This is a genomic window from Streptomyces sp. NPDC088817 (assembly GCF_044750345.1).
GTDB lineage: Bacteria > Actinomycetota > Actinomycetes > Streptomycetales > Streptomycetaceae > Streptomyces.
The window spans coordinates 341060-396849 of record NZ_JBIVJN010000002.1 but is presented as its reverse complement, the minus strand read 5'-3'; the positions used below and the strand labels follow the sequence as shown (position 1 = coordinate 396849).

The window sequence follows — 55790 nt, the reverse complement described above, 5'->3', positions numbered from 1 at the left end:
GGCCGGCACGCTCGATCACCACCGAGTCCTGGTAGGTCTGCATGTACTGCTGCAACGGAAGCGTCAGACCCTTGACCAGACCGGAGTCCGCGACCGCCTTCGGCCACTTCGACGTGTCGATGCCGGCGGCCGCGGACGTGGTGCCGGCCGTCGAGGCGCTCGTGTCGCCGGAAGGGGAGGACGCGGACGAGCAGGAGGACAGGAGGGCGGCCGCCGCACCGGCCGCGGCCAGGGCCGCGAGCCGGTGCGTCCGCGTGGAGCTACGCGAAGTGGGATGACGCATTGTTGTTCTTCAGGGTGGCGTCGAAGTTCGTGCTGGAAGCACAGCCGTAGTAGTGAGGGATCGACTGGGAGTGGCCGGCATAGCCGGAGTTGTAGTAGACGCGGTACCCGTCCACTGTCGAACAGTTGTTGGCCGACGCCCCGTTGTTCTTCACCAGCTGGCCGGACCCGTCACCCTGACCTGAGGCGAACACGTAGATGTAGTGGGTGACGGTGGCGCCGTTGTACGAGACGTAGGCACCCGCGTAGTCCGGGATGTTCCCGTAGAAGGCCGCGAAGCTGCCCGAGGGGTTCCCGTTGCCGGAGCTGGCCACCGAGTGGTAGTTGACGTACAGGTCACCCTCGGAGCAGTTCATGAAGTCGCAGTTGTCGCTCACGTACTTCGTGGTGTCCGCGGCTGCCGGGCCGGCGCCGTACAGGGCAGCCGAGCCGAATGCCGCCATGGCGGCAGCGGCGGTACCGAGCCTTCTGAGATTCATTGAGCCCCCTCGTGTCGACGTGTGCAGGCAGGGGGCAGTACGGCACGGCGACCGCCGCGCAAACCTTCCCCCGTTGCGAATCGGCGAGAGACCGACCGAAAAGGTCTAGTCCAGCCGCCGAGTGCCCGGACACTGTACGCGGATCATGGACACGTCATGCAAGGGTTCCGCCGGTGTATGGCGAGAACTGTCTCCAGTGGTCGAAGCGGAGAGGTTTCGTCATGGGCGATCAAGGTGGGCCTGTTGCTGGGGAGTCGCTCTGTGGAGAGGGCGGGATACGTGTCCAGTGCTTCTCGGGCAGTGGTGGCGAGATTTGTCACTTGCGCTCTGTCTCGGGAGCGCTTATGGCCTCGCCGGGGCGGGGAGTGGGGGAGGCCGGAAATCTCCGGTGACCGGTTCCCGGCCGTGGGTCTCCCGGTCGGCGTACCCTGATATTGGACTAGACCTGTTCCTTCAGGGGAAGCCGAGGAGAGAGAAAGGAGCCCTATGAGCATGCGGGCAGTCCTGGAGGTGATCGCGCTCGATGCCGGGGACGCGGTCGCCGCTCAGGCCGGAGGCGCGGACCGCCTCGAGCTGGTCACCGACATGGCGTCCGACGGGCTCACCCCGCCGGTCCGTACCGTCGCCGGGATCCGCGCCGCCGTGGACATTCCGCTGCGCGTGATGCTGCGGCTCGCGGACGGGTTCGGCGCGGGGGGTGCCGGAGGACTGGACCGGCTGGCGGGGGTCGCGGGCGAGATGCGGGCGGCCGGCGCCGAGGAGTTCGTGCTGGGGTTCCTGGACGAGGAGAGCGGGGTGGACCTGGAGGCCGTCGAGCGGGTGGTCGCCGCGCTGGACGGCTGTCCGTGGACCTTCCACCGGGCGATCGACCGCGCCGCCGACCGGGACGTGCTGCGCAAGCGGCTGGACGGGCTGCCCGGGCTCGACACGTATCTGACGGCGGGCGCCGCCGCGGGCGTGGACGAGGGGCTGCCCACGCTGATCGCGGAGGCCGCGCGCGGCGGGGAACCCGGCTACCAGCCGCAGATCATGGTCGGCGGCGGCCTGCGCCTCGACCATGTGCCCGCGCTGCTCGCCGCCGGGATCGGCGCCTTCCACATCGGCGGTGCGGCCCGCCCCGGCGGTTGGGGCGGACCGGTCTCCGTCGAGGCGGTCGCGGAGTGGCGCGCGGTGCTGGACGGGGTGGCGGTCTCTCAGCCCGCGGGCTGAGAGGCGGGTGCCTGGCCGGGGTGGGAGTGGGTCCGGGGCCGAGTCCGGGTAATTCGTACGCCTGGCCCATTCCGGCCAGGCACGATGTCGTTCATGACAGCAACGTCCCCTGACCCCACCGGGCTGCCCTATCACCGCATGGCCCGGTACTCACCTCACCACCGCTGGTGGCGGCCGCTCGTCGGCACGGTGGTGCTGGTCTTCGTATCGCTCCTGGCCACCGGGATCCTCTATCTCATCACCGATGAGATCGGCTGGGCCGTCGGCTACCCGGAGCTGCCCGACGGCGGCGCCGACTTCGGTCCGATCACGAACACGGGCCTCGACCTGGCGTTCATAGCCCTGAATCTGCCGCTCGTCCTGCTGGTCGTGCTCTGGCTGGGCCGGCGCCCGGCCGGCACGGTGGCCTCCGTCGCCGGGCGGCCGCGCTGGCGCTGGCTGGGCTGGTGCCTTCTGGCCGCCGTGCCGCCCATGGTGCTGCTGCCGGTGGTCGCGGGCTTCCTGCCGGGCGACGAGGGCGACGGTGGCGGGTCGGACGTGTGGGTGGGGTGGCAGACGTTCCTCGTCTCCCTGGCCATGCTGGTGGTTCTCGTGCCGTTGCAGTCGGCGGCGGAGGAGTACGTCTTCCGCGGCTGGCTGCTCCAGGCGACCGGGGCGTACCTCCGGTCCCCGTGGCTCGCGGTGCTGCCGCAGGCGGCGCTCTTCGCCGCCGCGCACGGCTGGGGCACGCCGTGGGGCTTCGCCGACCTCCTGGTCTTCGGCGCGGTGGCGGGGCTGCTGACGATCCGCACGGGCGGTCTTGAGGCGTCCATCGCGCTGCACGCGCTGAACAACCTGCTGGCCTTCGGCGTGTCCGCCGCGTACGTGGACGGGCTGGCCTCCGACGAGACGGCGGCGGACGCCCCCTGGCAACTGGCCCTCATCGACATGGTCTCGGTACTGCTCTTCGCCGCGATCGTGCTGTGGCTCGCCCGACGGCGCCACCCCCAGCACCTGTCCGCCCCGCCCCCCGAGCCGACCGGCGCGTACTGGTCGTACGGGCAGGTGCCGGGTGCGTACGGGCCGTATGGGCAGGTGCTGGGCGGGTACGGCCCGTACGGGCCGTACCCGCAGCAGCCCGGAGCGCCTTGGCCGTACCCGCAGCAGCCGGGCGCGCAGGCGCCGGTTGCGCCTTGGCCGTACGCGCCGCCGCAGGGCAACCACGGTCCGTACCCGCCGCCGCAGGGCAACCACGGCCCGTACCCGCCGCCGCCCCCGAACGCGACCGTCCCCGGCCCGACCGCCGCACCGTCCGGCCCTGGCGGGCCCAGCCCCGCGGGGCCCGGCGCCGCACCGACCGGCGCCGAGGGGCCCGGCCCCGCCACGCCCGAGGGCGCCGCGTCCAGTCCCGCCGCGCCCGGCGACGCTTCCGGTCCTGGTGGGCCCAGTAGCGCCGTGCCCGGCGATGGGCCCGGCTCCGAAGGGGGGCCCAGCCCTGCCACGCTCGGCGCCGCGTCCGACGCCGCTGCGTCCCGCCTTGCCGCGCCCGGCGACGCACCTGGCCCCGATGCGCCCGGCTCTGCCGAGCTTGGCGCCGTGTCCGGCCGTCCTGCAGCGTCCGGCCCCGCCGTCCCCGGCCCCGCCGACCCGATTCCCCAGCAGTCCCGCCGGTCTCAGGACAGCTGATCCGGCAGTGGGGCCGTGTGGGTGACGATCAGGCCTGAGACCGCTCGGGTCAGGGCCACGTACAGGCGGCGCAGGCCTGTGCGTTCGTCGGGTTCGGCGGTGACGACGGACCGGGGTTCGTCCAGGACCACGTAGTCGTACTCCAGGCCCTTGGCGAGGGAGGCCGGGACCAGGGTGAGGCGGGTCTCGGCCGTGGTCTCCGCGCCGGGGGCGAGGTACGGCAGGCCGGCCGCCGCCAGGGCCTCGGTCAGGGCCGGGACGCGCGCGTCGGCGGCGATCAGGCCGACCGAGCCCTCGTTGCGCAGCAACTCCTCGCAGGCGGCGACCACTTCGGCGTCCCCGGCGGCGGGCCGGATCTCGAAGAAGCCGGGGTTCTCACGCACCGACGCGACGGGCGCGAGGCCGGGCGCGATGTGCGGCAGCAGCCGGGAGGCGTACGTGATGACGTCCGTCGGCACGCGGAAGCCCGCCGTCAGCTCCTCGATCAGGCCCTCGGACTTGCCGAGGTGCGCCAGCGCCTCCTCCCACGTGCGGGTGGCCCACGGCGTGGTGCCCTGGGCCAGGTCGCCGAGCACGGTCGCGGAGCCGGTGGTGCAGCGCCGGCCGACCGCCCGGTACTGCATGGGGGAGAGGTCCTGCGCCTCGTCCAGGACGACATGTCCGAGGGAGTGGGTGCGCTCCACCAGGTCGGCGGCCTCGTCGACCAGCACGGCGTCGGCGGCGGACCACTTGGCCGACTTCACCGACCGTACGGGCCTGGCCCACAAGAGCGTCTTTCGCTCCTCCTCGGTGAGGATCCCGTCCGCGTGCGCCGCGAGGAAGTCCGCGTCCGTCAGCAGCCGCAGCACCAGTTTCGCCGGGTCGACCGGGGGCCAGACCGCCTTCACGGCCGCCTTGACCGCCGCGTTGCGGGCCACCGCGTCCTGTACGCGGTCGTCGGGGGCCTCGCCCGCCCGTTCCATCTGCACCAGCACGGCGTGCGCGATCCGCTGCGGCAGGGCCTCGCGGGCGGCGCCGTAGCGGATGCCGCGGTCCAGCAACTCGCGGACGATGTCCTCCAGTTCGTAGGCGGGGAAACGCCAGCGACGGGAGCCGCGCACCACCACGACCGGTTCGGTGGGCATCGTGACGTGGGAGTACAGGGCCCTGCGGAGCACCTCGGCCATCCGGGCGTCGCCCTTGACGATCGCGGTCGCCGCCTCGTCCGCGCCCCGCACCTCCACATGCGCCACGAGATCGTCGACGGTGGCCTGCTGGACGGTCAACTCGCCCAGCGCGGGCAGCACTTGCTCGATGTAGTGCAGGAAGGACCGGTTCGGTCCGATCACGAGGGTGCCGGTGCGGGCCAGCCGCTCGCGGTGGGCGTAGAGGAGGTAGGCGACCCGGTGCAGGCCCACGGCGGTCTTTCCGGTGCCGGGGCCGCCCTGGACACAGACGGTGCCGGACAGCCCGGACCGCACGATCTCGTCCTGCTCGGGCTGGATGGTCGCCACGATGTCGCGCATCGGACCCACACGCGGGCGTTCGATCTCCTGCTGGAGCAGCCTGCTGGTGGTGGCGGCCTCCGACGGCTCGGCCGGGTCGGACAGGTGCTCGTCCTCGTACGCCGTGAGGTCGCCGCCGGTGTAGCCGAAACGGCGGCGCAGCCCGACGTCCATCGGGTCCTTCTTGGAGGCCCGGTAGAACGGCTGCGAGACCGGAGCGCGCCAGTCGATGACCATGGGGTCGCCCTCGGCGTCGTGCACGTGCCGCCGCCCGATGTAGAAGCGCTCGCCCTCCGCGCCCTCCGCCCGGTCCGCGCCCGGACTGTGCAGGTAGTCGAGCCGCCCGAAGAACAGCGGGGTGTCGCTGAGGTCGGCCAGCGCCTTGATCCGCTCGTCGATCTGGCGGGCGAGCACCTCGGCGTTGACCCAGTTCGCGGTGACGTCCCGGATGTCGAGCGACTCCACGTCCTCGCGCATGGCGCGCAGCGCGGCGCGGGAGCCGGACAGATGGGCGCGCTCGCGGGCGAGGGGGTCGTCGGCGGGACGGCCGGGGGCGGTTCCCGCGGGCGCGGACGAGGACGACGGCGACGAGGACGGTGAGGACGACGGCGACGACGGCGACGAGGTCGGTGAGGACGACAGGGACGACAAGGGGGTGCCTCCGGAAGGCCTTCGGGGCAGGCGGGTGCCGTGGGGTGGTGCCGTGTGGCTGCGCCGCGCGGCGGCGGGATCTGCCGTCCGGTTTCCGTCCGGACGGCGGCACTCCGGGAGAGGAGGCGGGCAAGAGGGTGGATTCTAGGACGCGGGGCCGGGCGGGGGCCAGCCGGTTTTCCCCCCGGGTTCGCCTGCCGTGCCCGCCCGGGTGCCGTGATCGCCTTCCCCTAGGGGAAGGCGTCCGCCCGGCGCAGGGGTCGCGGTCCCCCCGGAGGGGTACGCGGGGGAGGGAAGAGCCGGTCCGCAGGCCGATGCCGGACCGGTGTCCGCGGATCCACCATGGAGACATGAGCGCAGCAACCATCCACCCCGCTCCCGCCGCCCGCCCGGCCGGCGCCACGGCTGTCCAGGACGGCCCCCGTCAGCACGTCCTGGGTGACGCCCTGCACGCCGTCAAGGTGTTCGCGGGTGCCCTGTTCGACGTGGTCGTCCTCGGCGAATACGGCGAGGAGGCGGGCGTACGCCGCAAGTGAGCAACTAGGGTCGGTTCGTGACAGCACGGAAGGTGACTATCCGCTCACCCGCAGCACCCGCCCTGGCCCTTCTCGTCGTCTCCTTCGCCGCCCTCGCGGCCCTGTTCGCGGTGCAGCGGGTGCAGATGGCCGACGCGGTGGTCTACCAGGCCGAGGGCGCGGCGGTCGTCCACGGCCGTGACCTCTACGGCTTCACGGTCACGCAGGGCCGGCTGCCCGCCACCTATCCGCCGTTCGCGGCCCTGCTGTTCGTGCCGACGGTGTGGCTTCCCGCCGCGGCCCTGAGAGCGGCGTTCTTCGCGGGCAACGCGCTCCTGCTCGCCTGGCTCGTCCACCTCTCCGCGCGGCTCGCCGGCCGCCGGGCCGGACTCCCGCTGCTGTGCGCCGCGACGGCGCTCGCCGTCTGGCTCGAACCGGTCTTCCAGACCTTCGTGTACGGGCAGATCAACCTCGCGATCGCCTGCCTGGTCCTGTGGGACCTGACCCGACCGCCAGGAGCCCGCGGCAAGGGCCTGCTGATCGGCGTCGCGACCGGCATCAAGCTCACCCCGGGCCTGTTCATCGTGTACCTGCTGCTGCGGGGGCGGCGCCGCGAGGCGGCCGCGGCGCTGGCCGCGTTCGCCGGGACGGTCGCCGTCGGGGTGCTCGTCCTGCCCGCGGCCGGCGTCGACTACTGGACGCGCCGGCTGTTCGAGACCGGCCGGGTGGGCAAGCCGTGGATCATCGCCAACCAGTCGCTCCAGGGCCTGGTCGCGCGGCTGCTGGGCGAGCCGTCGCCCGGCCTCGCCTGGATCCTGCCCGCCGTCGCGGTGGCCGTCGCCGGGCTGTGGCTCGCGTGCCGGGTGCGGCGGGAGCGCTGGGGCGTGCTGCTGACCGCCCTGACCGCGCTGCTGGTCTCACCGATCAGCTGGTCCCACCACTGGGTGTGGTGCGTCCCGCTGATCGCCGTGCTCCTGGCCGAGGGCCGCCGCGGCTGGGCGGCGCTCACTGTGGCCGTGTTCACGGCCCGCACCCTGTGGACGGTCCCCAACAAGGGCGTGGAGCTGCGCCTGTCCTGGTGGCAGCAGCCCCTGGCCTCGCCCTATCCCCTGCTGGGTCTCGTGCTGCTCGGGGCGGTGGCGCTGGCGTACCGCAGACAGTGGTCCGGCCGGACGCGGACGGGTCAGCCCTCCTCCGCCAGCAGTTCGTCGGCGTCCATGATCCGGTAGGCGTAGCCCTGTTCGGCCAGGAACCGCTGGCGGTGGGCGGCGAAGTCCTGGTCGATGGTGTCGCGGGCGACCACCGAGTAGAAGTGGGCCTGGTGGCCGTCGGCCTTCGGGCGCAGCACCCGCCCGAGGCGCTGGGCCTCCTCCTGGCGGGAGCCGAACGTGCCCGAGACCTGGATGGCGACCGTGGCCTCCGGCAGGTCGATGGAGAAGTTCGCCACCTTGGAGACCACCAGCACGCTGATCTCGCCCTCGCGGAAGGCGTCGAAGAGCTTCTCGCGCTGCGCGTTGGACGTCTCGCCCTTGATCACCGGCGCGTCCAGGTGCTCGCCCAGTTCGTCGAGCTGGTCGATGTACTGGCCGATGACCAGGATCTGCTGGCCCGCGAAGCGGCGGACGATCGCCTCCGTGACCTTCCGCTTGGTCGCGGTGGTCGCGCAGAAGCGGTACTTCTCCTCCGTCTCGGCCGTCGCGTACGCCAGCCGTTCGGAGTCGGTCAGGTTGACCCGGACCTCGACGCAGTCCGCGGGCGCGATGTGGCCCTGCGCCTCGATCTCCTTCCACGGCGCGTCGAACCGCTTCGGGCCGATCAGGGAGAACACGTCCGACTCGCGGCCGTCCTCGCGCACCAGGGTCGCGGTCAGTCCCAGCCGCCGCCGGGCCTGGAGGTCCGCGGTGAACTTGAAGACCGGCGCGGGCAGCAGGTGCACCTCGTCGTAGACGATCAGCCCCCAGTCGCGGGAGTCGAACAGCTCCAGGTGGGGGTAGATGCCCTTCCGCCGGGTCGTCAGCACCTGGTAGGTGGCGATGGTGACCGGGCGGACCTCCTTCCTGGTGCCGCTGTACTCCCCGATCTCGTCCTCGGTCAGCGAGGTCCGCTTCACCAGCTCGTGCTTCCACTGCCGGGCCGAGACGGTGTTCGTGACGAGGATCAGCGTCGTGGACTTCGCCTGCGCCATCGAACCGGCGCCGACCAGGGTCTTGCCGGCCCCGCAGGGCAGGACGACGACGCCGCTGCCGCCGTGCCAGAAGTTCTCCACGGCCTGCTTCTGGTAGGGCCGCAGCGCCCAGCCGTCCTCGCGCAGCTCGATCGGATGCGCCTCGCCGTCGACGTACCCGGCGAGGTCCTCGGCGGGCCAGCCCAGCTTCAGCAGGGTCTGCTTGATCTGCCCGCGCTCGGAGGGGTGCACGGCCACGGTGTCCGGGTCGATGCGGGCGCCGACCAGCGGGGCGATCCGCTTGGACTTCAGCACCTCCTCCAGGACCGGCCGGTCGGTGGTGGTCAGGACCAGTCCGTGCGCCGGGTGCTTGCTGAGGGTCAGGCGCCCGTAGCGGTCCATCGTCTCGGCGATGTCGACGAGCAGCGCGTGCGGCACCGGGTAGCGGCTGTACTGCACGAGGGCGTCGACGACCTGCTCGGCGTCGTGCCCGGCGGCGCGCGCGTTCCACAGGCCGAGCGGGGTGACCCGGTAGGTGTGGATGTGCTCGGGCGCCCGCTCCAGCTCGGCGAACGGCGCGATGGCCCGGCGGCAGTCACCGGCCTGCTCGTGGTCGACTTCGAGAAGCAGGGTCTTGTCCGACTGGACGATCAGGGGACCATTCACGCGCAGCGCCCTTTCCGTTGGTCAAACGTCCAGTGTGCCCTACTCGTGGTGCCTCGCGCCGCTCCCGCGGCCCGCCGGAGCCCGCCACGGGCCACGGCGCCGCGCGGCCCGCCGCCCGGCCCGCTTTTGCCGAGGACCGGGTGGCGCGGGAGGCGCGGGAAATCCGCGGGTACGGCTCCCTCCGTGTGCCCCGGGGGGCGGGGATTCCTCCCGGGGCTCCTGGGAGGAAGTGGGCCGACGCGCGTGCTCTGAGAGGCTGCCGGCGACGACCGGCCGGTCGGAACCGGAACGTGCGCATGGACCGTGGCGGCAAGGGAGAGGGAGGTCCGATGGACGCTGGACTGACGGTGGGCGAGCGGATCGTGCTGCTCGGACTGGACGAGGAGGACGGCACCCCGCGCGAGCAACTCCGCGTCGGTTGCGCCGTCGCGGCGGTGCCCCTGCTGCAACTCGTGCTGTCGGGGCGGGCCGTGGAGCGCGACGGCGGGCTCGTCGTCACGGAGCAGGCCCCGCCCGATGAGCCGCTGGCGGCGGCCACGGCCGAGCAGATGCGGCAGCACCCCGAGGCGAAGCCCCAGGCGTGGCTGCTGGCCGTGCGCGACCAGGCGCTCACCGCCGCCTACGAGGGCCTGCCGGCCAAGGGAGTGGTCCGCCAGGAGGGCCGCAAGGTGCTCGACGTCTTCGGCTCGCACCGGTACCCGGCGACGGACCCCGCGGTGCCGGCGGCGCTGCGCGCCGAACTGTCCGCCGTGCTGCTGGACGGAGCGCGGCCGGCCCAGGCGACGGCGGAGCTGGTCCTCCTGCTGCACCGCGCGGGCCTGGACACCCTCGCCCTGCCGGGCACGGACCCGGCGAAGACCGCCCCGCGCGTCGAGGAGGTGGCCGCCACGCTGGGCTCCGCCGAGAAGGTGGGCGACGCGGTGTCCGCGGCCCTCGCCGCCATGACCGTCTTCCTCGCCTCGCTCCCGGGCCTGGCGGGCTGACCCCGGGCGCGGACGGAGAGGCTCAGGCGGAGTCGTCCGCCAGCTCGGCGACCCCGGTGACCCGGTGCAGGGGGTAGGTGCGGACCTCGTCCGCGGTGTGGTCGTACGCGGTGACGAAGCCGCCCTCGACACGGATCGGCGCGATGACGCGCTGGCTCGCGGTGCCCTCGGCGTTGACGTAGCCGATCCACAGGGACTCGCCGGTCAGGACGGCGGCCTGCATGGTGGCGAGGGTCTCGGCGGAGCCGGTGCGCGGCAGCTCGCCGTCCTCCCGCGTGGCCGCGGTCGGCTTGCGCGGGGCGGTCGAGGCCAGGTCACCGGCCCGGATCGCGCGGACCGCCGCGGACAGCAGCACGGCGTCCGGGGCGGGCGGGCCTTCCGGGACCGGGTCGGGAGCGGCGCGCGGCGGGGTGCGGTGGGAGTGCGCGCGGGTGATCAGCACGTCGCCCGCCGCGGACTCGGCGGCCGGGGCGTAGCCCAACGCGCGCAGGCCCTCCAGGAGCGCGGCCGGGTCGGCCTGCGCGGCCAGCACGGTCGGCGCGAGGCGGCGCAGGCCCAGCCCGGCGGACCGCTTGTCGGCGAGGATCTCGTTCAGCAGCGCGTCGTCGTCGCAGCGCACGTACGCCGAGGCCGCGCCGACCCGCAGATGGCCGTGCCGACGGGCCACGTCGTCGATCAGGTACGCCAGCGGCTGCGGCACCGGCGTACGGGAATGCGCGGCCAGGAAGGCGTGCAGGTCGGAGGCGGTGCGGCCGGCGTCCAGGGCACGGCGTACGGAGGCGGGGGTGAACCGGTAGACGGTCGCCCCGCCCTTGGACTCCACGTCCGCGAGCACGCCCAGCGTCTCGGCGAGCGGCCGCCGCAACGGCCCGGGCGCGACCGCGGTCAGATCCGCCTGGAGCAGCACGTGATCCAGCGGCTCGGGCAGAAGCGGAGCGAGAATCCGAGCCGCCTCGGCGACGGCGGCGGCCTGCTCGGCGGGGGAGCCGGGAGCCGTGGGGCAGACGGGCGGGACGGACACCACGGCGGGCGGGGACTGGGGTCCGGGGACGCCGGGAGCTGCCTCCGGGCGGTGCTGCTTGTGGACGGGCAGCTTGTCACCGGGGCTCGCGGGCGTGGCCCCGCCCGCCTCCGCGGCCGTCCTGGCGCGTGCGGCGGGACCGCGCCCGCCCTCGCCCGCCGGGGTCCCCCCTGGCGCGGGCGCCGACGCGCCCAGCAGCGCGCGGCCGTGGGCGGACAGGGCGCCACGGCCCGTGACACCGAGCAGTTCCGCCTCGGACAGCGTCCACCGGGCGAGGCGGCTGCGCAGGTCGTCCTCCTGCCGCGCCCCGCGCGGCGGGTGCTCCCAGCGCAGCCGGGCCGGCACCGACTCGGCGACCGGCGCGGTGCCCGGCGGCAGTTCCGCGAGCAGCGTGAGCACCCGGTGGCGTACCTCGGGCGCCGCCGAGCGGTCGAGGCCGGGGCCGAGCGCCGACAACGCCCGGTCCTTGGCGTCCCGTCCGCCGGCCAGCCCCGCGGTCCGCGTGGCCGCCAGCCAGGCCGACGCGAGGTGGGCCCAGCGTTCGGCCGCGGGCCGCTCCAGCCACTCGTCGTGCGCCGGGGTCGCCGCGTACCGCTCGTCGACCTCGCTGTCGGAGGCCAGCAGACCGGCCGCGTAGGCGAGTTCGACCCAGAAGGCGGCCACCGGCTCGGGCACGTCCAGGGCGACGGCGGTGCGCTTGAGGTCGCGCACGCTCAGGCCGCCCGCGCGCAGCACGTTCGGGCCGCCCTCGTCCCAGTCCCGCAGCAGCTCCTCCACCGTCGACAGGGCGGTGTACGCCTGCCCCGCCGCCGTCGCGTCCACCATCTGCGGAGAGTGGGTCGCGGCCGCCTCCACGGCCGGCGGCACCGGCTCGGGCGCGCGGTGGGCGCGGCCCCCGCGCAGGTGCAGCGCCGCCTCACGGGGCAGGACGACGGTCCCGGGCGCCGTGGGCAGCAGCAGCCCGCGGTCCAGCAGCAGCCGCAGACGCGGCGCCGGGTCGGGGGTGACCTGGCCGTAGGGCGGCCCCCAGACCAGGCGCTCCAGCACCTCCAGGGAGTCGGGCGGCAGTTCGGCGAGCAGCGCGGACATCCGGTCGCGGTCGGTGAACAGGTCGGTGAGCGAGGCGACGGCGGAGACGGAGTCGTGGGTCGAGGGCAGTCCGGCGGCCGTCACGATCTCCTGGATGCGCCCCGGCGACATGCCCGCCGTGGCCTCCCGCACGGTCGGTCCGAGCCCCGTCGGGGACGGGTGCTGCGGCGACGGCGCGAGCAGCTCGCGTGCGGTGCGCACCAGGCGGAGCTGGTCGTCGCCGCCCCAGACGAGGGCCTGCTCGCGCAGGGTGCCCAGGGCGCGGGGCAGCGCGGCCGCGACGACGGGGTCGCGGGCGTCGGAGGCCATCAGGCCGAGCAGTTCGTCGTACGTGGCCGGATCGCCGGCCACCGCGAGGGCCTGGGCCGTCTGCTGCGCGAACCGGTCGAGCCTCTCCAGGGCGCGGACCACGGAGGCGCGGGTCCCGGCACGGGTGGCGAGCTGGGTGAGGTCGGTCGGGACCGGGGTGATGAGATCGGGGCGGCTGCGCAGGAGCGCGGCCAGGGAGGCGTCGTCGCGCGCGCGGAGCGCTTCCGCGAGCGAACGCGGGGCCGCCGGTTTCTCATCGCTGCTCATCCGATTCACGGTACCGGGTGGGAGTCGCGCCCGGCCCAGTACGGCGGCACCGGGCACCGCGCGGGAGGCGGTAACGTCGTCCAACGGGGTCATCGGCCAGCCACCCCGGAGGGGCTTCGTGGGGATCGAGAGCGATCAGGTCGTCTACGAGTATCTGAGCCGCGTCGGGGACGTCGCTCACCAACGCCAGCTGTCCTCGGCCACCCGGATGCGCCTGGTCGCGGAGTTGCGCGACGAGATCGACCGGCGCCGCGCCAAGGCCGCCGTGGACAGTCCCGCCGCCGTGCGCCGCATCCTCGACGGGCTCGGCAGTCCCGACGACGTCGTCGCGGCCGCGGGCACCGGCCGCGGCGGACCGGGGGCGGCGGCACCGGCCGTGCCCGCGCAGCGTGCGCCGGAGGCGGACCAGGCACGTCCGAAGGGGCTGCGCAAGGTCGTACCCCGGCCGCGTCCGCCGCGGACGGACCCCGTGGCGTCCGACGGCCCCTCCCCGCCGCACCTGGCGACCGCCGACGAGCTCGGCGGCCCGGCGAGCGGCCCCGAGTGGTGGGGCATGGGGCAGGGCACGCCGGCGATGGCCGACGAGGTACCCGGCTTCATGGGCGGGGTGGAGATCCCCGAGCTGCTCAAGCCCCCGCCGGCGAAGGAGGAGTCCGCGCAGGCGGAACCCGCGTCCGGGGCGGCCGGCGCCGCGGAACCGGTGGAGGCGGCCGAGCCGGACGCGCCCGCCGGACGCCGGCGTTTCGCGCTGCCCCCGTTGCTGACGGGCCGGAGCAATCCGCTGCTGCTGCTCGCGGCCGGACTGCTGGTGGTCGGCGCGGTCCTGGGCAACTGGTACGCCCTGCTGCTCGGTTGGATCATCGCCTACGCCTCCCGCAGGCTGACCCCGGCGGAGTCCAAGTGGGCCGTCGCCGGCATGCCCGGCCTGGCGCTCGCCTCCTGGGCGGTCTGGCTGTGGGGCCGTACCGACGACCGCTGGGGCACCCCGATCACCGAGGGCCACATGAACGACGCGGTCGCCCAGACCTGGCCGTGGGTGGTCCGGGCCGCGGCCGTGCTGTCGGCACTGTTCCTGGTGTGGCGCTCGCAGCGCCGGAAGTAGGTGTACGTCACACGGGCCGGAGGTCTCGCGGCCGTGCCCCCTGGGCACAATGGCCCCTATGACCTCCCGCCCGCCGACCGTCGGTTTCGACCTCGACATGACCCTCATCGACTCCCGCCCCGGCATCCGCGCCTGCTACCTGGAGCTCTCCGCGCGGACGGGGACGTACATCGACGCCGATCTGGCGGTCACCCGGCTCGGCCCGCCGCTCGCGGAGGAACTGGTCAACTGGTTCCCGGCCGAGCGGGTGGAGGCAGCCGGGGCCCTGTACCGGGAGCTGTACCCGGCGATCGCCGTCTCCGCCACGCCCGCGCTGACCGGCGCCCGCGAGGCGATCGAGGCCGTGCGCGGCTCCGGCGGGCGGGCGATCGTGGTCACCGCCAAGTACGAGCCGAACGCCAAGCTGCACCTGGAGCACCTGGGTATCGAGCCGGACGCGGTGATCGGCGACCTGTGGGCCGAGCGGAAGGCCGAGGCGCTGCGCGAGTACGGCGCCCGGGTGTACGTCGGCGACCACGTCGGGGACGTGCGGGGTGCCCGGGCGGCCGGCGCCCTGTCGGTGGCGGTGGCCACCGGACCGTGCGACGAGGAGGAACTGCGGGCGGCGGGCGCGGACGTCGTGCTCCCGGATCTGACCGCTTTCCCGGACTGGCTCTCGGCCGGTGGCGCGCTGTTCAGCCGTCAACGGGAGTCGCCGCGCGCCTGACGGCGGCCCGCCGCGATCGACCGGAGCACGCCCGCACCGGCGATCAGGAAGCCGACGCCCATGAGCATGCTCAGCCCGAACATGTAGGTCGGGAAGGGCTTCGCGCCGAGGAACAGCGGCGCCAGCGTCACCGCGGTGGCCACCGCGCCGACGAAGAAGACGATGGCACCCGCACGGACCAGCCGGTCACCGGCCTGGGGTTCGGATGGGGTTCGGTTTCGGTCACGCACCCCACCAGGATAGGTCCTGGTCCCGGTCCCGCCCTTCGCCTCCCGTCCCCGGGATCCGGGAACGGGAGTCCACCGTCCGGTGCGCCCACCGTCCCGGTGTCGTCACTCTCCGCGAATTCGGGTTGCCGCGGCCGCCCCCTCATGTGCTGAGATATCCCCTGCCTCCCTCACCCGGGAGCGGGCGCGCGTACGTCGATCGGCCAGGTTCGGCCGACTGGAGTGGGCGGGCTCGACGGCGGGTAAAGAGCTGGGGAGGCTTCGGGACAACGGCAGGCACGAGCGAGCGCTAGATAGCCTGACCTGCGGCAACTGTGGTTCGGCTGACCGGTGAGATGGGGTGCGTGCTTTGCCTACCGGCAAGGTCAAATGGTTCAACGCTGAGAAGGGCTTCGGCTTCCTCTCCCGCGACGACGGCGGCGACGTGTTCGTCCATTCCTCGGTGCTCCCGGGCGGAGTGGACACGCTCAAGCCGGGGCAGCGGGTGGAGTTCGGGGTGGTCGCCGGTCAGCGTGGTGACCAGGCCCTCTCCGTGACGCTCCTGGATCCGACCCCCTCGGTCGCCGCCGCCCAGCGCAAGAAGCCGGACGAGCTGGCGTCCATCGTGCAGGACCTGACCACCCTCCTGGAGGGGGTCGCGCAGACCCTGGAGCGCGGCCGCTACCCCGACAGGTCGTCCGGCAAGAACGTCGCCGGGCTGCTGCGCGCGGTCGCCGACCAGCTGGACGTATGACCCGTCGGGGCCGGGCAGGGCCAACAGGCCCGCAGCCCTAGGGAAAAGCGAGCGCGTCCGGGCCGAGGGGCGGTACGAGCCCCTCGGCCGCGGCGCGCGTGAGCAGCCCGCGGACCGCCGCGTAGCCGTCCTCGCCGAGGCCGGCGGTGAACTCGTTGACGTACAGCCCGATGTGCTGGTCGGCGACGGCCGGGTCCATCTCCTGGGCGTGCTCCATGACGTACGGCCGGGAGGCCTCCGGGTCGTCCCAGGCGGCGCGCACCGACGCCCGGATCGAGTCGGCGAGCCCCGTCAGCGTCCGCTCGCCCAGCGACCGCCGGGCGATGATCGCGCCGAGCGGGATCGGCAGCCCCGTGGTGCGCTCCCAGTGCTCGCCCATGTCGGCGAGCTTGTGCAGGCCGTAGTCGCCGTAGGTGAAACGCGCCTCGTGGATCACCAGACCGGCGTCGACCTTCCCGTCCCGCACGGCCGGCATGATCTCGTGGAACGGCATGACCACGATCTCGCCCACCCCGGCGGGGACGACCTCCGCGGCCCACAGGCGGAACAGCAGGTACGCCGTCGACTTCTCGCTCGGCACCGCGACCGTGCGGCCCGTCAGGTCGGTGTCCGGCTCGTTGGTGAGCACCAGGGGCCCGCAGCCCCGGCCCAGCGCGCCGCCGCACGGCAGCAGCGCGTACTCGCCGAGGACGTACGGCAGCACCGCGTAGGACACCTTCAGCACGTCCAGCTCGCCGCGCTCGGCCATGCCGTTGGTGACGTCGATGTCCGCGAAGGTGACGTCGAGCGCGGGCGCGCCGGGGACGCGGCCGTGGGCGAGCGCGTCGAAGACGAACGTGTCGTTGGGGCAGGGGGAGTAGGCGATCCGCAGTCGGCTGTTGTCAGGGCTCATGTGGGTTCCAACTCGTGAGGACGGGCGCCAGCTTCCCGAAGCCCTCGGTCAGGGCGGTCAGGGCGTCGCCGATGCGCCAGGCGGCGCGGTCGCGCGGGCCGACGGGGTTGGAGACCGCGCGCACCTCGAGGACCGGGACGCGGTGCGCGGCGGCCGCCTCGGCGACTCCGAACCCCTCCATGGCCTCGGCCAGGGCGCCGGGATGGCGGGCGCGCAGGGCGTCGGCGCGGGCGGCGGTGCCGGTCACCGTGGAGACGGTCAGCACCGTGCCGGTACGGGCCTGGGCGGCGGCCGCGATCGCCCGTACGAGCGCTTCGGGCGGACGGTGGGTGACGGTGCCGAAGCCGAGTTCGGTCACCGGCAGGAATCCCTCGCCGGTCTCGGCGCCCAGGTCGGCGGCGGTGATCTCGTCGGCGACGACGAGCGAGCCGACCGGCGCGTGGGGCGCGAAGCCGCCGGCGATACCGGCCGAGACGACGAGGCCGTAGGGGGCGCCGCCGAGCGCGGCGGCGGTCAGGGCGGAGGCGGTCGTCGCGGCGGCGAGGGCGGGACCGACACCGGCGGCGACCAGGTCGACGGCGGGCGGCCCGGGGAGCCGGTGCAGGGTCGCGCCGGGCAGCGCCGGCAGCGGCTCCTCACGCACGGGCCCGGCGAACGCCCGTGCCACCGCGTCCCGTTCGACGGGGACGGCGGTGGTGACGAGGACGCGCGGCGAGGACGTGGTCAGGAGTCCTTGGTCAGCTTGAAGGACCACAGACCCCGCACGTCCTTCTCGCCCTCCTTGATGGAGACCAGCGTCGTCTTGCCGCTGGCGCCGTACTGGGCGTTGAAGAAGACGCTGCCCGGGATGGTGCGGTAGGTCTTGTTGCTGGAGTCGGTCAGCGGCTGACCGTTCATCAGGATCGTCCAGCCCGTGTCCGCGATCTTCGGATCGACGCCGAAGCGGACGGTCTCGTCCGGGTCGACCTTGATCGTCTCGATGTCCTTGGACTTGAGGCACTTGGCCAGGTCGGCGGTCTTGAGCGCGTTGCCGTCGTTGTAGCAGTTGGCTTCCGAGCTCACCGAGGAGCTGCCGACGGTGAGCGTGGCCAGCGGGGTCGGCTTGGAACAGGCCGACAGCGCGAGCAGTCCGGCGGAAACGGCGCCGGCAGCGGCGACGGCGCGGCGGCGTCGCACGGCGGATTGCAGCGTGGTCATGGCCGAAGGCTATCGGGCGCGCCCGGCCCCCCGCCCACGCGGGGGTACGACGTGCCGTACGCCCTGGTACGGCGCCTCACGCCACCCGGGGCCGCGTGGCGCCCCCGTGCCGCGCCGAGGTCAGCAGACCGCGGACGGTGGGCAGCCAGCCGGCGGCCACGAGCCCGGCGCCCACCGACAGGCCCAGCACGCCGTTGAGCGGCAGCACGATGCCGATCGCGCCGCCGAGCACCCAGGCCACCTGGAGCAGGGTCTCGGAGCGGGCGAACGCCGAGGTCCGCACCGGTTCGGGCACGTCCCGCTGGATCAGCGCGTCCAGGGACAGCTTGGCCAGCGCCTGCCCGAAGCCGGCGATCGCGGCCAGGCAGGCCACCAGGAACGCGCCGAAGAAGACCGCGGCCGTGACCGCCGCGCCCAGGACGATGGCGACGACGGTCACGATGATGATCTCGGGCGCGCGCGATCTCAGCCAGGCCCCGACCGCCGTGCCCAGGGCGTTGCCCGCGCCCGCCGCGACGCCCACGATGCCGAGCGAGACCGCCGCGCTCTCGCCGGTCAGCGGGTGCTCGCGGAGCAGGAAGGCGAGAAAGAAGATCAGGAATCCGGACAGGCAGCGCAGGGCGGCGTTCGCGGCCAGGGCGTGGGTGACGGCCGTGCCGACGGTGCGCAGGCCGGGGCGCTTGAGCGGCTTGCGGCGCGGGCCGCGCAGATGCTGCTCGTCCGCGGCGAGCAGCGCCCGGTCCTCGCCCTTGGCCGAGTCGACCTTCGGGGGCAGGGCGAACGACAGGAACGTTCCCGCGACGAAGATCACGAAGGCGCCGTAGAGCGGCCAGCGCGCGTCGAGGGTCTGGAGGCCCGCGCCGACGGGGGCGGCCAGGCCGGTGGCGAGCAGCCCGCCGAGGGTGACCCGCGAGTTCGCCTTGACCAGCGAGAACCGGGGCGGCAGCAGCCGGGGTACGACGGCGCTCCTGACCACGCCGTACGCCTTCGAGGCGACCAGCACGCCGAGCGCGGCCGGGTACAGCTCCAGGCCGCCGCTGGCGGCGGCGCCCGCGATGATCAGCGCGAGCAGCGCGCGGGCCAGCATCGCGGCGGCCATCGCGGCGCGGCGGCCGTGCGGGAGGCGGTCGAGGAGGGGGCCGATCACGGGCGCGAGGAGCGTGAAGGGCGCCATGGTGATGGCGAGGTACAGCGCGACCCGGCCGCGGGCCTCGTCGGTGGGGACGGAGAAGAAGACGGTGGAGGCGAGCGCCACGGTGATCATGACGTCGCCGGCGCCGTTCACCGCGTGCAGTTCGATCAGCCGGCCGAGCCCGGACTCGCCGGCGCCGTGGGCGTTGGTCGCCCTGCGGATGCCGCGGACCGTTCCGGTCACGGGCAGATACAGGGCACGCCCGACGGCGCGGACGGACCCGCCGAACCGGCCCGAACCGCTGCCCCGGCTGCTCCCCTTGACCCCCTTGTCCCCACCGACGCCGGTGGTTCCCGGGGGCGTCCTCGCGGCTGCCACCCCGTCATACTGCCCCGGAAACGGCACCGGTAGCGCCATGGCGGCGCGGATGCGACCAACGAGACACCCCGAACCCACCCGCCCGGCCCCGACACACCCGGCGGCGCTCGCGGCGGCGGGACCGCCCGGCTCCCGGCGGGTCCGCGTTCGCCGCGGTGGGTTCTCGGCGGGGCCGGGGGCGCCGGCGGCGGTGGGAAAGTTCCGGTGCGGCGCGGTGAAGACAACGTCGGTGTAGGCCGAGCGGCGACGAGAAGGTAGCGTGCGTAGCGCGCCGTGGCGAACGTTCTCGACCGCGCGCCTTACGGGCATACCGCAGAATGGATGACGTAGGTGCGCCCGAGTGCGATCGGGCGCGGACGTCGACGCGGTCCCAGGGTCCGCTCCGTCCGCCCCGCCGCCTTCAGGCCGGCGCACCCGAAAGACGGCGTAGGAGAGAAGCGATACCTGTGAGCGCAGCGACCACGCGAAGCCGCACCCCCGACCGCCTGTGCGCCGAGGCGGTCGACCTCGCCCGGGCCGCAGCCGAGGAGGCGGCCGCGCCCGGTGTCGTCGGCGAGCACGCGGGAGTGCTCTCCGAGGGCGACCGGGTCGTCACGCACTTCTTCGAGTGCAAGGAGTTCGGCTACCGGGGCTGGCGCTGGGCCGTCACCGTGGCCCGCGCCTCACGCGCCAAGATCGTCACCCTGGACGAGGTCGTCCTGCTGCCCGGCCCGGACGCGCTGCTCGCCCCCGAGTGGGTGCCGTGGAGCGAGCGCCTGCGCCCGGGCGACATGGGCCCCGGCGACCTGCTGCCCACCGACGCCGAGGACCTCCGCCTGGAACCCGGCTACTCCGGCGAGGACGAGCCCGCGCCGAGCGCCGCCGTCTCCGTGGAGATGGCCGACCTGGCGGAGGCGGAGGACGCCGACGTCACGGCGGGCCCGCCGAGCAGCCTGCTCACCGTCCCGTCCCGCGGCTCGATCTCCGCGGTCGCCGAGGAACTGGGCATGCGCCGCGCCCGGGTCCTGTCCCGCTACGGCCTGCACGTCGCCGCCGACCGCTGGGAGGAGGGCTTCGGCGCGAAGACCCCGATGGCCCAGGCGGCCCCGGCGGCCTGCGTGAGCTGCGGCTTCCTGGTGCCGATCGGCGGTTCGCTCGGCCAGGCCTTCGGCGTGTGCGCGAACGAGTTCTCCCCGGCCGACGGCCACGTGGTCTCCCTGACGTACGGCTGCGGCGGGCACTCCGAGGCCGCGGTGATGCCGAAGCCCCCGCAGCCGCCCCCGCCGGTGATCGACGAGACGCGCGTGGACCCGTTCCCGCTGCGTCCGGCCCAGGACTCCGGCTCGGTTCCGGTGACCGGGGACGACGAGACCGCCGAGCTGGGGCACTCCTAGGGCCCGGCCCGCGACCGGCCTGGACCGGTCCGTCCGTCCGCCGGGCGAACGGCCTCTCCCGCGCGCGGTACCTTCGTCGTCGCACGCCGATGAGGAGAGTGAACGTGAGCATGTTGGTGCAGCCGTCCGCCGGAGGCGATCCGTTCGGGACCGCGCGCCTGCGCCGCGGCGTGCTGGACGCCTGGGCCACCAGCCCGGCCCGGTTCCGCGAGGACGCCAACGCGGAGGAGGACCTCGTCCTCGGCGGCTACCGTGACCGGCTCGTCGTCGAGCTGGCGCAGAACGCCGCCGACGCCGCCGCCCGCGCGGACGTGCCCGGCCGGCTGCGGCTCACCCTGCGCGACGGCGTGCTGCTCGCCGCCAACACCGGCGCCCCGCTCGACGCGGCCGGTGTGGAGTCGCTGTCCACGCTCCGGGCGTCCGCCAAGCGCGACGACTCCCGCGACCGCGCCGTCGGCCGCTTCGGCGTCGGCTTCGCCGCCGTCCTCGCCGTCACCGACGAGCCCGCCGTCGTCGGCCGGCACGGCGGTGTCCGGTGGTCGCTGGCCGAGGCCCGCGCGCTCGCCGAGGAGACCGCGCGGCACAGCCCCGGCCTCGGCGACGAGATCCGCCGCCGCGAAGGGCACGTACCGCTGCTGCGGCTGCCGTTCGCCGCCGAGGGCACCGCGCCCGACCCCTACGACACGGTCGTCATCCTGCGCCTGCGCGACGCGGCCGCCGCCGACCTCGCCGAACGCCTCCTGCACGCCGTCGACGACGCCCTGCTCCTCGCCCTGCCCGGGCTCGAGGAGGTCGTGGTCGAGATCGGCGACGCCGCACCGCGCACCCTGCGCCGCCGCGCCGAGGGCGCCCTGACCGTCGTGGAGGACACCTCCGAGGGCACGACCCGCTGGCGCACCGCGGGCGCGCACGGCCCGCTCACGCCCGAACTCCTCGCCGACCGGCCGGTGGAGGAGCGCCTGCGCCCGCACTGGTCGGTCACCTGGGCCGTCCCCGTCGACGCCGACGGCACCCCGGCCCGCCCCCGCACCAGCCCCGTCGTCCACGCGCCCACCCCCAGCGACGAACCCCTCGGCGTGCCGGCCCTGCTCATCGCCTCGTTCCCGCTGGACAGCACCCGACGCCACACCGCGCCCGGCCCGCTCACCGACTTCCTCGTGCAGCGCGCGGCCGACGCCTACGCCGAACTCCTCGCCGGCTGGCGGCCGGTGGGCGAGGGCGTCATCAACCTCGTGCCGGGCCCCCTGGGCAAGGGCGAACTGGACGGCGCGCTGCGCCAGGCCGTCCTCGACCGGCTGCCGCGCACCTCCTTCCTGCCGCCCGCGGCCGTGCCCGCCGCCCATCAGGACGACGACTCCGACCTGCCCGAATCCCTCCGTCCCCGGGACGCCGAGGTGGTCGAGGGCGCCGGCGCCGACACCGTGCGCGTCCTCGCCGAGGTGCTGCCCACCCTGCTGCCCGCCGGACTCGAACGGCGCGTGGAACTGCGCACGCTGGGCGTGGCCCGCCTGCCGCTGACCGACGCCGTCGACCGGCTGGCCGGCCTGGAGAAGGAGCCCGGCTGGTGGCGGCGGCTGTACGACAGCCTCGCGGGCGTCGACCCCGACCGGCTCTCCGGGCTGCCCGTGCCGCTGGCCGACAGCCGTACCACCATCGGGCCCCGGCAGGTCCTGCTGCCCGTCGCCGGCGCCGCCCTCACCGACCCGGAGCTGCTGGCCCGGCTCGGTCTGAAGGTCGCCCACCCGGACGCCGTCCACCCCCTCCTGGAGAAGCTCGGCGCCCTGCCCGCGACGCCGCGTGCCGTGCTCACCACCCCGCAGGTGCGGGCCGCCGTCGCCGCCTCCCTCGACGAGGACACCGGCGGATGGGACGAGGACACCCCGGACGCCGAGGAACTCGCCGACACCGTCCTCGCGTTGGTCCGGGACGCCGGACTCGAACCCGGCGACGAGCCCTGGCTGGGCGCGCTCGCGCTGCCCGACGAGGACGGCGAACTCGCCCCGGCCGGCGAACTCGTCCTGCCCGGAAGCCCGTTCGCCCGCCTCATGCGCGAGGGCGAACTCCCGGCCGTGGACGCCGAACTGGCCGGGAAGTGGGGAGAGCAGCCGCTCGCCGCGTGCGGTGTGCTCGCCGACTTCGCCCTGGTGCGGGCCACGGACGTCGTCCTCGACCCGGACGAACTCGACCCGCGCGAAGGTGACTTCCCCGAACCGGACGACCCCGGGCTGCTCGACGCGGTCGACGTGTGGTGCGAGGACCTGCTCGACCGGTTCCCGGACACCCCCGTGCCGCCGGTCGCCACCGAGATCGTCGCCGTGCGCGACCTGGACCTCGTCGACGACGACCAGTGGCCCCTGGCGCTGGCGCTGCTGGCCCGGCCGCCGTTGCGGGACGCGCTCACCCAGCCGGTGCGGATCCTGCTGCCCGACGGCACCCACGAGATCGTCCGGCCGTACACCGCGTGGTGGCTGCGCGGGCACCCGGTGCTCGGCGGGCGCCGCCCGGCCGGTCTGCGCGCCGCCGGCTCCGACCCGCTGCTGCGGGGGCTGTACGAGGAGGCCGACGCCACCGGCTTCGACGACGAGCAGGTGCTGCGGGCGCTCGGCGTGCGTACGAGCGTCGCCGCGCTGCTCGAGGAGCCGGGCGGCGCCGCGGAGCTGCTGGAACGGCTCGCCGACCCCGAGCGTCCCGTGACGTCCGCCCAACTGCACGCCCTGTACGGCGCGCTGGCCGAACTCGACCCGGAACAGGTCACCCTGCCGGACGAGGTGCGGGCCGTGGTCGACGGCCGGGTGGAGGTCGTGGACGCCGCCGACGCCGTGGTGTGCGACTCCCCGGACCTGCTGCCGTTCACCGAGGGTGTCCCGCTGCTGCCCGTACGGCCCGCGCTGGCCGACGAGCTGGCCGAGCTGTTCCAGGTGCGGCGGCTGAGCGAGTCCGTCACCGGCGAGGTCGACTCCGAGGGCACCGAGCACGACGTGCCGGAGCCGGTACGGGTCCTGCTCGGAGCGCGTACCCCCCGCACCTACGTCGAGCACGAGGAACTGGTCGTCGACGGCACCGGGCTGGACTGGCGTCTCACCTCCGACGGCGTCCTGCACGCGGCCACCCTGGAGGGCGTGGCCGCCGGCCTCGCCTGGGCGTCGGGCCAGTGGCCGCGCCGCTTCGAGGTCGCGGCCCTCCTGGAGGACCCGTCCCGGACGGGGGAACTGGCACGGGATCGCTGGTTCGACTGAATCTGCATACCAAATAGCCCCTCTCTCGGGGGGCGTGTCAACGCCACCACCTCGACCTGCACCGGCTCGGTTAAGGTCGACCCGAAGGTCGACCACCTCAGCAACAGGAACGCCGGTCGCCGGTACGTCGACGCCTGGATCGACACCAACGACGGGGACTACGTCTGGAAGGAGAAGGCCGGATCCTTCCTCTTCCAGCGCGCCGCCAGGCCGACCACGAGCGCCACGCCCAAGCCGGTGAAGAAGGGCAAGACCATAACGGCCACGGGCGCGCTCACCCGGGCCAACTGGGAGACGGTCAACTTGACCCGGCCCTCTAGGACCGGGTTTGGAGGTAGCGCCCAACTGGCCGCGGGGTTGGCTCCTCCGTCCAGGCACCCCTATGGGGTGGCAGGGACGCGTGACTCACGCCCCGCATTCCACACGCTCTCGCCACGGGTGGCGATGTTGTGGGAAGCATTCCGGTCGGCGTGGGCAACGACCCGCACCCCCGGCAGATGAGAAGCCCCTGGTCGACACGGTTGCGCTTGTCGACGTAGCCGCACTCGGCGCACGTCTGCGACGCGGCGCTCGGCGGACTTGGTGCGCTTCTTCTGGAGCTTGGCCCGCAGGGCAAGCTGACGCTTGCGGTAGCGGTTGAGACCGCGCCCGGCGGCCTGGTAGCCGGTGGACGTGGTGGCGATGTTGACGATGCCGAGGTCCACGCCGATGAAGCCGTCCGGCTCGTACGTTTCGGCCTCTGGGACCTCGCAGGTGGCGGTCAGGTAGAAGACCCCGTCACGCTCGATCAGGTCTGCCTCGCCCTTGCGGTACTCGCGGAGCGTCTTGAGCGCGTCGGCGGAGCAGACGAAGCGGACGTCCTTGAGGCGCCCGGCAGTTGTCCAGATGGACACGGTCTGTGCGTCGTATTGCCAGCTCAAACACCGGTCGTCGTATGGCTGCGCGGCCTCGGGACGGAACGTGATCGGCTTCGACCCGGCCTTGATCCGGCGCTTCGACTTCGGCTTGCCGAGGTTTCCGGCACGGATGTTGGCGTGCAGCGTCGTGTACGCATCGCGCACCTTCTTGATCACGTGTTGCGCCGCCTGCGCCGCCTGCGCCCCGAGCCCTTCGGCCTTGAGACGTGGGTACGTGTACTTGCGCAGCTCGTACTCACGCGGCACACCATGGGCGAACGCCACCTCGGAGACCCGGCACGCCAGGTCGTTGACCGTGCACAGGGTCGCCGACAGCGCGGCGGCCTGGTCGGCCTCCGGCATCAGCTTCACCTGCGTCACGACCTTCATACCGGGCATCGTACTGAATTGATCTATGTCACCACGCTGGGAGCCAAACCCCAATATTCGTGGGGGACGCACGGTCGCCTATACCCTCCATGCCCACTTGGTCTTCATGCCCAAGTGCCGGCGCGGCCCGTTCACCGACGAGATCCTTACGCGCTGCGAAGAGATCATGCGGGCCGTGTGCGCCGACTTCGAAACCGAGCTGGTGCCTGCGGCGGCGAACCTCTGGCGATCATCAAGGAGTACATCGAGAACCAGAAGCGTCCCGGCTGAGGCCAACAGTGCGGACCCGTGCACCCGTGCGGGTCACCCCAATCTTGAGAAGCGCTTCCTCCCGGGCGTGAACGCCCAGGGTTCCGCGCTAGATCATGCTGAAGCACGGCGGCTACGCCTCCCAGCCGGTGAAGCTCCAGTTCCGCAGGAAGGGCTCCAGCACCTACACGACGCTGAAGACCGTCAAGACGGACTCCAAGGGCAAGCTGAAGACCACGACCAAGGCCACGGCCACCGGCGACTACCGCTACTCGTTCGCGGGGAACTCGACCACCTCGGCGGTCGACGCCAAGGCCGACCTCGTCAACGTCAAGTAGGCGGCACCGGCTCTGCCCCGGCGGCGGCCGGTCGCGGCCGCCGCCCGGGCGGGCACGGAAAATCCAGATTTCCGTGCAACCTTCTTCACGGGTCGGGGATCTGATCATGCGAGTCAGACAGACTCCACCTTCATTGGGCCCCGCGCCGAAGACGGACCGTGAGGAACGACCGGCGCCGGCCCCTTTCTCCACTTGGGGAAACGCATGCGTATACGAGCCACTGTGGCCGCCGTGTCCGGCGCCCTGGCCCTCTCCGCCCTCGCCGTGCCGGCCGCGCACGCCGACGAGGTCGAGGGAGACACCAAGATCTCCAATGTCGTCGTGAACGGCGGCAAGCCGGTCGTGGTCACCGCCACGGGCGCCAAGAACGTCACCGTCACCTTCACCGCCACGGACGACTCCGGCATCGACTTCGCGCAGCCGATCCTGTACCACGGTCCGAGCATCGAGAAGGCCGACAGCGGCGCGGTCGCCAACAGCGCTGACAACACCGCCAAGTGCACCAAGGTCAACGCCACGACGTCGAACTGCACGGCCACCTTCACCCTGAAGCCGCTGGAGAACCTCATCAACTCTGTCGCCGGCACCTGGAAGGTGTGGGCGATCGCCGCCGCCACGGACGGCGACTACGTCCAGAAGGACAACGCCAAGAGCTTCAGCGTCCAGCGCCTGTCCAAGCTGACCACGAGCGCCAAGCCGAAGCCGGTGAAGAAGGGCAAGACCGTCACCGTCACCGGGAAGCTGACGCGGGCCAACTGGGAGAGCGGCAAGTACTCGGGCTACAGCGGCCAGGCGGTGAAGCTGCAGTTCCGTAAGAAGGGCGCCACCACCTACACGACGCTGAAGACCGTCAAGTCGGACTCCACGGGCGCTCTCAAGACGACCGCGAAGGCCACCGTCGACGGCTACTACCGCTTCGTGTTCGCGGGCAACTCCACCACCCCGGCGGTCAACGCCGCGGGTGACCTGGTCAGTGTGAAGAAGTAACCCGCTCGCCGGGTGGCCGGCCCGGAGACTCCTCCGGGCCGGCGTCGGGGAGCGGGCGCCCAGGTGTGGCGGCCGGGCACTCACAGGCCGCTCACAGGAAATTCAGATTTCCGTGCAACCTTCTTCACGGGTCGGGGATCTGATCACGTGAGTCAGACAGACTTCACCTTCATTGGGCCCCGCGCCGAAGACGGACCGTGAGGAACGACCGGCGCCGGCCCCTTTCTCCACCTGGGGAACGCATGCGTATACGAGCCACCGTGGCCGCCGTGACCGGCGCCCTGGCCCTCTCCGCCCTCGCCGTGCCCGCCGCGCACGCCGCCGCTCCCTCCACCCACCGCGCGGACGCCGCGAAGGTCTTCCAGGCCGTCCACGCGCCGTCCACCGCCAAGGCCGGGATCAGGGCCAGCGTCGCCGGCGACGACGAGCTGCCGTACGACCTGGACGTCACCTTCTCCAACCTCAAGGTCGCCAAGGCGCTCAAGGTCGGCACCACCAACCGTGTGTCCACGACGGTCACTTACACCATGAAGTTCGGCGCCGACGTGGACGTGACCGCCGAGGACTTCTTCACCGAACCCCTCCTCTACAAGGGCTCCTTCGACAGGCCGCAGAACGTTCTCTTCGGCGAGGACCCGGCCACTTGCTCCCTCACCTCGGAGACCACGGCCAACTGCAAGAGCAAGATCGACATCTACCCGGCGGACGGCGACCTGGACAACTCCGACGCCGGTACCTGGCGGGCGGGCGCCGGTGCCTTCGCGCTCAACGGCCAGGACCCCATGTCGCGCGACTTCGACCTGAGCCAGGTCGGTTTCGCCGAGAAGGGCGGCCTCGGCACCACGCTGGTGCAGCGCAACTCCAAGCTGACCACGAGCGCCAAGCCCAAGCCGGTGAAGAAGGGCAAGACCGTCACCGTCACCGGGAAGCTGACCCGTGCCAACTGGGAGAGCGGCAAGTACTCGGCGTACAAGGGCCAGGCGGTGAAGCTCCAGTTCCGCAAGAAGGGCACCACCACCTACAAGACGCTGAAGACCGTCAAGACGAGCTCCACGGGCGCCCTCAAGACGACCACGAAGGCCACCGTCGACGGCTACTACCGCTTCGTCTTCGCGGGCAACTCCACCACTCCGGCGGTCAACGCCGCGGGTGACCTGGTCCGCGTGAAGAAGTAACCCACCCGGCTTCCCGGTCACCGCACTAGACGGAAAAGCGGCGGCCCGTCCATTTCCACAGGAACTCCAGGACGGCCGCCGCCACCACCGCGATGCCCACCGCGAGCCACGGCATCGTCGTCCCCTCCAGCCTCAGCGCGAAGAAGTCCTGGAACGCGGGCACCGCCAGGACGACGAGGAACGCCACGCCCATCGAGGCCACCAGCGCGATCCGCCACCAGGTGTACGGGCGGGCGACGATCGCCAGGACCCACATCGAGACCAGGAACAGCGTCAGCGTGGCCGCGCTGGTCTCCGCGTCCAGGGCGCCCGGCCCCGTGTAGTGGGCGCGGGCGACCAGATACGTCACGAAGGTCGCCACGGCGGCCACCGCCCCGCCCGGCACCGCGTAGCGCATGACCCGCCGTACGAAGTGGGGCCGGGCCCGTTCCGTGTTCGGGGCGAGGGCCAGGAAGAAGGCCGGCACGCCGATGGTGAGCGTGGACAGCAGGGTCAGATGCCGGGGCAGGAACGGGTACTCCACCTGCGCGCAGACCACCAGCACCGCCAGCAGCACCGAGTAGACCGTCTTCACCAGGAACAGGGTCGCGACCCGGGTGATGTTCCCGATCACCCGGCGCCCCTCCGCGACCACGGACGGCAGGACGGCGAAGCTGTTGTTCAGCAGCACGATCTGCGCGACCGCCCGGGTGGCCTCCGAGCCCGAGCCCATCGCCACGCCGATGTCCGCGTCCTTCAGCGCCAGTACGTCGTTCACCCCGTCGCCGGTCATCGCGACCGTGTGCCCGCGCGACTGGAGGGCGCCGACCATGTCCCGCTTCTGCTGCGGGGTGACCCGCCCGAACACCGTGCCCCCGGCCACCACCGCGGCCATCTCCTCCCGCCCGGCGGGCAGGGCGCGGGCGTCGACGGCGCTCCCGTCGAGGCCGACCTTCGCGGCGACCGCGCCCACGGACACCGCGTTGTCACCGGAGATGACCTTGGCGCGGACGTCCTGCTCGGCGAAGTAGCGGAGGGTCTCGGCGGCGTCGGGCCGCAGCCGCTGCTCCAGCACGACGAGCGCGGCCGGCCGCACGGTCCGGGCCACCTCCGGGTCGTCCAGGTCGCGGGCGGCGCGGGCGAGCAGCAGCACGCGCAGGCCCTGCTCGTTCAGCCGTCCGGTCTCGGCGAGCGCGGGGGCCTCGGCGGGCAGCAGCACGTCCGGGGCGCCCAGCAGCCACGTACTGGACTCGCCGTCGCCCTCGCTGAAGCTGGCGCCGCTGTACTTGCGCGCGGAGGAGAAGGGCAGCGACTCCACGCAGCGCCACTCCTCGCTGTCCGGGCAGGCGGCGATGATCGCCTGGAGGGAGGCGTTGGGGCGCGGGTCGGACTCGCCGAGCGCGCCGAGGACCTTGCGCACGTACGACTCGTCGTAGCCGTCCAGCGACCTCAGCTCGGTGACGTCCATGCCGCCCTCGGTGAGGGTGCCGGTCTTGTCCAGGCAGACGGTGTCGACGCGGGCGAGGCCCTCGATGGCGGGCAGCTCCTGCACGAGGCACTGCTTGCGGCCCAGCCGGATCACGCCGATGGCGAAGGCGACGGAGGTGAGCAGGACCAGTCCCTCGGGGACCATGGGGACGATGCCGCCGATGGTGCGGGCGACGGACTCCCTCAGGTCGTTGTTCTTCACCACGAGCTGGCTGATGACCAGGCCGATCGCGGTCGGGACCATCATCCAGGTCACGTACTTGAGGATGGTGGAGATGCCGGTGCGCAGCTCGGAGTGGACGAGCGTGAAGCGGGAGGCCTCCTCGGCGAGCTGGGCGGCGTAGGCGCCGCGGCCGACCCTGGTCGCCTGGAAGGCGCCGCCGCCGGCGACGACGAAGCTGCCGGACATCACATGGTCGCCGGGCCGTTTGACGACGGGGTCCGCCTCACCGGTGAGCAGCGACTCGTCGATCTCCAGACCGTCGGCCTCGGCGCAGGTCCCGTCGACGACGACCTTGTCGCCGGGACCGATCTCGATGAGGTCGCCGAGCACGATCTCGGAGGTGGCGATCTCGACCGCGGTGTCGTCGCGGCGCACCGTGGGGCGGGCCTCGCCTATGACCGCGAGCGAGTCGAGGGTCTTCTTCGCCCGCCACTCCTGGATGATGCCGATGCCGGTGTTGGCGATGATCACGAAGCCGAACAGGCTGTCCTGGATCGGGGCGACGAACAGGGTGATCAGCCACAGGACGCCGATGATCGCGTTGAACCGGGTGAAGACGTTGGCGCGGACGATGTCGGGCAGGGAGCGGCTGCTGCGCACCGGCACGTCGTTGATCTCGCCGCGGGCGATGCGCTCCGCGACCTCGGCGGAGGTGAGTCCGGTCGACCGGACCGCCTTCACGGGCACGGGGTGCACGGGGTCGAGTTCCGCGCCCGCGTCGATGTGCGTCATGCATTCGACGGTACGTGCGGTTGTGCGGCTTCACTCGTCGGGGAGGCGGAAGATCCGACCTGGGGAGGAGAGGGGCTCGTCCGGCGGTCGTACGGGCGGGATGCGGCGTCTGTGCGGCATGGCCTGCGGTGTTGCGCAGTGCAGAACAGTGCTGTGCACTGCACGGAGTGTGCCCTATGATGCTCGGCACGCTCGGCGCGAGTCCCGGCACGCCGACGCGACGAGGAGGCTCGTCTTGACCGATCCGCTCGCCCCCACCCCCGGCGCACGCAACAACTCGGCCTCGCTGCGCCGGGCGCTCGGGATCCTCATCGCGCTCGGCGACGACGTCGAGGGCCGCGGCCGCACGCTCACCGAGCTGGCCGCACAGCAGGGCCTGAGCAAGTCCACGGTGCTGCGCCTGCTGCAGCCGCTCGTCGACGCCCGGTTCGTCCAGGTCCTGCCGAGCGGCGCGTACCGGCTCGGCTGGCGCAACGCCCAGCTCGGGCAGGTGTACCTGGCCGGGAACGACCCGCACCGCGACGCCCGCGACGTGCTGAAGGACCTGTCGGAGTCGACGAACGAGACCGTCCACCTGGTCACGGCGGACTTCCCGCACGTGGTCTACGTCGACAAGGTCGACAGCCCGCTTCCCGTGCGGATGGCGTCGCGGGTCGGCAGCACCCAGCCGGCGTACTGCACCAGCGTCGGCAAGGCCATGCTGGCCCACGCCGGCGCCGCCGTCGTCGACGCGGTGATCGCGGCCGGCCTGGCCCCGCGCACCGCGAACACCATCACCGACGGGGACGCGCTGCGCGCCGAGCTCGCGAGGACCCGGGCCCGCGGCTGGGCGATCGACGACGTCGAGAACGAGGCAGGGGTGCGCTGCGTCGCCGCCCCGGTCTTCGACGCCACCGGGGCCGCGACCCACGCGATCAGCGTGTCGGCGCCCGGGGAACGCCTGCCGGCCGAGCGGATCCCGCAAGTGGCGCCCCTCGTGACAGCGGCGGCCCGCGCCGTCTCGCAGCAGTGGGGAGGCCGCGGATGACCACGGCCGCCCCCGGTGCCGGACCCGGCCGGAGCCCGCTCGCGCGGCGCGGCCGGAGCGCCACCAGGTTCAGCTGACCACCCTCGACCCACGGCGTGACCTGAGCCTGCCTCGTCGATGGCGACCAGGACCCGCCCCCACCACCCCGTTGTGAGAAGGAGCTGCTCCGTGGCCCGATCGGCGGCCCCCCTGCCCCTGCCCCCGGCCCTGACCGAGACCCGTGTCGTGGCCGTGCTGCGGCCCGCGACGACCGAGCATCTGACCACCACCGTGGCCGCGCTCATACGCGCCGGCGTCCGAGCGATCGAACTGACCGCCACCACACCGGACTTCCCGGCCGTCCTCGCACGGACCGTCCGGCAGTTCTCGGCCGACGCGGTGATCGGCGCCGGCACCCTCACCGACGAGACCCTCACCCGCGCCGCGATCGACGCCGGAGCCGCGTTCGCCGTGTCGCCCGGCCTGGTCGACGAACTCCCCCGGATCGCCTCGGGACACGGCGTGCCGAGCATCGTCGGCGCCTGGTCGCCGTCGGAGGTCATGCGGGCCCACGCCCTCGGCGCGGACGCCGTCAAGATCTTCCCCGCCGCCACCGGCGGCCCCGGCCATCTGCGCAGCCTGCGCGAACCGTTCCCCGGCATCCCCTTCGTTCCGTCGGGAGGGATCACCGTGGAGACCGCCGGCTCGTACGTGGCCGCCGGGGCGGTCGCGGTCAGCCTGGGCGGCGCGCTCACCGGCAGCGCGCTGCGCGACGGCGACGTGTCGGTGATCGCCCGGCGCGCGGCCACCCTGTTCGCGTCGATCGAGGAAGCGGTGTGAGCGCGATGGGTCCGGAAGTCGTCACCCTCGGCGAGTCCATCGGGCTGCTCACCCAGTCGGCGGACCTGCCGCTGATCCGGCAGCCCACCCTGCGGCTCGGCTTCGGCGGCGCCGAGAGCAACGTGGCCATCGGGCTGGCCCGGTGCGGCCGCGCCGCGCACTGGATCGGCCGGCTGGGCACGGACGAGGTCGGCGCGCTCATCGCCCGGGAGCTGCGCGCCGAGGCCGTCTCGACCTCGATCGTGCGCGATCCCGCGCCGACCGGCCTGATGCTCAAGACCCGTCAGGCCTCGGGCCGGGTGCAGGTCGCCTACTACCGGAGCAACAGCGCCGGTTCCCGCCTCGCGCCCGCCGACCTCGACGAGGACCTGATCGCGGGCGCGAGGATCCTGCACGTCACCGGCATCACACCGGCCCTGAGCGCGTCCGCGTCCGACGCGGTGCGCAGGGCCGTCGGCCTCGCCGAGGAGCACGGCGTCACCGTCTCCTTCGACGCCAACTTCCGCTCCCGGCTGTGGGACGAGGACCGGGCCCGCCCGGTGCTGAGCCATCTGCTCGGCAAGGCCGGCATCTTCTTCGCCACCACCGAGGAAGCCCTGCTGTTCACCGGTGAGAAGGACCCCGAACGGCAGGCGCGGGCCATCGCCGCTCTCGGTCCCGACCAGGTCGTGATCAAGCTCGGCTCCGCCGGAAGCGTGGCGTGCGTCGACGGCGTCGTCCACCGGCAGCGGCCCCGGCCGGTCGCCGTGGTCGACCCGGTGGGCGCCGGGGACGCGTTCGCCGCCGGCTACCTCAGCGGGATGCTCGACGCGGCGGACGCGGCCGAGCGCCTTCGGATCGCCGGTCTGTGCGGAGCCCGTGCCGTCACCGTCGCCGGCGACTGGGAGGGAGCCCCGTTCGCGGCCGAGCTCGACGACACCGGTTGCGACACCGACGTCGTCCGCTGAGGGTGGCCCCTATTCCGCGGACGTCGACTGGTGCGGCAGTCCCGCCCGCTCCGCCGCCGCCCGCTTGATGGCCGCGTCCCGCTTGCGGACGTACCAGATGCCGATCAGGCCCAGGCCGCCGCCGGCCAGGCAGGTCCACACCCACCAGGTGTGGCCGTGGTCGTGGAACCAGCCGTAGAAGGGGAGCTGGACCAGGAAGAGGACGAACCACACGATCGTGCCGCCGGTGATGGTGGCGACCACGGGGCCCTCCAGGGGCTCCGGCGCCTCGTGCTTGGGGGTCCACTTCGCCATGGGGATCAGCTTACGGGGCGTGGGCGAGAAGCGTCCCGCCCCTGGCAGAGCCGCTGTCTACGCGCGGAGATGGTCTTTTGTGCTTCATATGTTCATACTGAAACGGTCCGAGTCTGGCCACTTCTCTTCGTAGGAACGCACAACAGAGTCGCGACAGGGACCTGGGGGAACCTGTTGTTCGTCCGTTCTGCTCCTCGGTCCGGCCCGGAACCCCTGCCCATCCGCACCCTTGAGGTCACCCGCATGTCCACCTCGGCCACCGCCAAGGCTTCCGCCCCCGAGCAGCCGGGAACGCCCCCGTACGGCGCCCTCGACCGCTACTTCAAGATCTCCGAACGGGGCAGCACGCTCTCCCGGGAGATCCGCGGCGGTTTCGCCACCTTCTTCGCGATGGCCTACATCATCGTGCTGAACCCGATCATCCTCGGCAGCGCGAAGGACATGTACGGGCACCAGCTCGACAACGGCCAGCTCGTCACCGCCACCGTCGTGACCGCCGCCTTCACCACGCTGCTCATGGGTGTCATCGGCAACGTGCCGATCGCGCTCGCCGCCGGCCTCGGTGTCAACACGGTCGTCGCGCTCCAGCTCGCGCCGCGCATGTCGTGGCCGGACGCCATGGGCATGGTGGTCCTGGCCGGTTTCGTGGTGATGCTGCTGGTCGCCACCGGCCTGCGCGAGCGCGTGATGAACGCCGTGCCGCTCGGCCTGCGCAAGGGCATCGCCATCGGTATCGGCCTGTTCATCATGCTGATCGGGCTCGTCGACTCCGGCTTCGTCTCCCGCATCCCGGACGCCGCCCACACCACCGTCCCGCTCCAGCTCGGCGCCGACGGTCACCTCAACGGCTGGCCGGTTCTCGTCTTCATCCTGGGCGCGCTGCTCACGCTGGCGCTGATCCTGCGCAAGGTGCCCGGCGCGATCCTGATCTCGATCATCGCGATGACCGTCCTGGCGCTCGTGATCGACTCCGTCGCCAAGGTGCCGTCCTGGGGTCTGACCACCCCGAAGTGGCCGGGCAGCCCCGTGGCCACCCCCGACTTCGGCCTGCTGGGCAAGGTCAGCCTGTTCGGCGGGTTCGGGAAGGTCGGTGTGCTCACCGGCGTCCTGTTCGTCTTCACCGTGCTGCTGTCGACCTTCTTCGACGCCATGGGCACGATCATGGGCATCAGCGACGAGGCGAAGCTGACCGACGCCCAGGGGCAGATGCCCGGCATCAACAAGGTCCTCTTCGTCGACGGCATCGCGGTCGCCGCCGGTGGCGCCAGCTCCTCCTCCGCCACCACCTGCTTCGTGGAGTCGACGGCGGGCGTCGGCGAGGGCGCGAGGACCGGCTTCGCCAACGTCATCACCGGCGCCCTGTTCGCCGTGGCCCTGTTCCTGACGCCGATCGCCACCATGGTGCCGTCCCAGGCGGCCACCCCGGCACTGCTCGCGGTGGGCTTCCTGATCCTGTCCGGTTCGGTCAAGGAGATCGACTGGGCGGACTACACGATCGCCGTCCCGGCCTTCGTGACGATGCTGATGATGCCGTTCACCTACTCGATCACCAACGGCATCGGCATGGGCTTCATCACCTTCGTGGTGCTGCGCCTGGCGGCGGGCCGCGGCAAGCAGGTGCCGGTGGCGATGTACGTGGTGGCGGCGGTCTTCGCCTTCTACTACCTGATGCCGGCCCTCGGCCTGACCTGATCCCCGGGTCAGGTGACCCCGTAGAACCTCTCCGTCTCCTCGACGGCGGCCTGGAACCGTTCGTCGAAGTCATCCCGAATGAGCGTCCTGACGACATAGTCCTGGACGCTCATTCCTCTTTTCGCGGCATGGCACCTGAGCCGTTCGAGCAGCTCGTGGTCCATGCGCAGGCTGAGCACGCTGGTCCCCATGGACACGAGGGTCGCGGGACCCATACGCGCAAGGCGTCATGTTCCGTACTGGGATCACCCGAAAGAGTGACGAGTTCTTCAGTGGCGTGAGTCACGGGCCCAGGGCGTGTTCCCGGTGGTATTTAGCGAGAGTAATGAGTTACGCTAAAGAACATGCCGGACCTCACCCATGGCGACGACGCTGCCGCCGTGAACTCCCTGCGCTCCGCCGTGATGCGGTTGTCCCGTCGGCTCAAGCACCAGCGGGTCGACGAGTCGCTGAGCCCCACCGAGATGTCGGTGCTGGGCACCCTGTCCAACTGCGGAAGCGCCACGCCGGGCGAGCTCGCCCGCAAGGAGCACGTGCAGCCGCCGTCGATGACCCGCATCGTGGCGCTGCTCGAAGCCAAGGGGCTGGTCAGCCTGGAGCCCCACCCCGAGGACCGGCGTCAGAAGGTGGTCACGAGGACCGCCCAGGCCGAAACGATGCTGGAGGAGAGCCGCCGCAGGCGGAACGCCTTCCTGGCCGGCCTGGTCGAGGGTCTGGACGAGGACGAGTGGGCCAGACTGAGCGCCGCCGCCCCCGTACTGGAGAAGCTCGCGCACCTGTAGAACACGTACCGCTCGGCGAGTGAGCAGCCGGCCAAGGAGGCGAACCCTTTTGAGTACGGGATCCGGAGCAGACTCCGCCCCCGCACCGACCACCCACGACTCCCGCACCGCCCCCGACACATCCCGCAAGTCCTCGATGTTCAGCTCGCTGAGGGTCAGGAACTACCGCCTGTTCTTCCTCGGCCAGGTCGTCTCCAACACCGGCACCTGGATGCAGCGCATCGCGCAGGACTGGCTGGTCCTGAGCCTCACCGGCTCCTCGGCCGCCGTCGGCATCACGACGGCCCTGCAGTTCCTGCCGATGCTGCTGTTCGGCCTCTACGGCGGCGTCCTCGTCGACCGCCTGCCCAAGCGGCCCACCCTGCTCGTCACCCAGTCGGCCATGGCCGTCACCGGCCTCGCGCTCGCCGCGCTCACCCTGACCGGCCAGGTCCAGGTGTGGCACGTCTACGTCGCCGCGTTCGCGGTCGGCCTGGCCACGGTCCTGGACAACCCGGCCCGCCAGTCCTTCGTCTCGGAGATGGTCGGCCCGGAGCAGCTCCAGAACGCGGTCAGCCTGAACTCCGCGAACTTCCAGTCCGCGCGGCTGATCGGTCCCGCCGTCGCGGGCCTGATGATCACCGGCGTGGGCACCGGCTGGGCGTTCCTCGCCAACGGCCTGTCCTTCGTGGCGCCCATCGCCGGCCTGCTGCTGATGCGCTCCCGCGAGCTGCACGTCGTCGAGCGCACCCCGCGCGGCAAGGGCCAGCTCCGCGAGGGCCTGCGCTATGTCGCCGGCCGTCCCGAGCTGATCTGGCCGATCGTCCTGGTCGGCTTCATCGGCACCTTCGGCTTCAACTTCCCGGTGTGGCTGTCGGCCTACGCCGACGACGTCTTCCACGCCGGAGCCGGCGCCTACAGTCTCTTCAACACCGTGATGGCGGTCGGCTCCCTGGTCGGCGCCCTGCTCGCGGCCCGCCGCGGCACCGCCCGGCTGCGCGTGCTCATCGCGGCCGCCGCGGCCTTCGGCGCGCTGGAGATCGTCGCCGCGACGGCCCCGTCGTACTGGCTGTTCGCGCTGCTGATGGCGCCCATCGGGATATTCGGCCTGACGGTCAACGTCACGGCGAACACCGCGGTGCAGATGGGCACCGATCCGGCCATGCGCGGCCGGGTGATGGCCCTGTTCATGATGGTGTTCATGGGCGGTACGCCGCTGGGCGCGCCGCTCGTCGGCTGGATCACCGACGCCTACGGCGCCCGCGTCGGCTTCGCCGTGGGCGGTGCCGTCTCCCTCGCCGCGGCCGCCACCGTCGGCCTGGTCCTGACCCGCGTCGGCGGACTGCGCCTCTCCATCGCCTGGCACCGCGGCCACCCCCAGGTCAACCTGGTCCCCCGCGAACAGGGCAAGGAACTGGCGGCGGTGGCGTAGCCCGGGGCGTCCGGTCCGGCGGGAACGGGTCAGTCGCGAGGGAACTCGTCGGTCTTGAGGACGAGGCCGACCGGGGTGTCCTTCAGGTCGATCTCGTCACCGAAGTCGAGGCTGAGGACACCCCGGTACTCGCCGTCCTTCGGCAGCGTGTGCAGGTGCCATGTGCCGGTGTACGGGTCCACGATCAGGTACACCGGCACTCCGGCTGCCGCGAAGGCGTCCTTCTTCGGGCCGTAGTCGTTCCTGGCCGTGCCCTGGGAGATCACCTCGGCGACCAGCTCGACGTCCCCGGAACGCCAGTGACCCATCTCGTCCTTCCGGGCGTCCTCGGCGAGGGCGACGACGTCGGACGCGAAGCCGTTGAGGTGTCCGGGGTAGTCGATGCGGACGTCGGACTTCACGCGCTGGCGCGGGTACTTGGCGCGTAGCCGCTGCTGCCTGGTCGCATGCAGCAGCGCGGTACGACGATACGCACGGTGACCAGGTCGCGGCCGGTTGTGTGGCGGACACTGGTCGCATGAGACTCTTCGCCGCCGTGCTGCCGCCGCGGGAGGTGCTCCGGGAGCTCGCGGACGAGGTCGCGGAGTTGCGGAAGCTGCCCGGTGCGGACCGGCTGCGGTGGACGCAGCGGCCCGGCTGGCACTTCACGCTCGCCTTCTACGGCGAGGTCGACGAGGAGGTCGTAGCCGCGCTGTCGGCCCGCCTGGAGAAGGCCGCGCACCGGACCGGGACCTTCTCGCTCGCGCTGCGCGGCGGAGGACAGTTCGGGCGGGGCAAGGCGCTGTGGACCGGGGTGGAGGGCGACCTGGCGGCCCTGCGGCTGCTGGCCGGGCGCGCGGACGCCGCGGCGCGGAAGGCCGGCGTGCCGATGGGGGAGCACCGCCCCTACAAGGCCCATCTGACCGTGGCGCGCAGCCGGGACGGCCTGGACGCACGCCCGTACGTCCAGGCGCTGCGCGACTTCACGAGCAGCGCCTGGACCGTGCGGGAGCTGGTCCTCGTCCGCAGCCTGCTGCCGGTGTCCGGGGTGCCGGGGGAACAGCCCCGCTACGAACCGGTCGGCCGCTGGCCACTGCGGGCGGCCGGTTAGTCTCGGGTACGTGGACCCGAAAACCCGGAACCGGATCATGGCCGGTGCGCTTGTGCTGATGTTCGCCGTCGTCGCCCTGGCGGCCGCGCTCGGCAGGTGACGCGGAGCACGGCCGCCAGGGCCGGTGCGGCCGCCGGGGCGGACAGGGCCGACGCCGGGCCCGGTACGGCCGCCCGCCCGGCGCGGCAGGCGCCCGCCGGGCGCCTCACCAGGCGAAGGCCTCCGGCGACGGACCCGGACCCGGGAAGATCTCGTCGAGCCCGGTCAGCAGTTCCTCGCTCAGCTCCAGCTCGACCGCCCGCAGCGCCGACGCGAGCTGCTCGGCGGTGCGCGGGCCGACGATCGGGCCGGTCACGCCGGGCCGGGTGAGCAGCCAGGCCAGCGCGACCTCGCCGGGCTCCAGACCGTGCTTGTCGAGCAGGTCCTCGTACGCCTGGATCCGGTCGCGCATGGCAGTGTCGGCGAGCGCGTCGACGGACCTGCCGGAGGCACGCCGGCCGCCCTCGACCTGCTTCCTGAGCACACCGCCCAGCAGCCCGCCGTTCAGCGGCGACCAGGGGATGACGCCGAGGCCGTAGTCCCGCGCGGCCGGGATCACCTCCATCTCGGCGCGCCGCTCGGCGAGGTTGTACAGGCACTGCTCGCTGACCAGCCCGATGGTGCCGGAGCGCCGCGCGGCGATCTCGTTGGCCTGGGCGATCTTGTAGCCGGGGAAGTTGGAGGAGCCGACGTAGAGGATCTTGCCCTGCTGGATCAGTACGTCGACGGCCTGCCAGATCTCCTCGAACGGGGTGTTCCGGTCGATGTGGTGGAACTGGTAGACGTCGATGTGGTCGGTCCGCAGCCGCTTGAGGCTGGCGTCCACGGCCCGCCGGATGTTCACGGCGGAGAGCTTGTCGTGGTTGGGCCAGACGTTGGAGTTGTCCGGCGACATGTTCCCGTAGACCTTGGTGGCCAGGACGACCTTGTCGCGCCGGTCCCCGCCCTTGGCGAACCAGTTGCCGATGATCGACTCGGTGCGGCCCTTGTCCTCGCCCCAGCCGTAGACGTTGGCGGTGTCGAAGAAGTTGATTCCCGCGTCCAGCGCCGCGTCCATGATCGCGTGGCTGTCCGCCTCGTCGGTCTGCGGACCGAAGTTCATCGTGCCGAGCACCAGTCGGCTGACCTTGAGTCCTGTGCGTCCGAGCTGTGTGTACTTCATGGTCCACAAGCCAACGTCTTGGAGTGCGCTCGACGCAAGAGGGGGTGTGGACGGGGGCGACGCCGGTGCTCAGTCGCGGGGGAACTCGTCGGTCCGGAGGGTGAGACCTACGGGGGTGTCGGTGAGGTCCACGTCGGATCCGAACTCGACCTTCGTGTCGATCGCGTAGTCGTCCCCCTTGGGCTGCGTGTATACGCGGCATCGGCCCTGGTAGGGGTCCACGATGACGTAGACCGGGACCTCGGCGATCGCGTACGCGGCTTTCTTGGGGCCGTAGTCGTTGGCCGCGGTGCCTTCGGAGACGACCTCGGCGACGAACTCGACGTCTTCGTGACGCCATCGACCTTCGCTGTCCTTCTGCGCCGAGTCACTGAGCTTGGTGACGTCCGGGCAGAAGCCGTTCTCGCGGCCGGGAAAGTCGATCCGAACGTCGGAGAACACCTTGACGTCCATCCCGAACCTGTCCTCGATCGCTCGTACGATCCGCCGGATGATCTCCCAATGGGTGTCGCGTTGCGGCGTCATGTGTACGTTGCCCCCGACGATCTCGACCCTGAATCCTTCGGGGACGGGCATGCGCTCAAGACGCTCGAACCACTCGTCAAGACGCTTGGTGTTGGCGTCGGCCATCTCGATCCTGTCCTCCAGGACGGTCATCATGGCGCTCCTCCCCGGCTGCCCCACGGACGAGTACAGCCGCGCAGTACAACGATACGGTCGGCGGCCAGGACACAGGCGGCAGTGCATATGCCAGGAGACAGGAGGAGGAGCCCGGGGCGGCTCAGCCCTCGTACTGCCCGCCCCACCCCCACCCCCGGTGCAGCGCCCCCGCGAACGCGCTCGCGATCTTGTGCTCGCCGCTCCGGTTCGGGTGGGTGCCGTCGTAGGTGTCCGAGTGGATGTCGTACGTCGACGGCCTGGGCGCCAGGAGCAGCGGGGAGCGAGGCTCGTCGAGGTCGGCCACCGCCTTGGCCAGCAGCTCGTTGAAGCGGTCCATCTGCGCGGCGAAGGGCGGGTCGGCCGCGGCGCGGATGTTCGGGATCACCGGGAGCAGGACCGCGCGGACGCGCGCGTTGGCGGCGCGCGCCCTCCGCACGAAGGCCTCCACGTTGACCGCCGTCTGATCGGCGTTCGTGTAGAAGCCCAGGTCGATCAGGCCGAGCGAGACCAGCAGCACGTCCGCGCGGCACTCGCGCACCGCGTCGCCGATGAGCGGGACCATGTGCCCCCAGCCCTCGCCCCAGCCGGCCAGATGGGCGCGGGGGAAGTCCGGATCGGCGTAGGCGAGGGAGTCCGGCGCGTCCGCCGACTTGTCGTAGAGCGTCTCGCGCGGGCCGACGAGCGTGAACGGGCCCCCGTACGTCCCGCGCAGGTGCTGCCACAGCCGGTAGCGCCAGGTGTGCTCGCCCGCGCTGCCGATCGTCATGGAGTCACCGACGGGCATGAACCTGAGCATCCGCTCATCATGAACGACGGACCGGAGCGGCGCGACGTGGGGCCCACCGCGCCGTGTGAACACACGTGCGGGATGGCACGCTTGGGGGATGCGCCGACCGTTCGCCCTGCTCGCCGGGGCCCTTCTCGTGGGTGCGCTCGCCGCGCCCGCCGCCCTCGCCGCCGACGGCGACGACGGGTTCACGATTAAGGACCCGCGGATCAAGGAGTCCAGCGGCCTCGCGGCCTCGCACCTGCACCCCGGCGTCTACTGGACGCACAACGACAGCGGCTACGGCCCGCAGATCTACGCCGTGGACGGCAGGACCGGCGAGACCGTCGCCACCGTCACCCTCAGCGGTATCGGCAAGCCCCGCGACGCGGAGGCCATCTCCATCGGGCCCGGCAACCAGATCTACCTCGGCGACATCGGGGACAACCTCGACGGCACCTGGCCCTACGTGTGGATCTACCGGCTGCCCGAGCCGAAGGAGCTCAAGGACCAGACGATCCGGGCCACGCAGTACGTCGTGAAGTACTCGGACGGCCCGCGCAACGCCGAGTCGATGGTCGTGCACCCGAAGACCGGCCGCGTCTACATCATCGACAAGAAGGAGGACGGCGGTCACCTCTACGAGGGCCCGGCCGAACTGTCCCCCACCGGCACGAACGTCTTCAAGCCGATCGCCCCCGTCGACCTGTGGGCCACCGACGCCGCCCTCTCCCCGGACGGCACGCACCTCGCCGTGCGCGGCTACTTCGGCGGCATCCACTACGACTGGAACGGCGGCAGGATCAAGCGCGCGGGCCAGCTCGACGTCCCGCTCCAGAGGCAGGGGGAGTCCGTCACCTACAGCGTGGACGGCACCAAGCTGCTGTACGGCAGCGAGGGTTCCAGCAGCCCGGTGCAGGTGCGCGACGCGCCGGAGGCCGACGGGTCCGCCAAGTCGCCTTCCAAACAGGGGGGTTCGAGTTCCACCGGGGCAGGTCCCGACGGGGGCGGACGCTTCGGCGTGGGCACCGTCGCCGCGGTGGCCGTCGTGGTGGCCGCGGTGTGGGGGCTGGGGCGTTTGTTGCGTCGGCGCTCTTGACGGGCGGTCACCGCCTGCCTTCCACTGGGAGGCGCGGGTGTGTGGGAGCGCTCCCACTCGTTCCGGTCCCGCGGCCCCCTCGGGAGGAAGCAGCACCATGTTCCGCACCTTGCGAAGAGCGCTGTGCGCTGCCGCGGCAGCGCTCCTTTTACCGCTGGGCCTGGGACTCGGCCTGCCGGCGACCGCGCATGCGGCCCCCGCCGCGGGCGGCGCCGGCTACTGGCACACCAGCGGACGCCAGATCCTGGACGCGTCCGGGCAGTCCGTCCGGATCGCCGGTATCAACTGGTTCGGCTTCGAGACCAGCAACCAGGTCGTCCACGGCCTGTGGTCCCGCGACTACAAGAGCATGATCGACCAGATGAAGTCGCTGGGCTACAACACCATCCGGCTGCCCTACAGCGACGACATCTTCAAGTCCGGCGCGGTGCCCTCCAGCATCGACTTCTCCGCCGGCAAGAACGCCGACCTGCAGGGGCTGAACTCCCTCCAGGTCATCGACAAGCTCGTCGCCTACGCCGGTCAGGACGGCCTGAAGGTCATCCTCGACCGCCACCGGCCGGACTCGGGCGGCCAGTCGGCCCTCTGGTACACCGCCTCCGTCCCCGAGTCGACGTGGATCGCCAACCTCAAGTCGATGGCGTCCCGTTACAAGGGCAACGCCACGGTCATCGGCATCGACCTGCACAACGAGCCCCACGACCCGGCCTGCTGGGGCTGCGGGGACCAGGCGACCGACTGGCGGCTGGCCGCCGAGCGGGCCGGCAACGCGGTTCTCTCCGTCAACCCCGATCTGCTGATCTTCGTCGAGGGCATCCAGACCTTCAACGGCGTCTCCGGCTGGTGGGGCGGCAACCTGATGGGCGTCGGCCAGTACCCGGTGCGGCTCGACGTGGCCAACCGGGTCGTGTACTCGGCCCACGACTACGCCACCAGCGTCGCCCAGCAGACCTGGTTCAGCGACCCGTCCTTCCCCAGCAACATGCCGGGCGTCTGGGACAAGTACTGGGGCTACATCTTCAAGCAGAACATCGCCCCCGTGTGGGTCGGCGAGTTCGGCACCACGCTCCAGTCCACGGTGGACCAGAAGTGGCTGTCGGCGCTGGTCAGTTACCTGCGGCCGACCTCGACGTACGGCGGCGACTCCTTCCACTGGACGTTCTGGTCCTGGAACCCCAACTCCGGTGACACCGGCGGGATCCTGAAGGACGACTGGCAGACGGTGGACACGGTCAAGGACGGCTACCTGGCGACCGTGAAGGCTCCGGGCTTCCCGAGCACCGGGGGCGGTGACAACGGCGGAGGCGGCACCGGCGGCGGTGACGGCGGCGGCAAGGCGGCCTGCCGGGCCACGTACGTCGTCAGCAGCGACTGGGGCAGCGGCTTCAACGCCGATGTGACGGTGACCAACACCGGCTCCACCGCGATCAAGTCCTGGAAGGTGACCTGGACCTGGAGCGGGTCCCAGAAGGTCACCAACATGTGGAACGCCTCGTACACCCAGAGCGGGGCGACCGTGACGGCGGTCAACGCCGCCCACAACGGGGCGATCGCCGCCGGCGGTTCGGCCTCCTTCGGCTTCGGGGGCACACCCGCGAGCGGAGGTGCGCCGACCCTGAGCTGCACGGCGACGTGACGACGGCGAGGCGCCCGGGCGATCGACGCCGGGCGCCTTGCGGTTGAGGGATGGGCGGCGCCGCTTTTCAGTCCCTGATGGCGGAAACTGTTCCACTCGGCTGATCGTCTTGGTTGGAGAGGCCGAGCGGAGGGGGAGCCGGGGTGGGTCGGGGGCGGGCGGACAGCGGTGCGGCAGCGGTGAGGGCGGTGGTGCCGTCGTGGGCGCGGCGCCGGGTGGGGCGGAGCGCGCCGAGCCAGGAGGCGCCGGCAGGCGCGGGGCGCCAATCAGTGTGGCGGCGGGGGCGCGTGCTTGCCGGGCTCGCGGTGCTGACGGCCGGGCTACTGGTGTTCCACCGGGCCGTGCCCAACTCCGTGGGCCGCGTGGGCAGTCTGCTGGAGGCGTTCCTGCCGTGGCTCGGTCTGGTGGTCGTGGTGCTGTTCGCCCTGGCGCTGCTGCGCCGTTCCGCCGTGGCGCTGGTGGCTCTGCTGCTGCCGGTGGCGGCCTGGACGTACCTCTTCGGCGGGCTGCTCCTGCCCGGGGCGGCGCCCGGCGCGCGCCAACTGGTCGTGGTGCAGCACAACGTCAGTGACGAGAACGCCGATCCGGCGGGTACGGCCCGCGCCCTGGCCGACGCCGGGCCGGACCTCATCGCGCTGGAGGAACTGGTGCCCCCGGCACTGGCGGTCTACGAGCGGACCCTCGCCGCCGCCTACCCGTACCACGAGGTCCGGGGCACCGTCGGACTCTGGTCGAGGCATCCGCTGACCGGTGCGCGGGCGCTGGACATCAAGCCCCGTGGGATCACGGAGCCCTGGAGCCGCGGACTGCGGACCGAGGTGCACACGCCGCACGGCCGGGTCGCGGCGTACGTGGCGCACCTGCCCTCCCTCCGCGTGCGGGCGAGCGGCCTCACGTCCGCCCGGCGCGACGAGAGCGCCCGGCTGCTGGGCGAGGCCGTCGCGGCAGAGGAGTTGAAAACGGTGATCCTGCTGGGGGACCTCAACGGCACGGTGGAGGACCGCGGTCTGGCCCCACTGACCTCACGGCTGAACGTGGCGGAACGGGGCTTCGCGCTCAGCTTCCCCGCGGCCTTCCCGCTGGCCCGGATCGACCAGGTCATGGCCCGCTCGGCGACAGTCACCGACATCCGCACCCTGCCCACCACCGGCAGCGACCACATTCCGGTCGCCGCCAGGATCACGCTGTCAGCCGGCCGCCGCTGAGGGGACGGGCCTGCTCCGCCGTGCCCACAGGCTCAGTGCCCATGACGTGAGGACCAGGAGAACGCATGCGGTCCTGGCGGTCCAGGCCGTGGGTGAGGAGGGGCCGTACCTGTCGACGAGGACGATGCCTGCCGCGCCGGTGACGAGCAGCAGCGCCGGCAGTCCGCGCCGCCACATGGGCAGGTGACGCGTGCCCCACGCCGACCGGGCCATCCAGGCGCAGACGAACAGGATGAACCACGCGAGGAAACTCATCGGACCCTCCGTCGGCGGCAGGAGAACCCGCCTCGTCCCGGTGACCGAAGGGCGCCCCGCTGTTCGCCGGGCGCCCTTCGTGTGTGCGATGCCTACGAGAACTGGCTGAGGAACGCCTGCCAGCTCTCGCGGGAGACGGTGAGCAGGGGGCCATCCTGCCGCTTGCTGTCGCGGACGGCTCGGCCGTGTTCGGTTGTACCGGCCACTTCTACGCAGTTGCCCTGCTGCCCGGAGTACGACGACTTGCGGAAGGGGCCCACAACCTCGGTCACGATCAGTCTTCCTCGGTTCTCCGCAGTATGTCCCGGATGAGCCTCGCACTCGCTTCCGGCGCCAACGCTGGCGATCGTAGTTCTCGTGGAGGCGCTGTCCGACGCATGGGGATGCCGGCAGGAGCCGTACGCGAAGTGCGTCTGGGCCCGGTTCACCCTCGCGGAGGAGGAGAGGATTCGTGTTCCGACTGGTTCTTGACGTGATCGCCCGCCTGCTCTCCAGCAGCCCTGCGGTGAGTGACTGGGACATCGCCCGGGAGGTCCGGACGCCGGATCCGTACGTATGGCGCCTTCCGAGCCCGCACAAGGCCTGCTGGCACCGCTGAGCCAAGCGCTGCCGAGCCGGCCGCTACGTACCGTTCCCTCGCGAGGTGGAGTGCTGGGCGGTCCCGGACCACGCGCAGCCACCATCTTGAGCCAGGCGATCTACGTCGAATAGGATCGCCGCGGATGGCATGTCCGCGTATTTGCAGATCAGTCGGATTCACGCTGCGGAAGTAGCTTTACCCTATTACTTCGCAATCTGCGACGACGTGCGGGGGAGCCATGTTCGCCATCAAGTTCCTGATTTCGTTGTGCGCTCTGCCGGTCGCGATTGCCGTCTCAGCTTTAATCATTCTCTACTACTTGACGGGCGCTGCCGCAGGTCTCCTCATCGGCGCCCCGATACTGGCACTCTCGGCCGCGCTCGGCGACAAGGGCGACACCAACGGCCTTGCCGACTGGATCGCGAAGGGCCTGAAGGCAACCGTGCATGGTCCCGTGGAGGTGTTTGAGAACATCTACGGAAGCATCTGGAACGACTTTTAGCGGCAAGCCGACGGCGGCGTGGTGCGGCCTCGCATGCTCAGAACCTGATGCCCCGGCGGACCCGGGCGATCACCTGCTGGGCGTCGGCGCCGAAGACGGCAGACTCCGCGAAGGTGTCCCAGACCTGCCGGTAGAGAGCAATCGTTTCGGCGTCGTCCAGCCACAACTCGGCGTGCCAGTCCTCGACGACGACCAGGCGGTCGTCCAGCATGCAGAATGAATTGCCCAACGCCAGCGGCAGGGCACCGTCCATCGGCAGGATCCCCATGCGCACGGTGTCCATGCCCACCACCCCGAGCAGGCGATCGAGTTGGGCCGCCAGTACCTCCGGTGGGCAGATCCGAGCCCAGAGCACGCTCTCGTGCATGAGCAGGTTCAACCGCTTGCCCGGCCGGTAGAGCCACTCCTGTCGTCTCATGCGGGCGCGCACTGCGGCTTCCGTGTCCCGAGGGGCATTCTGGAGTGCGGAGTGGCCCTCGAAGACGCACCGAGCGTAATCGGCTGTCTGAAGCATCCCGCTGACAGCGGCGTTGCTCAACGCGTGCAGTGTCTGGGCACCGGAGACGAGAGTGTTCCAGGTTTCCTGGACCGGGACATGCCCTCCGGAAAGCTGACGCCGCCAGGAACGGATGTGGCTTTCAAAACCCTTCAGCCTGGCACGCAGCTCTGGGAACACGGCGGACTGTCCGACGGCCTCGGTCCATGCCCGCAGGTCGTCGTCCGTAGGCGTCTGTCTGCCGTTCTCCAGCTTGCTGACCTTCGACTGCGGCCACCCCAGCCGCTGGGCCAGCTCCGTACCGGTGAGTCGGCCATCAGGGCTCTCGATGCGCAATTCCCTGAGTTTGACACCCAGTTCCTCGCGCGCTCTCTGATAGTCCGTGCTCACCGGTACCCGCTCTTGCTCCTACGCGTCGTCGTGCATCTCCGCCGTGAACTGCTCCCACGGTGCGGCGTGATGCCAAGCAGCATCCCTGATGATGGCGCACCGCACCACCTCTGCCGGTTCCGTGACGAGGTCCACATGGGTGAGCTGATCGTCGTCATCGAACCGCAAGAGCGCGATGAGTCGGCTGTCGAACAGCCAGAAGTCCTCGGCGGGGAGCCGGAGTCGTTCCGCGTCGGCACGCCGCATGTTGCGGATGTCCTCACCGGTCGCGATGTTCCACCTGGCGCCGTCGAGGAGGTATCGCTGCCCGGGAGTGGGGGGCTGGTCCACGATTCGCACCCGCTCGACACGCTTTCCCTGTGCGGTCTGCGCACGGATCGTGTCCCGGAACGCCCTGGCCGGCGAGCCTTCCGGCCAGTCCTCGACGACACTCCCCGTCTCGATGAAACGGTCCCAGCGGTCACCGGCTTCATCACTCGCGTACCGCCGACGGGTCTCCAACCGCCACGCGGTGTGCTCGAATTTGCCGAACAAGCCGTTGAACTCGTCCAGATCGATCGTCCTCACCTGCCGCGTCCTCTCCTTCGGCGCCCAGTCCTCCAGCAGCTCACGCGGCACCACGACCGCAACCTCTCCTTCCGAGAGGTGCTGGAGCTGCGCCACTTCTTCGATGTCGGTCAGCGGAGGTCCGTGCACGACGATCTCTCCGCTGTCCAAGTCCTCATGCAGAGACGGACATCCGCCGACGTCACTACCGGTCCCGTTGAACCGCAGCCTACGTGCCATGTACGACCACCCCTTGGGGCTCACCGATGTTCGCGGCACAGCCTGTCGGCTCCGCTGGGTGAATGTCCATGCATCCAGAGTGACCGCAGGAGAATATTGGCGAATATTCTCGCCTTGACCGACCCTTCTCGCCCTACGGTCATCACTCAGAGCAACTGCTCAGCCGCATTCAGGCGAAACGGGAAGGAACAGCCATGCTCAACGGAAACGACCTCTACGCCCTCGACCTCGGCGGAGCCTCGTTCGTGAAGGCCTGCGGAGGCCCCTGCTCCGAGGGTTGCGTGACCCTCGCCCGGATCGGCGAGGACGCGTGGGCCCTCGGCGACAGCAAGCGACCGGACGTACCGCCGTTGCGGTTCACCACCGAGGAACTGAGCGTGGCCGGGATCGACCCGACGCGCTTCGGCCTGACCATCTGAACGACTTACTTCCCGGACGGTCCCGGCAAGGCGTCAGCCCGCTTGGACCGGCCGGGTCCCCGCAACCTCCAGGACAGCACAACGAACGACACCGAACAGGACCACCGGTGCACCACCACGGCTATCTGTGGACCGGCCCGAAGGCGCGCTTCGACCAGGAGGCGCTGCGGCGTCCGCCCCATCCCGAGCCGCCCGCACCCGGCAGCCGCCCCGAACTGATCCAGCGGTACCGCGAGGTGGCCGCGGAGTTCCCGGCCTCCGACCTGCCCCCGCTGGAAACGGCGTACTGGCTCCTCAAGCCGCGCTCGCTGGTCCGGGGCACGTGGCCGGATCCGGGAGAGGCGGCGGCGTGGCTCGGTGACCGGCTGACGGAGTACACGCACCGGTTCGCGTCCGAGGCACAGCGCGACGCCGGTCGCCTGGCCTCACTCGCCGCCTCCGCCGCCGAGCGGCTGGGCTCGGGCGGTGACCTGTCGCTGGGCTTCTACCTCGAACGTCCTGCGTACCTCTCGCTGTCCCTGGTGACCTGCTCCCCGAACCGCGCGGACCTCGATCTGCCCTGCCCTCTGGACCGGTGAGGCCGGCCTCGCCCCCGAAGCGCGGCTCCCCCCGGGCCTGCTCCGCCGTGCCCACAGGCTCAGTGCCCATGACGTGAGGACCAGGAGAACGCATGCGGTCCTGGCGGTCCAGGCCGTGGGTGAGGAGGGGCCGTACCTGTCGACGAGGACGATGCCTGCCGCGCCGGTGACGAGCAGCAGCGCCGGCAGTCCGCGCCGCCACATGGGCAGGTGACGCGTGCCCCACGCCGACCGGGCCATCCAGGCGCAGACGAACAGGATGAACCACGCGAGGAAACTCATCGGACCCTCCGTCGGCGGCAGGAGAACCCGCCTCGTCCCGGTGACCGAAGGGCGCCCCGCTGTTCGCCGGGCGCCCTTCGCTGCTGTGTGCGGGAGACGCTACAGCCGTTCGATGACGTAATCGACGCACTTCGTCAGGGCCTCGACGTCCGCCGGGTCGATGGCCGGGAACATCGCGACGCGGAGCTGGTTGCGGCCGAGCTTGCGGTAGGGCTCGGTGTCGACGATGCCGTTGGCGCGCAGGACCTTGGCGACCGCGGCGGCGTCGATCTCGTCCGAGAAGTCGATCGTGCCGATGACCTGGGAGCGCTTGGCCGGGTCCGTGACGAACGGCGTCGCGTACTTGGACTCCTCCGCCCAGGTGTAGAGGCGGGAGGAGGAGTCCTTGGTGCGGGCCGCGGACCAGGCGAGGCCGCCCTGGCCGTTGAGCCACTCCAGCTGCTGGTTGAGCAGGAAGAGGGTGGCCAGCGCCGGGGTGTTGTACGTCTGGTTCTTGCGGGAGTTGTCGATCGCCGTGGGCAGCGAGAAGAACTCCGGGATGTGGCGGCCGGAGCCGTGGACGCGCTGGGCGCGTTCGAGCGCGGCCGGGGAGAACACGCCGATCCACAGGCCGCCGTCGGAGGCGAAGGACTTCTGCGGGGCGAAGTAGTAGACGTCGGTCTCGGCGATGTCGACCGGGAGGCCGCCGGCGCCGGAGGTGGCGTCGACCAGGACCAGGGCGCCCTCGTCGGCGCCGGCCACGCGCCTGATGGGCATGGCGACACCGGTGGAGGTCTCGTTGTGGGTGAAGGCGTAGACGTCGACGCCCGCCTCGGCCCGGGCCTCCGGGTGCGTGCCGGGGTCGGAGGAGACGACGGTCGGCTCGGCGAGCCAGGGGGCGAGCTTGGCGGCCTTGGCGAACTTGGAGCTGAACTCGCCGAAGGTGAGGTGCTGCGACTTGTTCTCGATCAGACCGTGGGTCGCGATGTCCCAGAACGCCGTGGAGCCGCCGTTGCCGAGCACGACCTCGTAGCCGTCGGGAAGCCGGAACAGCTCGCTGATGCCGTCGCGCACCTGGCCGACCAGGTTCTTGACCGGGGCCTGACGGTGGGAGGTGCCCATGAGGGATGCGCCGGTGGCGGCGAGGGCGTCCAGCGCCTCCGTCCGCACCTTGGAAGGTCCCGCGCCGAAACGTCCGTCCGCGGGCTTGATGTCAGAGGGAATCTGGATCTCAGCCACGAACGGGAGAGTAGCGGGTCGGAGAAATCCGGGTGAAACGCATTCCGGCGGGTGAGACGGCCGCGAAATCGATCGTGTGCATCCTGGACGCATGACCGATCTCGGGGATCTTTCGGAGCTTGGGACGGAGCTGCGCCGGGCCGTGCGCGGGGAGGTGGCGTTCGACGTCACCGCCCGGGCGCTGGTCACCATGGACGCGTCCAACTACCGGCGGGTCCCGCTGGGTGTGGTGGCTCCGCGGGACGCCGACGACGTGGCGGCGGTGCTGGAGGTCTGCCGGGCGCGCGGGGTGCCGGTGGTCGCGCGGGGCGGCGGGACGTCGATCGCGGGCCAGGCGACCGGGACGGGGGTGGTGCTGGACTTCACCCGGCACATGAACCGGGTGCTGGCGCTCGATCCCGGGGAGCGGACCGCGGTGGTCCAGCCGGGCGTGGTCCTGGACCGGCTCCAGGAGGCAGCCGCGCCGCACGGGCTGCGCTTCGGCCCGGACCCGTCCACGCACAGCCGGTGCACGCTCGGCGGGATGATCGGCAACAACTCGTGCGGCTCCCACTCGGTGGCCTGGGGGACGACCGCGGACAGTGTGCGGGAGCTGACGGTGCTCACCGCGCGCGGGCAGCGGTTGCGGCCGGGGCGCGGGTGGGCCGGGGCGCCGGACGGGCTGCGGGAGCTGGTGGAGGGCGAGCTCGCCCGGCTGCGGACCGGCTTCCCGCGGCTGCCCCGCCGTATCTCCGGGTACGCCCTGGACGCCCTGCTGCCCGAGAACGGCGCGGACGTGGCGCGCTCCTTCTGCGGCTCGGAGGGCACCCTCGGCGTGCTGACGGAGGCGGTCGTAGGGCTCGTCGTGACGCCACGCGCGCGTGTGCTGGCCGTGCTGGGGTATGCCGACGAGGGCGCCGCCGCCGACGCCGCGGCCGGGCTGCTGCCGCACCGGCCGCTGACGGTGGAGGGGATGGCACGGGACCTCGTGCCGTCCGCGGCGGCCGGGCTGCCGCGCGGGCACGCCTGGCTGTTCGTGGAGACGGGCGGGGAGACGGCGGGGCAGGCACGCGCGCGTGCGGAGGCGATCGTGCGGGCGGCCGACGCCGTGGACGCCGCGATCGTCGGGGATCCGGCCGCGCAGCGCGCGTTGTGGCGGATCCGGGAGGACGCGAGCGGTACGGCCACCCGGATGGCGGACGGCACGGAGGCGTGGCCGGGGTGGGAGGACTGCGCGGTGCCGCCGGAGCGGCTGGGCGCGTATCTGCGGCGGTTCCGGGAGCTGCTGGCCGCCCACGGGCTGCGGGGCACCCCGTACGGGCACTTCGGGGACGGCTGCATCCACGTCCGCATCGACTTCGACCTGCTGACTCCGGCCGGGATCGGCCGGTTCCGGCGGTTCTCGCGGGAGCTGGCCGAGCTGGTGGTGGGGCACGGCGGTTCGCTGTCCGGGGAGCACGGGGACGGGCAGGCCCGTGCCGAGCTGCTGCCGGTGATGTACGGCGAGCGGATGGTGGCCCTCTTCGAGCGGGTCAAGGGGGTGTGGGACCCCGACGACCTGCTGAATCCCGGGATGCTGGTCCGTCCTGCGCCCCTGGACGCGAACCTGCGCTTCGCCGTGCTGCCGCGCCGCCCGGTCGACGTGGCCTTCGGCTACACGGCGGACCGGGGGGACTTCTCGGCGGCGGTGCGCCGGTGCGTCGGGGTCGCGAAGTGCCGTACGACCGAGGTGTCGGGCGCCGCGGTCATGTGTCCCTCCTTCCGGGTCACGGGCGAGGAGGAGCACTCCACGCGCGGGCGTGCCCGGCTGCTGCACGAGATGCTCGCCGGTGAGCTGGTCACCGACGGCTGGCGGTCGGTCGAGGTCCGGGACGCGCTCGACCTGTGCCTCTCGTGCAAGGGGTGCCGGTCGGACTGTCCGGTCGGGGTAGACATGGCCACGTACAAGGCGGAGTTCCTGCACCACCACTACGCAGGACGGCGTCGCCCGGCCGCCCACTACGCCCTCGGGTGGCTCCCGGTGTGGCTGCGCTGGGCCGCCCGTACGCGCACCGCCCCACTGCTGAACGCGCTCGCCGGCCTGCGGCCGCTCGCCTCGGCGGTGAAACGGCTCGGTGGAATCACACCCGAACGAGGGATCCCGCGACTGGCGCGCGAGCCGTTCACCCGATGGTGGCGCAGGCGGTCGTACGCACCGGCGGACGCGGGGGAGGGGGCGGGCGATCTTGTCGTCCTGTGGCCGGACACCTTCACCGAGCATCTGTCGCCGTCCGTGGGCCGGGCGGCCGTCCGCGTGCTGGAGGCGGCCGGGCTGCGGGTGGCGCTCCCGCCGACCCTGCGCCTGCGCCGGCCCCCCGTGGGCGACGGAAGCTCCGCGCTGCTGAACCCCGTGTCCGTCCTGCGCGGCCGGGGCCGCGTCTGCTGCGGCCTGACGTACGTCTCCACCGGCCAGCTGGAGCGGGCCCGCGCGGTGCTGCGCCGCACCCTGGACCTGATGGAACCGGTGCTTGACACCGACGCGCCGGTCGTCGTCCTGGAACCGAGCTGCGCCGCCGCCCTGCGCACCGACCTGCCGGAGCTGCTGCCCGAGGACCCGCGGGCCCGCCGCCTCGCCGGCCGCGTGCTGACCTTCGCGGAGGCCCTCGGGCGCCACGCCCCCGGCTGGACCCCGCCCCTTCTGGACCGCCCGGTCGCCGGGCAGACCCACTGCCACCAGCACGCCGTGCTCGGCGACGCGGCCGACCGGCGCCTGCGCGAGGCGGCCGGCCTGACCGGCGAGCTGTCCGGCGGCTGCTGCGGACTGGCCGGGAACTTCGGCTTCGAGCAGGGCCACTGGGAGGTGTCGGCCGCCTGCGCCGAGGAACAGCTCCTGCCGTCGGTACGGCGGGCTCCGGCCGGCGCGGTGATCCTCGCGGACGGCTACTCGTGCCGCACCCAGCTGGACCAACTGGGCGGAGCGCGGGGCCGCCATCTGGCGGAAGTGCTGGCGGAGGGGCTGGAGGGGGTGACCGCCGGGTTGCCGTGAGGCTGAACGGGTACAGCGCTCCCGTGAACACGGAAAGGGTCATCGGGGACAGTGGCAAACGGGTTTCACGCCCCTGACCTCGTCCACTACCCTGGACCCAGCAGTACATCGCGATGCACAAACCCCTAGCCCCGTATCTGGACCGCCCCGTGACCACGCCCAGCGCCGCCACACCCTCCTCTCCGTCCCCGGTCACCTCCGCGTCGGCCACCGCGCCCGCGCCCGGGTCCCCGAACCGTTTCGGCTCGCTCGGCCCGGTCGGGCTGGTCCTGGCCGGGGGCATCTCGGTGCAGTTCGGCGCCGCGGTGGCCGTGACGCTGATGCCGCGGGCGGGCGCGCTCGGCGTGGTGACCCTGCGGCTGCTGGTGGCCGCGATCGTGCTGCTGCTGGTCTGCCGGCCACGGCTGCGCGGGCACTCGCGCGCGGACTGGAGCACGGTGATCGTCTTCGGTGTCGCGATGGCCGGAATGAACGGCCTCTTCTACCAGGCAGCCGCGCGCATCCCGCTCGGCCCCGCGGTCACCCTCGAAGTGCTCGGCCCGCTCGCCCTGTCGGTGCTGGCCTCGCGCCGCGCGATCAACTTCGTGTGGGCCGCCCTGGCCCTGGGCGGTGTCTTCCTGCTCGGGGGCGGGAGCTTCGACAGCCTCGACCCCGTCGGTGTCGCCTTCGCGCTGAGCGCGGGCGTGATGTGGGCGGCGTACATCGTCTTCAGCGCCCGTACCGGCCGACGCTTCCCGCAGGCCGACGGGCTGGCGCTGGCGATGGCGGTCGGCGCGGTGCTGTTCCTGCCGCTGGGGATCGCCGAGTCCGGGTCGAAGCTCATCGTCCCGTCGACGCTCGCCCTGGGCGCCGGGGTGGCCGTGCTGTCCTCCGTCCTGCCGTACACCCTCGAACTGCTCGCCCTGCGCCGCCTGCCCGCCCCCACCTTCGCCATCCTGATGAGCCTGGAACCGGCCCTCGCCGCCTCGGCCGGTTTCCTCATCCTCGGCCAGTCCCTCTCCGCCCTCCAGGCCACGGCCATCGTCCTGGTCATCGCGGCCAGCATGGGCGCGGTCCGCACTCAGGTGAACCGAGCGAAGGCGCCGATCCCGCTTCCGGAGGCGCACCCCTGACGGGTTCCGCTCCCCGGCGCCGCATCGCCTGACTGGTAGCGGTCGTCGGTGTCGCGCGACGACCGTGAATTCATGCAAGCATGCTTGATTGTTTCGGGGTGCGCTGTCATGCTCCCCGCATGGTCGATCCGGCGCTGGTGTTCGACGATCTGTGGGCTGAGGGTGACGAGCTCGATCGGCTTGTCGCCGGGCTGGGTTCCGGGGAGTGGAGGCGGCCGACGCCCGCGTCCGGATGGAGCGTCGCCCATCAGGTCGCCCATCTCGCCTGGACCGACCGGTCCGCGCTGCTCGCCGTCACCGACCCGGAGGGCTTTGGGGCGAGGGTCGAGGAGGCGCTCGCCGCCCCCGCGGCGTTCGTCGACCAGGGGGCGGAGGAGGGCGCGCGGCTGCCGTCGGACGAGTTGCTGGCGCGCTGGCGGGAGGGGCGGGCCGCGCTCGACCGGGCGTTGCGGGCGGCGCCGCCCGGGGCCCGTTTCCCCTGGTACGGGCCGCCCATGTCGGCCGCCTCCATGGCGACCGGGCGGCTCATGGAGACCTGGGCGCACGGACAGGACGTGGCCGACGCGCTCGGTGTGGTGCGCACACCCACCGACCGGCTCAGACATGTGGTGCGCATCGGGGTGCGGGCGCGGGACTTCGCCTTCGGGGCGCATGGGCTGCCCGCGCCCGCGGAGGCGTTCCGCGTGGAGGTCCGCGGCCCCTCCGGGGAGCTGTGGACGTACGGCCCCGAGGACGCCGGGCAGCGCGTCACCGGGCCCGCCCTCGACCTCTGCCTCCTGGTCACCCAGCGCGCCCACCGCGCCGACCTCGCGGTACGCGCCGAGGGGCCGGACGCCGACCGCTGGCTGGACATCGCCCAGGCCTTCGCCGGTCCTCCCGGCGGAGGGCGGCCGCCCAAGGGGGCCGCCGGATGACGCTGCGCATCGGCAACGCGTCCGGCTTCTACGGCGACCGCTTCGACGCCGTGCGCGAGATGCTCACCGGCGGCGAACTGGACGTCCTCACCGGCGACTACCTCGCCGAGCTGACCATGCTCATCCTGGCCCGCGACCGGCTCAAGGACCCGGCCGCCGGCTATGCCCGCACCTTCCTGCGGCAGATGGAGGAGTGCCTCGGACTCGCCCACGAGCGGTCCGTGAAGATCGTGACCAACGCGGGCGGACTCAACCCCGCCGGGCTCGCCGACCGGCTGCGGGAGCTGGCCGAGCGGCTCGGGATCCCGGTGCGCGTGGCCCACGTCGAGGGCGACGACCTCACCGCCGGCCTCCCCCGGCCCCCCGGACACACCCCGGCAGGGGACGCCCCCCTCGCCGCCCACGCCT

At 72.3% G+C, this 55790-nt stretch carries 52 protein-coding genes and 4 pseudogenes (2 of these 56 running past the window's edge); 33 read left to right on the top strand and 23 right to left on the bottom strand.

What is annotated here, in order from left to right; genetic code table 11:
- Both ACIP4X_RS05470 and ACIP4X_RS05465 read right to left on the bottom strand, forming a co-directional pair.
- Positions 1-283: the beginning of a hypothetical protein gene (locus tag ACIP4X_RS05470; protein ID WP_358730880.1), read on the bottom strand. 701 nt of this gene lie to the left of the window's left edge; only the first 283 of its 984 coding nucleotides appear in the window; the start codon lies at positions 281-283; its stop codon lies beyond the left edge, outside the window.
- Complete coding sequence (locus ACIP4X_RS05465) at positions 261-761, bottom strand: hypothetical protein (RefSeq protein WP_358730881.1); 501 nt, start codon at positions 759-761, stop codon at positions 261-263. Before ACIP4X_RS05465 ends, ACIP4X_RS05470 begins: the two co-directional genes overlap by 23 nt.
- Positions 762-1247: 486 nt before the next feature.
- Between ACIP4X_RS05465 and ACIP4X_RS05460 the strand changes: the two genes are divergently transcribed.
- Both ACIP4X_RS05460 and ACIP4X_RS05455 read left to right on the top strand, forming a co-directional pair.
- Entirely contained in the window at positions 1248-1970 is a 723-nt protein-coding gene (locus tag ACIP4X_RS05460) for a copper homeostasis protein CutC (protein WP_391454268.1), read from the top strand.
- A 93-nt stretch (positions 1971-2063) separates the two neighbouring features.
- Entirely contained in the window at positions 2064-3635 is a 1572-nt protein-coding gene (locus tag ACIP4X_RS05455; protein ID WP_391454266.1) for a type II CAAX prenyl endopeptidase Rce1 family protein, read from the top strand.
- Here the strand turns inward: ACIP4X_RS05455 and ACIP4X_RS05450 are convergent.
- Entirely contained in the window at positions 3623-5596 is a 1974-nt protein-coding gene (locus tag ACIP4X_RS05450; protein ID WP_401346897.1) for a HelD family protein, read from the bottom strand. The two genes, ACIP4X_RS05455 and ACIP4X_RS05450, sit on opposite strands and share 13 nt — an antisense overlap.
- A 524-nt stretch (positions 5597-6120) precedes the next feature.
- Here ACIP4X_RS05450 and ACIP4X_RS05445 point away from each other — a divergent pair.
- Positions 6121-6306: a hypothetical protein gene (locus tag ACIP4X_RS05445; protein ID WP_358730887.1), complete on the top strand. Its 186-nt coding sequence runs from the start codon at positions 6121-6123 to the stop codon at positions 6304-6306.
- Between the two features lie 17 nt (positions 6307-6323).
- Positions 6324-7514 (top strand): glycosyltransferase 87 family protein, encoded by a 1191-nt coding sequence (locus tag ACIP4X_RS05440; RefSeq protein WP_391454262.1) that lies wholly within the window; start codon positions 6324-6326, stop codon positions 7512-7514.
- Here the strand turns inward: ACIP4X_RS05440 and ACIP4X_RS05435 are convergent.
- Entirely contained in the window at positions 7469-9115 is a 1647-nt protein-coding gene (locus tag ACIP4X_RS05435) for a DNA repair helicase XPB (protein WP_401346764.1), read from the bottom strand. The genes ACIP4X_RS05440 and ACIP4X_RS05435 overlap by 46 nt on opposite strands.
- Positions 9116-9444: 329 nt before the next feature.
- Here ACIP4X_RS05435 and ACIP4X_RS05430 point away from each other — a divergent pair, with 329 nt between their 5' ends.
- A complete protein-coding gene (locus ACIP4X_RS05430) occupies positions 9445-10098 on the top strand; it encodes a GPP34 family phosphoprotein (protein ID WP_391454257.1) in 654 nt (217 codons plus the stop codon).
- Positions 10099-10120: 22 nt separating this feature from the next.
- Here ACIP4X_RS05430 and ACIP4X_RS05425 read toward each other — a convergent pair whose 3' ends face one another.
- A complete protein-coding gene (locus ACIP4X_RS05425) occupies positions 10121-12784 on the bottom strand; it encodes a helicase C-terminal domain-containing protein (protein WP_358730893.1) in 2664 nt (887 codons plus the stop codon).
- Positions 12785-12902: 118 nt separating this feature from the next.
- Here ACIP4X_RS05425 and ACIP4X_RS05420 point away from each other — a divergent pair, with 118 nt between their 5' ends.
- Both ACIP4X_RS05420 and ACIP4X_RS05415 read left to right on the top strand, forming a co-directional pair.
- Complete coding sequence (locus ACIP4X_RS05420) at positions 12903-13886, top strand: hypothetical protein (protein WP_401346760.1); 984 nt, start codon at positions 12903-12905, stop codon at positions 13884-13886.
- A 58-nt stretch (positions 13887-13944) separates the two neighbouring features.
- Positions 13945-14592 carry an HAD family hydrolase gene (locus tag ACIP4X_RS05415; protein WP_401346757.1) on the top strand — a complete coding sequence of 216 codons (648 nt, stop codon included), beginning with the start codon at positions 13945-13947 and terminating at the stop codon, positions 14590-14592.
- Here the strand turns inward: ACIP4X_RS05415 and ACIP4X_RS05410 are convergent.
- Positions 14568-14822 (bottom strand): hypothetical protein, encoded by a 255-nt coding sequence (locus tag ACIP4X_RS05410; protein WP_358730899.1) that lies wholly within the window; start codon positions 14820-14822, stop codon positions 14568-14570. The genes ACIP4X_RS05415 and ACIP4X_RS05410 overlap by 25 nt on opposite strands.
- A gap of 346 nt (positions 14823-15168) precedes the next feature.
- On the opposite strand from ACIP4X_RS05410, the gene ACIP4X_RS05405 reads away from it, so the two are divergent.
- Positions 15169-15552 carry a cold-shock protein gene (locus tag ACIP4X_RS05405; protein ID WP_358731011.1) on the top strand — a complete coding sequence of 128 codons (384 nt, stop codon included), beginning with the start codon at positions 15169-15171 and terminating at the stop codon, positions 15550-15552.
- Between the two features lie 37 nt (positions 15553-15589).
- On the opposite strand, the gene ACIP4X_RS05400 is transcribed toward ACIP4X_RS05405, so the two are convergent.
- The 4 genes from ACIP4X_RS05400 to ACIP4X_RS05385 all read right to left on the bottom strand — a co-directional run bounded on the left by ACIP4X_RS05400 (position 15590) and on the right by ACIP4X_RS05385 (position 19151).
- Positions 15590-16444, bottom strand: coding sequence for a 1,4-dihydroxy-6-naphthoate synthase (locus ACIP4X_RS05400; protein ID WP_401346754.1), 855 nt, complete (start codon positions 16442-16444; stop codon positions 15590-15592).
- Entirely contained in the window at positions 16434-17198 is a 765-nt protein-coding gene (locus ACIP4X_RS05395) for a futalosine hydrolase (protein ID WP_358730902.1), read from the bottom strand. The genes ACIP4X_RS05400 and ACIP4X_RS05395 overlap by 11 nt, the downstream gene beginning before the upstream one ends.
- Entirely contained in the window at positions 17168-17641 is a 474-nt protein-coding gene (locus ACIP4X_RS05390; protein ID WP_358730904.1) for a DUF2771 domain-containing protein, read from the bottom strand. Before ACIP4X_RS05390 ends, ACIP4X_RS05395 begins: the two co-directional genes overlap by 31 nt.
- 76 nt (positions 17642-17717) lie before the next feature.
- Entirely contained in the window at positions 17718-19151 is a 1434-nt protein-coding gene (locus tag ACIP4X_RS05385; protein WP_391454248.1) for an MFS transporter, read from the bottom strand.
- 446 nt (positions 19152-19597) lie between these two features.
- Here ACIP4X_RS05385 and ACIP4X_RS05380 point away from each other — a divergent pair, with 446 nt between their 5' ends.
- From ACIP4X_RS05380 to ACIP4X_RS05370, 3 genes and pseudogenes are all read left to right on the top strand, one after another.
- Positions 19598-20524 (top strand): DUF3027 domain-containing protein, encoded by a 927-nt coding sequence (locus ACIP4X_RS05380; RefSeq protein ID WP_401346751.1) that lies wholly within the window; start codon positions 19598-19600, stop codon positions 20522-20524.
- 104 nt (positions 20525-20628) lie between these two features.
- Positions 20629-23760, top strand: a complete 3132-nt coding sequence (locus tag ACIP4X_RS05375) for a sacsin N-terminal ATP-binding-like domain-containing protein (RefSeq protein ID WP_401346748.1) — start codon at positions 20629-20631, stop codon at positions 23758-23760.
- 39 nt (positions 23761-23799) lie between these two features.
- Positions 23800-24060 (top strand): annotated as a pseudogene (locus ACIP4X_RS05370) (calcium-binding protein); the annotation flags it as partial.
- Between the two features lie 80 nt (positions 24061-24140).
- Here ACIP4X_RS05370 and ACIP4X_RS05365 read toward each other — a convergent pair.
- Entirely contained in the window at positions 24141-25046 is a 906-nt protein-coding gene (locus ACIP4X_RS05365; protein WP_401346745.1) for a hypothetical protein, read from the bottom strand.
- 25 nt (positions 25047-25071) lie between these two features.
- On the opposite strand from ACIP4X_RS05365, the pseudogene ACIP4X_RS05360 reads away from it, so the two are divergent.
- From ACIP4X_RS05360 to ACIP4X_RS05345, 4 genes and pseudogenes are all read left to right on the top strand, one after another.
- Positions 25072-25191 (top strand): annotated as a pseudogene (locus ACIP4X_RS05360) (IS200/IS605 family transposase); the annotation flags it as partial.
- Positions 25192-25417: 226 nt separating this feature from the next.
- Positions 25418-25633 (top strand): annotated as a pseudogene (locus ACIP4X_RS05355) (calcium-binding protein); the annotation flags it as partial.
- 204 nt (positions 25634-25837) lie between these two features.
- Positions 25838-26620 (top strand): DUF5707 domain-containing protein, encoded by a 783-nt coding sequence (locus ACIP4X_RS05350; RefSeq protein ID WP_358730911.1) that lies wholly within the window; start codon positions 25838-25840, stop codon positions 26618-26620.
- 242 nt (positions 26621-26862) lie between these two features.
- Positions 26863-27795, top strand: coding sequence for a hypothetical protein (locus ACIP4X_RS05345; RefSeq protein ID WP_358730913.1), 933 nt, complete (start codon positions 26863-26865; stop codon positions 27793-27795).
- Between the two features lie 25 nt (positions 27796-27820).
- Here the strand turns inward: ACIP4X_RS05345 and ACIP4X_RS05340 are convergent, their stop codons facing one another.
- Positions 27821-30217, bottom strand: coding sequence for an HAD-IC family P-type ATPase (locus ACIP4X_RS05340; RefSeq protein ID WP_391454244.1), 2397 nt, complete (start codon positions 30215-30217; stop codon positions 27821-27823).
- A 235-nt stretch (positions 30218-30452) separates the two neighbouring features.
- Here ACIP4X_RS05340 and ACIP4X_RS05335 point away from each other — a divergent pair, with 235 nt between their 5' ends.
- The 3 genes from ACIP4X_RS05335 (at position 30453) to ACIP4X_RS05325 (ending at position 33010) form a co-directional block, all read left to right on the top strand.
- Positions 30453-31244, top strand: a complete 792-nt coding sequence (locus ACIP4X_RS05335) for an IclR family transcriptional regulator C-terminal domain-containing protein (RefSeq protein ID WP_391454242.1) — start codon at positions 30453-30455, stop codon at positions 31242-31244.
- Positions 31245-31412: 168 nt separating this feature from the next.
- On the top strand, positions 31413-32063 hold the full coding sequence (locus ACIP4X_RS05330) for a bifunctional 4-hydroxy-2-oxoglutarate aldolase/2-dehydro-3-deoxy-phosphogluconate aldolase (protein ID WP_391454240.1): 651 nt from the start codon (positions 31413-31415) through the stop codon (positions 32061-32063).
- 5 nt (positions 32064-32068) lie between these two features.
- A complete protein-coding gene (locus tag ACIP4X_RS05325) occupies positions 32069-33010 on the top strand; it encodes a sugar kinase (protein WP_401346894.1) in 942 nt (313 codons plus the stop codon).
- A gap of 9 nt (positions 33011-33019) precedes the next feature.
- Here ACIP4X_RS05325 and ACIP4X_RS05320 read toward each other — a convergent pair whose 3' ends face one another.
- Entirely contained in the window at positions 33020-33304 is a 285-nt protein-coding gene (locus ACIP4X_RS05320; RefSeq protein ID WP_358730921.1) for a DUF2530 domain-containing protein, read from the bottom strand.
- 243 nt (positions 33305-33547) lie between these two features.
- Between ACIP4X_RS05320 and ACIP4X_RS05315 the strand changes: the two genes are divergently transcribed.
- Positions 33548-34996, top strand: coding sequence for an NCS2 family permease (locus ACIP4X_RS05315; RefSeq protein ID WP_358730923.1), 1449 nt, complete (start codon positions 33548-33550; stop codon positions 34994-34996).
- Positions 34997-35004: 8 nt separating this feature from the next.
- Here ACIP4X_RS05315 and ACIP4X_RS05310 read toward each other — a convergent pair whose 3' ends face one another.
- Entirely contained in the window at positions 35005-35187 is a 183-nt protein-coding gene (locus ACIP4X_RS05310) for a ribbon-helix-helix protein, CopG family (protein ID WP_141360185.1), read from the bottom strand.
- A gap of 153 nt (positions 35188-35340) precedes the next feature.
- On the opposite strand from ACIP4X_RS05310, the gene ACIP4X_RS05305 reads away from it, so the two are divergent.
- Both ACIP4X_RS05305 and ACIP4X_RS05300 read left to right on the top strand, forming a co-directional pair.
- Complete coding sequence (locus tag ACIP4X_RS05305) at positions 35341-35778, top strand: MarR family transcriptional regulator (RefSeq protein WP_358730925.1); 438 nt, start codon at positions 35341-35343, stop codon at positions 35776-35778.
- A 49-nt stretch (positions 35779-35827) separates the two neighbouring features.
- Positions 35828-37189 carry an MFS transporter gene (locus ACIP4X_RS05300; RefSeq protein ID WP_358730927.1) on the top strand — a complete coding sequence of 454 codons (1362 nt, stop codon included), beginning with the start codon at positions 35828-35830 and terminating at the stop codon, positions 37187-37189.
- Positions 37190-37218: 29 nt separating this feature from the next.
- Here ACIP4X_RS05300 and ACIP4X_RS05295 read toward each other — a convergent pair.
- A pseudogene (locus ACIP4X_RS05295) lies at positions 37219-37656 on the bottom strand (Uma2 family endonuclease); the annotation flags it as partial.
- A 50-nt stretch (positions 37657-37706) separates the two neighbouring features.
- On the opposite strand from ACIP4X_RS05295, the gene thpR reads away from it, so the two are divergent.
- Positions 37707-38279: an RNA 2',3'-cyclic phosphodiesterase gene (thpR, locus tag ACIP4X_RS05290; protein ID WP_358730929.1), complete on the top strand. Its 573-nt coding sequence runs from the start codon at positions 37707-37709 to the stop codon at positions 38277-38279.
- Between the two features lie 205 nt (positions 38280-38484).
- On the opposite strand, the gene ACIP4X_RS05285 is transcribed toward thpR, so the two are convergent.
- The 3 genes from ACIP4X_RS05285 to ACIP4X_RS05275 form a co-directional block, all read right to left on the bottom strand.
- Entirely contained in the window at positions 38485-39480 is a 996-nt protein-coding gene (locus tag ACIP4X_RS05285) for an aldo/keto reductase (protein WP_358730930.1), read from the bottom strand.
- Positions 39481-39549: 69 nt separating this feature from the next.
- Positions 39550-40137: a Uma2 family endonuclease gene (locus ACIP4X_RS05280; RefSeq protein ID WP_358731015.1), complete on the bottom strand. Its 588-nt coding sequence runs from the start codon at positions 40135-40137 to the stop codon at positions 39550-39552.
- 124 nt (positions 40138-40261) lie between these two features.
- Positions 40262-40936: a GDSL-type esterase/lipase family protein gene (locus tag ACIP4X_RS05275; RefSeq protein WP_358730932.1), complete on the bottom strand. Its 675-nt coding sequence runs from the start codon at positions 40934-40936 to the stop codon at positions 40262-40264.
- Positions 40937-41024: 88 nt separating this feature from the next.
- Between ACIP4X_RS05275 and ACIP4X_RS05270 the strand changes: the two genes are divergently transcribed.
- The 3 genes from ACIP4X_RS05270 (at position 41025) to ACIP4X_RS05260 (ending at position 44846) form a co-directional block, all read left to right on the top strand.
- The gene (locus ACIP4X_RS05270; RefSeq protein ID WP_358730933.1) at positions 41025-42005 is read left to right on the top strand and encodes a WD40 repeat domain-containing protein; all 981 of its coding nucleotides are present in this window, start codon (positions 41025-41027) and stop codon (positions 42003-42005) included.
- A 97-nt stretch (positions 42006-42102) separates the two neighbouring features.
- Positions 42103-43641, top strand: coding sequence for a cellulase family glycosylhydrolase (locus tag ACIP4X_RS05265; protein WP_358730934.1), 1539 nt, complete (start codon positions 42103-42105; stop codon positions 43639-43641).
- 215 nt (positions 43642-43856) lie between these two features.
- Complete coding sequence (locus tag ACIP4X_RS05260; protein ID WP_401346891.1) at positions 43857-44846, top strand: endonuclease/exonuclease/phosphatase family protein; 990 nt, start codon at positions 43857-43859, stop codon at positions 44844-44846.
- Here ACIP4X_RS05260 and ACIP4X_RS05255 read toward each other — a convergent pair.
- Together ACIP4X_RS05255 and ACIP4X_RS05250 are read right to left on the bottom strand one after the other, a co-directional pair.
- Positions 44829-45101 (bottom strand): hypothetical protein, encoded by a 273-nt coding sequence (locus ACIP4X_RS05255; protein ID WP_401346739.1) that lies wholly within the window; start codon positions 45099-45101, stop codon positions 44829-44831. The two genes, ACIP4X_RS05260 and ACIP4X_RS05255, sit on opposite strands and share 18 nt — an antisense overlap.
- A 92-nt stretch (positions 45102-45193) precedes the next feature.
- Positions 45194-45373, bottom strand: coding sequence for a DUF397 domain-containing protein (locus tag ACIP4X_RS05250; RefSeq protein WP_401346736.1), 180 nt, complete (start codon positions 45371-45373; stop codon positions 45194-45196).
- Positions 45374-45552: 179 nt separating this feature from the next.
- Between ACIP4X_RS05250 and ACIP4X_RS05245 the strand changes: the two genes are divergently transcribed.
- Together ACIP4X_RS05245 and ACIP4X_RS05240 are read left to right on the top strand one after the other, a co-directional pair.
- On the top strand, positions 45553-45699 hold the full coding sequence (locus ACIP4X_RS05245) for a hypothetical protein (protein WP_401346733.1): 147 nt from the start codon (positions 45553-45555) through the stop codon (positions 45697-45699).
- A gap of 220 nt (positions 45700-45919) precedes the next feature.
- Positions 45920-46183, top strand: a complete 264-nt coding sequence (locus ACIP4X_RS05240) for a hypothetical protein (RefSeq protein ID WP_401346731.1) — start codon at positions 45920-45922, stop codon at positions 46181-46183.
- Between the two features lie 37 nt (positions 46184-46220).
- Here ACIP4X_RS05240 and ACIP4X_RS05235 read toward each other — a convergent pair whose 3' ends face one another.
- Together ACIP4X_RS05235 and ACIP4X_RS05230 are read right to left on the bottom strand one after the other, a co-directional pair.
- Positions 46221-47069 carry a helix-turn-helix domain-containing protein gene (locus ACIP4X_RS05235; RefSeq protein ID WP_401346728.1) on the bottom strand — a complete coding sequence of 283 codons (849 nt, stop codon included), beginning with the start codon at positions 47067-47069 and terminating at the stop codon, positions 46221-46223.
- 18 nt (positions 47070-47087) lie between these two features.
- Positions 47088-47855 carry a DUF6879 family protein gene (locus ACIP4X_RS05230; protein ID WP_401346725.1) on the bottom strand — a complete coding sequence of 256 codons (768 nt, stop codon included), beginning with the start codon at positions 47853-47855 and terminating at the stop codon, positions 47088-47090.
- A gap of 194 nt (positions 47856-48049) precedes the next feature.
- Here ACIP4X_RS05230 and ACIP4X_RS05225 point away from each other — a divergent pair, with 194 nt between their 5' ends.
- On the top strand, positions 48050-48274 hold the full coding sequence (locus tag ACIP4X_RS05225) for a DUF397 domain-containing protein (RefSeq protein ID WP_401346722.1): 225 nt from the start codon (positions 48050-48052) through the stop codon (positions 48272-48274).
- 107 nt (positions 48275-48381) lie between these two features.
- Positions 48382-48852: a hypothetical protein gene (locus ACIP4X_RS05220; RefSeq protein WP_401346721.1), complete on the top strand. Its 471-nt coding sequence runs from the start codon at positions 48382-48384 to the stop codon at positions 48850-48852.
- Positions 48853-49233: 381 nt separating this feature from the next.
- Here the strand turns inward: ACIP4X_RS05220 and serC are convergent, their stop codons facing one another.
- Positions 49234-50352, bottom strand: coding sequence for a phosphoserine transaminase (gene serC, locus ACIP4X_RS05215; RefSeq protein ID WP_391454231.1), 1119 nt, complete (start codon positions 50350-50352; stop codon positions 49234-49236).
- Between the two features lie 91 nt (positions 50353-50443).
- On the opposite strand from serC, the gene ACIP4X_RS05210 reads away from it, so the two are divergent.
- The 4 genes from ACIP4X_RS05210 to ACIP4X_RS05195 all read left to right on the top strand — a co-directional run.
- A complete protein-coding gene (locus ACIP4X_RS05210; RefSeq protein ID WP_401346718.1) occupies positions 50444-53356 on the top strand; it encodes an FAD-binding and (Fe-S)-binding domain-containing protein in 2913 nt (970 codons plus the stop codon).
- A 149-nt stretch (positions 53357-53505) separates the two neighbouring features.
- Positions 53506-54468 carry an EamA family transporter gene (locus ACIP4X_RS05205; RefSeq protein WP_401346716.1) on the top strand — a complete coding sequence of 321 codons (963 nt, stop codon included), beginning with the start codon at positions 53506-53508 and terminating at the stop codon, positions 54466-54468.
- A 119-nt stretch (positions 54469-54587) separates the two neighbouring features.
- Complete coding sequence (locus ACIP4X_RS05200; protein ID WP_401346713.1) at positions 54588-55382, top strand: TIGR03084 family metal-binding protein; 795 nt, start codon at positions 54588-54590, stop codon at positions 55380-55382.
- Positions 55379-55790, top strand: the 5' end (the start) of a protein-coding gene (locus ACIP4X_RS05195) for an acyclic terpene utilization AtuA family protein (RefSeq protein ID WP_358730947.1). 1307 nt of this gene lie beyond the right edge of the window; 412 of the gene's 1719 nt are visible here — the first part of the coding sequence; its start codon is at positions 55379-55381; its stop codon lies off the right edge, out of view. The genes ACIP4X_RS05200 and ACIP4X_RS05195 overlap by 4 nt, the downstream gene beginning before the upstream one ends.

Coding starts and splice junctions, on each gene's coding strand:
- ACIP4X_RS05465 (WP_358730881.1), bottom strand. CDS start 761: ATGAATCTCAGAAGGCTCGGTACCGCCGCTGCCGCCATGGCGGCATTC.
- ACIP4X_RS05460 (WP_391454268.1), top strand. CDS start 1,248: ATGAGCATGCGGGCAGTCCTGGAGGTGATCGCGCTCGATGCCGGGGAC.
- ACIP4X_RS05455 (WP_391454266.1), top strand. CDS start 2,064: ATGACAGCAACGTCCCCTGACCCCACCGGGCTGCCCTATCACCGCATG.
- ACIP4X_RS05450 (WP_401346897.1), bottom strand. CDS start 5,596: ATGCGCGAGGACGTGGAGTCGCTCGACATCCGGGACGTCACCGCGAAC.
- ACIP4X_RS05445 (WP_358730887.1), top strand. CDS start 6,121: ATGAGCGCAGCAACCATCCACCCCGCTCCCGCCGCCCGCCCGGCCGGC.
- ACIP4X_RS05430 (WP_391454257.1), top strand. CDS start 9,445: ATGGACGCTGGACTGACGGTGGGCGAGCGGATCGTGCTGCTCGGACTG.
- ACIP4X_RS05425 (WP_358730893.1), bottom strand. CDS start 12,784: ATGAGCAGCGATGAGAAACCGGCGGCCCCGCGTTCGCTCGCGGAAGCG.
- ACIP4X_RS05415 (WP_401346757.1), top strand. CDS start 13,945: ATGACCTCCCGCCCGCCGACCGTCGGTTTCGACCTCGACATGACCCTC.
- ACIP4X_RS05400 (WP_401346754.1), bottom strand. CDS start 16,444: ATGAGCCCTGACAACAGCCGACTGCGGATCGCCTACTCCCCCTGCCCC.
- ACIP4X_RS05390 (WP_358730904.1), bottom strand. CDS start 17,641: ATGACCACGCTGCAATCCGCCGTGCGACGCCGCCGCGCCGTCGCCGCT.
- ACIP4X_RS05365 (WP_401346745.1), bottom strand. CDS start 25,046: ATGAAGGTCGTGACGCAGGTGAAGCTGATGCCGGAGGCCGACCAGGCC.
- ACIP4X_RS05350 (WP_358730911.1), top strand. CDS start 25,838: ATGCGTATACGAGCCACTGTGGCCGCCGTGTCCGGCGCCCTGGCCCTC.
- ACIP4X_RS05345 (WP_358730913.1), top strand. CDS start 26,863: ATGCGTATACGAGCCACCGTGGCCGCCGTGACCGGCGCCCTGGCCCTC.
- ACIP4X_RS05340 (WP_391454244.1), bottom strand. CDS start 30,217: ATGACGCACATCGACGCGGGCGCGGAACTCGACCCCGTGCACCCCGTG.
- ACIP4X_RS05325 (WP_401346894.1), top strand. CDS start 32,069: ATGGGTCCGGAAGTCGTCACCCTCGGCGAGTCCATCGGGCTGCTCACC.
- ACIP4X_RS05320 (WP_358730921.1), bottom strand. CDS start 33,304: ATGGCGAAGTGGACCCCCAAGCACGAGGCGCCGGAGCCCCTGGAGGGC.
- ACIP4X_RS05315 (WP_358730923.1), top strand. CDS start 33,548: ATGTCCACCTCGGCCACCGCCAAGGCTTCCGCCCCCGAGCAGCCGGGA.
- ACIP4X_RS05310 (WP_141360185.1), bottom strand. CDS start 35,187: ATGGGGACCAGCGTGCTCAGCCTGCGCATGGACCACGAGCTGCTCGAA.
- ACIP4X_RS05305 (WP_358730925.1), top strand. CDS start 35,341: ATGCCGGACCTCACCCATGGCGACGACGCTGCCGCCGTGAACTCCCTG.
- thpR (WP_358730929.1), top strand. CDS start 37,707: ATGAGACTCTTCGCCGCCGTGCTGCCGCCGCGGGAGGTGCTCCGGGAG.
- ACIP4X_RS05285 (WP_358730930.1), bottom strand. CDS start 39,480: ATGAAGTACACACAGCTCGGACGCACAGGACTCAAGGTCAGCCGACTG.
- ACIP4X_RS05280 (WP_358731015.1), bottom strand. CDS start 40,137: ATGACCGTCCTGGAGGACAGGATCGAGATGGCCGACGCCAACACCAAG.
- ACIP4X_RS05275 (WP_358730932.1), bottom strand. CDS start 40,936: ATGCTCAGGTTCATGCCCGTCGGTGACTCCATGACGATCGGCAGCGCG.
- ACIP4X_RS05270 (WP_358730933.1), top strand. CDS start 41,025: ATGCGCCGACCGTTCGCCCTGCTCGCCGGGGCCCTTCTCGTGGGTGCG.
- ACIP4X_RS05265 (WP_358730934.1), top strand. CDS start 42,103: ATGTTCCGCACCTTGCGAAGAGCGCTGTGCGCTGCCGCGGCAGCGCTC.
- ACIP4X_RS05255 (WP_401346739.1), bottom strand. CDS start 45,101: ATGAGTTTCCTCGCGTGGTTCATCCTGTTCGTCTGCGCCTGGATGGCC.
- ACIP4X_RS05240 (WP_401346731.1), top strand. CDS start 45,920: ATGTTCGCCATCAAGTTCCTGATTTCGTTGTGCGCTCTGCCGGTCGCG.
- ACIP4X_RS05230 (WP_401346725.1), bottom strand. CDS start 47,855: ATGGCACGTAGGCTGCGGTTCAACGGGACCGGTAGTGACGTCGGCGGA.
- ACIP4X_RS05225 (WP_401346722.1), top strand. CDS start 48,050: ATGCTCAACGGAAACGACCTCTACGCCCTCGACCTCGGCGGAGCCTCG.
- ACIP4X_RS05210 (WP_401346718.1), top strand. CDS start 50,444: ATGACCGATCTCGGGGATCTTTCGGAGCTTGGGACGGAGCTGCGCCGG.
- ACIP4X_RS05200 (WP_401346713.1), top strand. CDS start 54,588: ATGGTCGATCCGGCGCTGGTGTTCGACGATCTGTGGGCTGAGGGTGAC.